At 71.7% G+C, this 56654-nt stretch carries 55 protein-coding genes, 1 tRNA gene and 1 pseudogene (1 of these 57 running past the window's edge); 29 read left to right on the forward strand and 28 right to left on the reverse strand.

Annotated features, from left to right (window positions below; genetic code table 11):
• Positions 1-3 precede the first annotated feature (3 nt).
• The 10 genes from AB0881_RS27235 to topA form a co-directional block, all read right to left on the reverse strand.
• Positions 4-465: a peptidase inhibitor family I36 protein gene (locus AB0881_RS27235; RefSeq protein WP_366621216.1), complete on the reverse strand. Its 462-nt coding sequence runs from the start codon at positions 463-465 to the stop codon at positions 4-6.
• A 61-nt stretch (positions 466-526) separates the two neighbouring features.
• The gene (locus AB0881_RS27240; protein WP_366621218.1) at positions 527-1366 is read right to left on the reverse strand and encodes a GNAT family N-acetyltransferase; all 840 of its coding nucleotides are present in this window, start codon (positions 1364-1366) and stop codon (positions 527-529) included.
• Positions 1367-2203, reverse strand: coding sequence for a regulatory iron-sulfur-containing complex subunit RicT (gene ricT, locus AB0881_RS27245; RefSeq protein ID WP_366621331.1), 837 nt, complete (start codon positions 2201-2203; stop codon positions 1367-1369).
• 91 nt (positions 2204-2294) lie between these two features.
• A complete protein-coding gene (locus tag AB0881_RS27250) occupies positions 2295-3317 on the reverse strand; it encodes a hypothetical protein (protein ID WP_366621220.1) in 1023 nt (340 codons plus the stop codon).
• A 147-nt stretch (positions 3318-3464) separates the two neighbouring features.
• Positions 3465-4346 (reverse strand): fructosamine kinase family protein, encoded by an 882-nt coding sequence (locus tag AB0881_RS27255; protein ID WP_366621222.1) that lies wholly within the window; start codon positions 4344-4346, stop codon positions 3465-3467.
• Positions 4347-4349: 3 nt separating this feature from the next.
• On the reverse strand, positions 4350-4859 hold the full coding sequence (locus AB0881_RS27260) for a low molecular weight protein-tyrosine-phosphatase (RefSeq protein WP_366621224.1): 510 nt from the start codon (positions 4857-4859) through the stop codon (positions 4350-4352).
• An 87-nt stretch (positions 4860-4946) separates the two neighbouring features.
• Complete coding sequence (locus AB0881_RS27265) at positions 4947-6659, reverse strand: S8 family serine peptidase (protein ID WP_366621226.1); 1713 nt, start codon at positions 6657-6659, stop codon at positions 4947-4949.
• A 200-nt stretch (positions 6660-6859) separates the two neighbouring features.
• Complete coding sequence (locus AB0881_RS27270; protein WP_366621228.1) at positions 6860-7999, reverse strand: DNA polymerase III subunit delta'; 1140 nt, start codon at positions 7997-7999, stop codon at positions 6860-6862.
• Between the two features lie 42 nt (positions 8000-8041).
• Positions 8042-10123, reverse strand: a complete 2082-nt coding sequence (tmk, locus tag AB0881_RS27275; RefSeq protein ID WP_366621230.1) for a dTMP kinase — start codon at positions 10121-10123, stop codon at positions 8042-8044.
• A 28-nt stretch (positions 10124-10151) separates the two neighbouring features.
• Positions 10152-12863: a type I DNA topoisomerase gene (topA, locus tag AB0881_RS27280; protein WP_366621232.1), complete on the reverse strand. Its 2712-nt coding sequence runs from the start codon at positions 12861-12863 to the stop codon at positions 10152-10154.
• Between the two features lie 291 nt (positions 12864-13154).
• Here topA and AB0881_RS27285 point away from each other — a divergent pair, with 291 nt between their 5' ends.
• Positions 13155-13340, forward strand: coding sequence for a DUF5703 family protein (locus AB0881_RS27285; protein ID WP_366621234.1), 186 nt, complete (start codon positions 13155-13157; stop codon positions 13338-13340).
• A gap of 69 nt (positions 13341-13409) precedes the next feature.
• Here AB0881_RS27285 and AB0881_RS27290 read toward each other — a convergent pair whose 3' ends face one another.
• The 3 genes from AB0881_RS27290 to AB0881_RS27300 form a co-directional block, all read right to left on the reverse strand.
• Positions 13410-15248 carry a chaplin family protein gene (locus AB0881_RS27290; RefSeq protein ID WP_366621235.1) on the reverse strand — a complete coding sequence of 613 codons (1839 nt, stop codon included), beginning with the start codon at positions 15246-15248 and terminating at the stop codon, positions 13410-13412.
• A gap of 97 nt (positions 15249-15345) precedes the next feature.
• On the reverse strand, positions 15346-15921 hold the full coding sequence (locus AB0881_RS27295; RefSeq protein ID WP_366621237.1) for a hypothetical protein: 576 nt from the start codon (positions 15919-15921) through the stop codon (positions 15346-15348).
• Positions 15922-16031: 110 nt separating this feature from the next.
• Positions 16032-17321, reverse strand: coding sequence for a M20/M25/M40 family metallo-hydrolase (locus AB0881_RS27300; RefSeq protein WP_366621239.1), 1290 nt, complete (start codon positions 17319-17321; stop codon positions 16032-16034).
• 113 nt (positions 17322-17434) lie between these two features.
• On the opposite strand from AB0881_RS27300, the gene AB0881_RS27305 reads away from it, so the two are divergent.
• From AB0881_RS27305 to AB0881_RS27325, 5 genes are all read left to right on the forward strand, one after another.
• Positions 17435-17523: transfer RNA gene (locus tag AB0881_RS27305), tRNA-Leu, on the forward strand.
• A gap of 248 nt (positions 17524-17771) precedes the next feature.
• Positions 17772-18413 carry a Crp/Fnr family transcriptional regulator gene (locus tag AB0881_RS27310; RefSeq protein WP_366621241.1) on the forward strand — a complete coding sequence of 214 codons (642 nt, stop codon included), beginning with the start codon at positions 17772-17774 and terminating at the stop codon, positions 18411-18413.
• 71 nt (positions 18414-18484) lie between these two features.
• The gene (locus AB0881_RS27315) at positions 18485-19249 is read left to right on the forward strand and encodes a hypothetical protein (RefSeq protein WP_366621243.1); all 765 of its coding nucleotides are present in this window, start codon (positions 18485-18487) and stop codon (positions 19247-19249) included.
• Positions 19246-21480, forward strand: coding sequence for a hypothetical protein (locus tag AB0881_RS27320; RefSeq protein ID WP_366621245.1), 2235 nt, complete (start codon positions 19246-19248; stop codon positions 21478-21480). Before AB0881_RS27315 ends, AB0881_RS27320 begins: the two co-directional genes overlap by 4 nt.
• Before the next feature lie 480 nt (positions 21481-21960).
• Positions 21961-22347 (forward strand): hypothetical protein, encoded by a 387-nt coding sequence (locus AB0881_RS27325; RefSeq protein ID WP_366621247.1) that lies wholly within the window; start codon positions 21961-21963, stop codon positions 22345-22347.
• A gap of 72 nt (positions 22348-22419) precedes the next feature.
• On the opposite strand, the gene AB0881_RS27330 is transcribed toward AB0881_RS27325, so the two are convergent.
• The 3 genes from AB0881_RS27330 to AB0881_RS27340 all read right to left on the reverse strand — a co-directional run bounded on the left by AB0881_RS27330 (position 22420) and on the right by AB0881_RS27340 (position 24403).
• On the reverse strand, positions 22420-23580 hold the full coding sequence (locus AB0881_RS27330; RefSeq protein ID WP_366621249.1) for a N(5)-(carboxyethyl)ornithine synthase: 1161 nt from the start codon (positions 23578-23580) through the stop codon (positions 22420-22422).
• Between the two features lie 127 nt (positions 23581-23707).
• Positions 23708-23968, reverse strand: coding sequence for a hypothetical protein (locus AB0881_RS27335; RefSeq protein WP_366621251.1), 261 nt, complete (start codon positions 23966-23968; stop codon positions 23708-23710).
• 150 nt (positions 23969-24118) lie between these two features.
• Complete coding sequence (locus AB0881_RS27340; RefSeq protein WP_366621253.1) at positions 24119-24403, reverse strand: hypothetical protein; 285 nt, start codon at positions 24401-24403, stop codon at positions 24119-24121.
• A 314-nt stretch (positions 24404-24717) separates the two neighbouring features.
• Between AB0881_RS27340 and AB0881_RS27345 the strand changes: the two genes are divergently transcribed.
• Entirely contained in the window at positions 24718-26013 is a 1296-nt protein-coding gene (locus AB0881_RS27345) for a PP2C family protein-serine/threonine phosphatase (RefSeq protein WP_366621255.1), read from the forward strand.
• 124 nt (positions 26014-26137) lie between these two features.
• Here AB0881_RS27345 and AB0881_RS27350 read toward each other — a convergent pair whose 3' ends face one another.
• The 5 genes from AB0881_RS27350 to AB0881_RS27370 form a co-directional block, all read right to left on the reverse strand.
• A complete protein-coding gene (locus tag AB0881_RS27350) occupies positions 26138-26581 on the reverse strand; it encodes a hypothetical protein (RefSeq protein ID WP_366621257.1) in 444 nt (147 codons plus the stop codon).
• Between the two features lie 112 nt (positions 26582-26693).
• A complete protein-coding gene (locus tag AB0881_RS27355; RefSeq protein WP_366621259.1) occupies positions 26694-26870 on the reverse strand; it encodes a hypothetical protein in 177 nt (58 codons plus the stop codon).
• 267 nt (positions 26871-27137) lie between these two features.
• Positions 27138-27311, reverse strand: a complete 174-nt coding sequence (locus AB0881_RS27360) for a hypothetical protein (RefSeq protein ID WP_366621261.1) — start codon at positions 27309-27311, stop codon at positions 27138-27140.
• Positions 27312-27547: 236 nt separating this feature from the next.
• Positions 27548-28018: a hypothetical protein gene (locus AB0881_RS27365; protein WP_366621263.1), complete on the reverse strand. Its 471-nt coding sequence runs from the start codon at positions 28016-28018 to the stop codon at positions 27548-27550.
• 336 nt (positions 28019-28354) lie between these two features.
• Entirely contained in the window at positions 28355-28780 is a 426-nt protein-coding gene (locus AB0881_RS27370; RefSeq protein ID WP_366621265.1) for a hypothetical protein, read from the reverse strand.
• A gap of 573 nt (positions 28781-29353) precedes the next feature.
• On the opposite strand from AB0881_RS27370, the gene AB0881_RS27375 reads away from it, so the two are divergent.
• From AB0881_RS27375 to AB0881_RS27385, 3 genes are all read left to right on the forward strand, one after another.
• Positions 29354-30319, forward strand: coding sequence for a helix-turn-helix domain-containing protein (locus tag AB0881_RS27375; RefSeq protein WP_366621267.1), 966 nt, complete (start codon positions 29354-29356; stop codon positions 30317-30319).
• A 128-nt stretch (positions 30320-30447) separates the two neighbouring features.
• Positions 30448-31644 carry a hypothetical protein gene (locus AB0881_RS27380; protein WP_366621269.1) on the forward strand — a complete coding sequence of 399 codons (1197 nt, stop codon included), beginning with the start codon at positions 30448-30450 and terminating at the stop codon, positions 31642-31644.
• Between the two features lie 125 nt (positions 31645-31769).
• Entirely contained in the window at positions 31770-32777 is a 1008-nt protein-coding gene (locus AB0881_RS27385) for a 1-aminocyclopropane-1-carboxylate deaminase (protein ID WP_366621271.1), read from the forward strand.
• 9 nt (positions 32778-32786) lie between these two features.
• Here AB0881_RS27385 and AB0881_RS27390 read toward each other — a convergent pair whose 3' ends face one another.
• Positions 32787-33461 carry a GntR family transcriptional regulator gene (locus AB0881_RS27390; protein ID WP_366621273.1) on the reverse strand — a complete coding sequence of 225 codons (675 nt, stop codon included), beginning with the start codon at positions 33459-33461 and terminating at the stop codon, positions 32787-32789.
• A gap of 165 nt (positions 33462-33626) precedes the next feature.
• Here AB0881_RS27390 and AB0881_RS27395 point away from each other — a divergent pair, with 165 nt between their 5' ends.
• Complete coding sequence (locus tag AB0881_RS27395; RefSeq protein ID WP_366621275.1) at positions 33627-34583, forward strand: UbiA family prenyltransferase; 957 nt, start codon at positions 33627-33629, stop codon at positions 34581-34583.
• On the opposite strand, the gene AB0881_RS27400 is transcribed toward AB0881_RS27395, so the two are convergent.
• From AB0881_RS27400 to AB0881_RS27410, 3 genes are read right to left on the reverse strand one after another with little or no spacing between them, the layout of a single operon-like run.
• Positions 34580-35440 (reverse strand): alpha/beta hydrolase, encoded by an 861-nt coding sequence (locus tag AB0881_RS27400; RefSeq protein WP_366621277.1) that lies wholly within the window; start codon positions 35438-35440, stop codon positions 34580-34582. The two genes, AB0881_RS27395 and AB0881_RS27400, sit on opposite strands and share 4 nt — an antisense overlap.
• A complete protein-coding gene (locus tag AB0881_RS27405; RefSeq protein WP_366621279.1) occupies positions 35440-36369 on the reverse strand; it encodes a VOC family protein in 930 nt (309 codons plus the stop codon). Before AB0881_RS27405 ends, AB0881_RS27400 begins: the two co-directional genes overlap by 1 nt.
• A gap of 42 nt (positions 36370-36411) precedes the next feature.
• Positions 36412-37956, reverse strand: a complete 1545-nt coding sequence (locus AB0881_RS27410) for a bifunctional 3-(3-hydroxy-phenyl)propionate/3-hydroxycinnamic acid hydroxylase (protein WP_366621281.1) — start codon at positions 37954-37956, stop codon at positions 36412-36414.
• Between the two features lie 157 nt (positions 37957-38113).
• Between AB0881_RS27410 and AB0881_RS27415 the strand changes: the two genes are divergently transcribed.
• Entirely contained in the window at positions 38114-38773 is a 660-nt protein-coding gene (locus AB0881_RS27415) for a TetR/AcrR family transcriptional regulator (RefSeq protein WP_366621283.1), read from the forward strand.
• A gap of 43 nt (positions 38774-38816) precedes the next feature.
• Here the strand turns inward: AB0881_RS27415 and AB0881_RS27420 are convergent, their stop codons facing one another.
• The 3 genes from AB0881_RS27420 to AB0881_RS27430 form a co-directional block, all read right to left on the reverse strand.
• Entirely contained in the window at positions 38817-40829 is a 2013-nt protein-coding gene (locus tag AB0881_RS27420; RefSeq protein ID WP_366621285.1) for an ABC transporter ATP-binding protein, read from the reverse strand.
• A 208-nt stretch (positions 40830-41037) separates the two neighbouring features.
• The gene (locus tag AB0881_RS27425) at positions 41038-41523 is read right to left on the reverse strand and encodes a MarR family transcriptional regulator (protein ID WP_366621287.1); all 486 of its coding nucleotides are present in this window, start codon (positions 41521-41523) and stop codon (positions 41038-41040) included.
• Between the two features lie 75 nt (positions 41524-41598).
• Positions 41599-42216, reverse strand: coding sequence for a TetR-like C-terminal domain-containing protein (locus tag AB0881_RS27430; protein ID WP_366621289.1), 618 nt, complete (start codon positions 42214-42216; stop codon positions 41599-41601).
• A 57-nt stretch (positions 42217-42273) separates the two neighbouring features.
• Between AB0881_RS27430 and AB0881_RS27435 the strand changes: the two genes are divergently transcribed.
• From AB0881_RS27435 to AB0881_RS27515, 17 genes and pseudogenes are all read left to right on the forward strand, one after another.
• The gene (locus tag AB0881_RS27435; RefSeq protein ID WP_366621291.1) at positions 42274-42681 is read left to right on the forward strand and encodes a RidA family protein; all 408 of its coding nucleotides are present in this window, start codon (positions 42274-42276) and stop codon (positions 42679-42681) included.
• A gap of 112 nt (positions 42682-42793) precedes the next feature.
• A complete protein-coding gene (locus AB0881_RS27440) occupies positions 42794-44995 on the forward strand; it encodes a DUF4132 domain-containing protein (RefSeq protein WP_366621293.1) in 2202 nt (733 codons plus the stop codon).
• Between the two features lie 144 nt (positions 44996-45139).
• Entirely contained in the window at positions 45140-46351 is a 1212-nt protein-coding gene (locus AB0881_RS27445) for an ammonium transporter (RefSeq protein ID WP_366621295.1), read from the forward strand.
• 15 nt (positions 46352-46366) lie between these two features.
• Positions 46367-46927, forward strand: a complete 561-nt coding sequence (locus AB0881_RS27450; RefSeq protein ID WP_366621297.1) for a hypothetical protein — start codon at positions 46367-46369, stop codon at positions 46925-46927.
• A gap of 25 nt (positions 46928-46952) precedes the next feature.
• Positions 46953-47642, forward strand: a complete 690-nt coding sequence (locus AB0881_RS27455; protein WP_366621299.1) for a YoaK family protein — start codon at positions 46953-46955, stop codon at positions 47640-47642.
• A 138-nt stretch (positions 47643-47780) separates the two neighbouring features.
• On the forward strand, positions 47781-48734 hold the full coding sequence (locus tag AB0881_RS27460) for an urea transporter (RefSeq protein WP_366621301.1): 954 nt from the start codon (positions 47781-47783) through the stop codon (positions 48732-48734).
• Between the two features lie 31 nt (positions 48735-48765).
• A complete protein-coding gene (locus tag AB0881_RS27465) occupies positions 48766-49077 on the forward strand; it encodes an urease subunit gamma (protein ID WP_366621303.1) in 312 nt (103 codons plus the stop codon).
• Complete coding sequence (locus tag AB0881_RS27470; RefSeq protein ID WP_366621305.1) at positions 49074-49871, forward strand: CbiX/SirB N-terminal domain-containing protein; 798 nt, start codon at positions 49074-49076, stop codon at positions 49869-49871. The genes AB0881_RS27465 and AB0881_RS27470 overlap by 4 nt, the downstream gene beginning before the upstream one ends.
• Positions 49861-50163: pseudogene (gene ureB / locus AB0881_RS27475) on the forward strand (urease subunit beta); the annotation flags it as partial. The gene AB0881_RS27470 and the pseudogene ureB, both read left to right, overlap by 11 nt.
• 176 nt (positions 50164-50339) lie before the next feature.
• The gene (gene ureC / locus AB0881_RS27480; protein ID WP_366621307.1) at positions 50340-52067 is read left to right on the forward strand and encodes an urease subunit alpha; all 1728 of its coding nucleotides are present in this window, start codon (positions 50340-50342) and stop codon (positions 52065-52067) included.
• Complete coding sequence (locus tag AB0881_RS27485; protein ID WP_366621309.1) at positions 52064-52774, forward strand: urease accessory UreF family protein; 711 nt, start codon at positions 52064-52066, stop codon at positions 52772-52774. Before ureC ends, AB0881_RS27485 begins: the two co-directional genes overlap by 4 nt.
• Positions 52775-52796: 22 nt before the next feature.
• Positions 52797-53432 (forward strand): urease accessory protein UreG, encoded by a 636-nt coding sequence (gene ureG / locus AB0881_RS27490; RefSeq protein WP_366621310.1) that lies wholly within the window; start codon positions 52797-52799, stop codon positions 53430-53432.
• Positions 53414-54415 carry an urease accessory protein UreD gene (locus tag AB0881_RS27495; RefSeq protein ID WP_366621312.1) on the forward strand — a complete coding sequence of 334 codons (1002 nt, stop codon included), beginning with the start codon at positions 53414-53416 and terminating at the stop codon, positions 54413-54415. Before ureG ends, AB0881_RS27495 begins: the two co-directional genes overlap by 19 nt.
• Complete coding sequence (locus AB0881_RS27500; RefSeq protein ID WP_366621314.1) at positions 54412-54906, forward strand: CrcB family protein; 495 nt, start codon at positions 54412-54414, stop codon at positions 54904-54906. The genes AB0881_RS27495 and AB0881_RS27500 overlap by 4 nt, the downstream gene beginning before the upstream one ends.
• Positions 54903-55274: a fluoride efflux transporter CrcB gene (gene crcB, locus AB0881_RS27505; RefSeq protein WP_366621316.1), complete on the forward strand. Its 372-nt coding sequence runs from the start codon at positions 54903-54905 to the stop codon at positions 55272-55274. Before AB0881_RS27500 ends, crcB begins: the two co-directional genes overlap by 4 nt.
• A 152-nt stretch (positions 55275-55426) precedes the next feature.
• Positions 55427-55645: a hypothetical protein gene (locus tag AB0881_RS27510; RefSeq protein WP_366621318.1), complete on the forward strand. Its 219-nt coding sequence runs from the start codon at positions 55427-55429 to the stop codon at positions 55643-55645.
• Between the two features lie 126 nt (positions 55646-55771).
• Positions 55772-56654: the 5' end (the start) of a serine/threonine-protein kinase gene (locus AB0881_RS27515; RefSeq protein WP_366621320.1), read on the forward strand. The gene runs 1175 nt beyond the window's last position; only the first 883 of its 2058 coding nucleotides appear in the window; its start codon is at positions 55772-55774; its stop codon lies beyond the right edge, outside the window.

Genomic DNA, 56654 nt, shown 5'->3' on the forward strand with positions numbered 1-56654 from the left:
TCATCAGGGCGCGCAGCCTCCGCAGCTTCTCCACCGGGATGTCCGGGCGGTTGGCGGCGAGGTTGTGCTGCATCTCGTCCAGGATGGCGTTGACAGGTCGCCGGCAGCGATCGGCCCGGCGGTGACCGGGAGCGGATCGGTCACCACGTCGGTGTAGTTCGCCCCATGGAAGAACTCCACCTTGTTGAGCGGATCGCCGGTGTGGCCGTTGTTCCAGACGGTGTTGACCCTGAAGCCGTGCGGGCGGCACTGGACGTCGCCGCCCTGCCAGTCGGGATCGTCGCCGCTCCAATTGCAGCGGACGCCCGTCGCGTTGGGACCGCTCCACACGCACACGTCGCCCTTGGGGCAGGTCGCGTCGGTGGTGCGCGGCGCGTTCGCGGCGAGCGCGGCCGCGGGCGCCGCGGCGGCGGTGAGCCCCGCCGCCAGCGCCCCGGCGAGCAGGCCGAGCCGGATCTTGGACATCTTCCCCTCCGTTCGTCCGAGCCGGACGGGAGAGAGCCTAGGAGGGGGCGTTATCGATCCGTTATCCGAGCGCCTGCATCACCGGGACGAACATGCGCGACGGGTCGGTCTCCAGCGGTTCGCCGTACTCCATGAGCGTCGTGCCGAAGGAGGCGGTGAGGCCGCGCTTTCGCGCCCACTCACCGAGGAACGGGTGCCGGTCATCGACGTCCAGCCGTACCGGCCGGGTCGTGTGGAGAAGCGTCTCCACCAGGCCGATCGCGGTCGAGGCGTCCCGCGCGATGACCGGGCCGGCCAGCAGGTGGTCGCCGTTGCTCCAGGCGCCGCCGAAGCCGGCGAGCCGGCCGGCCCCGTCGCGGACGACGCGGAAGTCCTCGCAGAAGGACGGGAGTCGCCGGTAGAGCTCGTCGCGCGGCGCGCCGAACACGTCCGTGTCGAGTTCGACGACGTCCGCGATATCAGCGGGAGTCAGCGGCAGCGTCTCGATCCGCGGTTCGGTGAGTTCCGACAGCTCGCCCGTATAGCTGGTGCACTGGCCGACTGCGCGGAAGCCGAGCCTCTCGTACAGGACGCGCCCGTACTCGGTGGCGGTCAGGCAGGCGCTCACGGTCTCGCGCTCCTCCAGCGCGTGCCGCATCAGCCGCCCGCCGAGGCCGCGCCGTTCGTGGCGCCTGGCGACGAGCACCATGCTGATGGCCGAGACGACCTTCCCGTACGGCGTGGACACGACCGTGCCGGCGAGCCCGCCATGCTCGCGGTCGTCCAGCCCGTACACGGCGCCGATGTCGAACAGCAGGCGCCACTTGTCCTCCTCGCGCGACCAGGAACGGTCCTGGGCGAGATCCAGGCAGGCGGCCAGATCGTCCTCCGCGTCGAGCCGCCTGATCGGTCCCTCGGCCATCTACCCCTGTCCTTCGTCGGTCTCGTCGCCGTACATGGCGTCGTGCTGCTGCCGGGGCGAGCAGACCGAGGCCGACGGGCACGAGCAGCGTCCTCCGCTGTTGAGGCGGACGCTGACGCTGTCGGACGGCACGTTCCGTCCCACCACCTGGCCCGGCCCGTTAGGAGTGTCGACGCGCGCGCCCAAGGCGGGCATGCGTTCGTGCGCCTTCACGTACAGGGGGTGCTCGTACTTCAGGCAGCACATCAGGCGCCCGCACGCGCCGGCGATCCGCAGCGGGTTGACCGGGAGGTCCTGCTCCTTGGCCATCCGTACCGACACCGGCTCGAAGTCTTTGAGGAACGTCGCGCAGCACAGGTCGCGCCCGCACGGCCCGATGCCTCCCTGCAGGCGCGCCTCGTCGCGCGGCCCCACCTGGCGCAGCTCGACGCGCGCCTTGATGTTGCGGGCCAGATCCCGGACCAGCGCCCGGAAGTCCACCCGGTGCGGCGCCGAAAAGTAGATCTTGAAGACGTTCTCGGAGTCGAGGTAGTCGACGCCGATCACCTTCATCGGCAGCTCGTGCTTGCGGATCAGGCGCTTGGCGATGGACCGGCCCTCGGCGCGACGGCGCCGGTTCTCCTCGTCCCGCGCCAGGTGCTCGTCGGTCGCGGGCCCGTCGCACACCGGCAGCCCGTCGATGTCCTCGGAGACCCACTGCGGCGCCCAGACGCACTCGGCGACCTCCGGCCCGGCGTCGGTCGGGACGAGCACCCGGTCCCCCACGCGCGGCGAGTGGGGACCGGGGTCGAGGTAGTAGAGGCGCCCGTAGCGGGTGAAGCTGACGGCCATCACCATGCCCACGGTTCCGCTCCATTCGCCCGGTTCGGTGGAAACACCCTACGTCGTTCCCCTTGTCCCAGGACGGCACCCATCGTCCCGGCGGGTGTCACCAGGCGGCGTCGAGCAGATCCTCCGCCGGCACGGACTGGCCCGCCGGACCGCGCAGCCGCCCGTCGCTCCCCGCCGCCAGCACGTGCTCGCCGGTGCGGTCGAGGTCCAGCCGCGGCGCCGTACCGGCCAGCCTCCCCTTCCACAGCGCCTTCGCCGGGGCGCCGGTGGCGGCGTCGTACGACTGGACGGTCAGCTGCCCGTTCTGGACGGCGCCCGCGAGCACGCTGCGGCCGTCCCGGCTCAGCACCGCGGCCGACGCGCCCTTGGGCAGCCGCATGACCGCCTTGCTCGCCCGCAGGTCGCCGGAGGCCGCGTTCGTGTCGAGCGCGCGGAGCTGGTGGACGGTCCTGCCCGCCGCCTTCTTCACCGGCGTGTAGACGAACGACAGCGTCGAACCGGCCCACGACATGTTCCCGATCCGTGCCGGGGCCTTGGACGTCCACGCCTTGCGCCCCGTGCCGTCCGCCGCGACGACGTCGACCCGGCTGCCGCCGCCGCGCCGGTACGTCACGTACGCGATCCGGTCGCTCTCCGGCTCGACGGCCAGGTCCGACCAGGCGGTCGAGACACCGCTGACGGTCGCGTCCGGCAGCCCGGTGAGCTTCTGCGGCTCGCCGTCCTCGGACAGCTTCAGCTTCTGGAACGTGACCTGCGCCCCCGCCTTGGTCGCCACCACGAACGAGCGCTCGCCCGCCACCGCGACCCGCTGGAAGCGCTGCCCGGCGGGGGCCGCGACGGGAAGGCCCACGTCGTGTCCGGTACGGACGTCCCGCACGACCAGCGCGGCCCCCTTGTCGCGGACGCCGACCACGTACCGCGGCCCGGTCTCGTCCCGCTCGGCCGCGGGCTTGGCGGCGCGCTCCTTCTTGCCCGACGCCTGGTGCTGGTGGACGAGGTCCACCCCGCCGCCGATGACCAGGGCCGCGCACGACGCGATGCCGATGGGGACCAGGCCCCGCGCGGCCGTGCCGAACCATGACTCCGAGGCCGGCCCCGGTTCCTTGTGCTTGCCGTCCATAGGGGTTAAGCCGCACCCGCCCTTCTCTGCCGGCCCCGTTCACTGCCCCGTAGATGACCCGTCGTTTCTATCTCATCTTCCAGATGACAAACAGCCGGGATCGCGGAGTTACCAACTCGAAGCCGACCCGTCCTTCTCCGGGGCCCCTCAACGGCCCGCCGCCAGCGCAGCCCGCGCGGCCTCGACCGCCTGCGCCCGGTAGCCCGCTCCGAACAGCGCGACATGCACCAGCAGCGGATGCAACTGGTGCAGCGGTACGCGCTCGCGCCAGCCGTCCGCGAGGGCCGACGCCTCATCGTAGGCGGCCAGGACGCGATCCAGGTGCGGAGCGCCGAACAGCGCCAGCATCGCCAGATCGGTCTCGCGGTGCCCGCCGTGCGCCGCCGGGTCGATCAGCATGGCGCGGCCGCCCGTCCCCGTCCACAGGACGTTCCCCGACCACAGGTCGCCGTGGATCCGGCTCGGCGGCTCCGCCGGGCCCGCCAGCGCGCCGAGCTCCTCGATGACGCGCTCGACGAGCCGCACGCCGTCCGCTCCGAGCGTGCGCGCCCCGAGACGCAGGAACGGCTCCAGGCGGCGCTCCGCGTACCACGGCCCCCACTCGCCCCCGACGAGCGTGTTGTCGAGCGGGAGATCGGCGATGAAGCCCTCCCAGGGCGCTCCGTACGCCGCGGGCGGGGACGTGGAGTGCAGCGCCGCGAGCTCGCGGCCGAACCGTTCGGCGGCCCCCGCCGTCGGCGATCCGGGCGGCAGCCACGGCAGGACCAGCAGGTCCTCGTCCGCCGCCAGGACCTCCGGTACGGGCGGTTCCGCCCCGCCTCCCTCGGCCAGCCAGCGCAGCCCGGCCGCCTCCGCCGCGAAGACGCCCCGCTGAGAGCGCTCCGCCGCCTTCACGAAGATCTCCCGGCCGCCGGCGAGGGCGGCGCGGTGCAGCGTCCAGGAGTGGCTGGAGCCGAGATCGGAGATCCTCTCGACGCGCGCGCCGCCGCCGACCAGCCGGGCCAGCCGTTCCGGAGAGGGGCGCGGCACGCGTCAGCCCTCCTTGAGCGCCGCGCGGATCTCGTCCAGCAGTCCCGGCATGGCCGCCTCGACCTGCTCCAGCACCAGGTCGAAGTCCGCCTCGCCGCCGTAGTAGGGGTCGGGGACGTCCAGGTCGCCGCGGTCGGCCGCCGGATCGAACTCGCGCAGCAGCCGGATCTTCTCCCGCGCCGCCGTTCCGCCTCCCGCGCCGTCCGGCCCCGGCGCCGGAGCCATGGCCCGCAGCGCCCGCGCGTGCCCCTTGTCCAGCGCGATGATCAGGTCGTACCGGTCGAACCAGTCCGCGTCGAACTGCCGCGCGATGTGCGCCGACCGGTACCCGGCGCGCAGCAGGGCCTGCACCGTGCGGGCGTCGGCGTCGTCGCCCACGTGCCAGTTGCCGGTGCCCGAGCTGTCGACCTCGACGTCCAGGCCCTCCTCCTCCACATGGTGGCGGAGGACCCACTCGGCCATCGGGGAGCGGCAGATGTTGCCCGTGCAGACGAACGTGACGCGGTAGGACATCACTCCATCCTGCCCGACCTCGTCAAGAAGCAGGACGACCCCCGGCCGGAACATCCCCGGCCGGGGGTCGCGCCGTCCGTCCGGGCTTCAGCGCTTCACGGCGCTCAGCGCGTCGATGATGCCGTCACCGTAGAACCCGTTCCGGCTCTTGGAGCCCTCGCAGGTCTGCTTGGACGTGTACTTGGCCCACTCGCCGTTCTCCAGCCGGTACCAGACGTACTCGACCGTGTTCGGGCTCGGGCAGGCCTTCGCGTTCGCGGTGCCGCGCAGGATCCGCTCGGTGGCCCGCGCGTCCAGCGTCAGCCCGCCGTTGCGGCGGTCCTTCTTCCCGTACCGGCTGACGATCAGGGCGGCGACCCCGGCCGCGTGCGGCGAGGCCATCGAGGTGCCCTGGATCGACTGGTAGTACGCGCACTTCCCGCCGTCGCAGTCGCGCAGCACGCGCGGGGTGTTCGGGGTGCCGTCCGGGTTCAGCTCGCCGCGCTCGCGGGCGATCGACTCGGGGTAGGCGGCCCAGATGCCGCGCCGGTCGTCCGGCTTGCCGTCGGCCGTGTCGACCTTGTCGCCGCCGGGGGCGGCCACCGCGACGTACCCGTTGCCGTAGCTGGAGTAGTACGCCTTGCGCTCGCTGATGCCGGTCGAGGACACCGGGATCACGTTCTCGCCCTCGGACGGCATCGAGACGCAGTTCGCCGGGACGGTCCGCTCGTACGGCTTCTCACCCGGCTCGGACGCGAAGTCCGGGCTGGACGAGTCGGTGTTGGTCTTGGTGTAGTCGATCGACTCGTTGCCGGCCGCGGCGACCAGCGTCACGCCGCGCTGGTGCGCGTAGTTCAGCGCGCGCTGCGTGGCCTGGATGATCACCCGCTGCTCGGCCTGGTCGGCCGGGGAGTCGGCCGGGTTGGCCGCGCAGTTGAACAGCCACGGGTCGATGTAGTAGCTCATGTTGACCACGTCGATGCCGTTCTTGGCCGCGTAGGTCAGGCCGTCCACGGTCGGCTGCAGGAAGAAGTAGCCCGAGTCCTGGCCGACGCGGATGTTGACGATCTGCACGTTCGGCGCGACGCCGGCCATGCCCAGCCCGTTGCGGGGCGAGGCGATGGTCGAGGCCACGTGCGTGCCGTGCTCGTTCTCGTCCACGTCCGCCGGGTCGTCGCAGGACTTGTCCGGCTCGTCCTCGCACGGCCCGTCCACCGGGTCGCCGTTGGCGTCGGCGGGGATGTCGGTGGTGAAGTTCCGGCTCAGCTTGCCGTTGAAGTTCGGCTTGATGTCGGGGTGGTCGCCGTCCACGCCCGTGTCCATCACGCCGACCAGCACGCGGCGGTCGCCCGGCTCCGTCCGGTACGAGCCCTTGGCGGTGGCGTTGATCTGCCGCATGTCCCACTGGAGGCCGGCCAGCGGCTCCTCGCCCTTGCCGGGCTTCTTCACCTGGACGGCGCCCTGCGTGCCGGCCTGCTTCTCGACGCCCTTGCCGGCGGGCGCGGCGGGGGACTTGGGCGCCTTGCCGATCACGCGGTTGGACGCCGCGCCGGCCAGCGCGCCCTGCTTCGCGGCCAGGGCCGAGAACCGCGCGTCGGACGACTTGACGGTCGCGACGCCGACATCGGTGTTCTCGCGGACGATGGTGCCGCCCGCCGCCCTCACGGCGGCCCGGGCCTGGTCGAGGGATGCGCCTTCCTGGTAGAGGACGACGTACTCCGACGTCGTCCCCTTCGCCTGGGGATTGCTCGGTACTGCCGCGGCGGGCAGCGCGAGGGCCGTCGTGGTGACGACGGCGCACGCTGCCGCGGCTGTGATCACGGCGCGCCGCAATGCACACCTCCTGGTATGGGGGGATGAGCCCGTTTTACGAACCCAGCCAGGAGACGCTACGCGTGTTGCTGTTGAGAGATGTGTACGGATAAGTAACGAAAAGGGCGACGGGATGTTGGCAAGATCACTCCGCCGCGTAGGTCAGGACGTGCGCGAGGCGAGGACGTGCGCGGTCGGAACCCGGCGGGTCAGGACGTGCGCAGCGCCAGCGTCAGGGCCTCCACGGCCAGCAGCGGGTTGACGTTCGCGCCCAGCCGCTCGCGGCAATCCATGATCGCGTCGAGCCGGCGCAGCGTGGCCTCCGGCGTGCCCTGCGACGCCGCCGTCCGCAGCTCCGCCGCCAGGTCCGTGTTGACCAGCTCCGTGCCCGCGCCGAGCTGGAGCGTCAGCACGTCCCGGTAGTACGAGGCGAGGTCGAGCAGCGCGCGGTCGATCGAGTCGCGCGTGACGCGGGTCGCCCGGGACTTCTGCCGGGCCTCCAGATCCTTGAGCGCGCCGGCCGTGCCGCGCGGCATCCGGCCCTTGGCGCTCTCGCCGAGCGCCTGCCGCAGCGCGCCGGTCTCGGTCTCGTTCAGCTCCTCGGTCATCTCCTTGGCGTCCGCCTCGGCCGCCTTGACCAGCGCCTCGGCCGCGGCCACCGCCGGGCCCACGCCCGTCAGCCGGCGCGGGATCGCCAGCACCTCGGCCCGCCGCCGGCGCGCGTCCGGGTCGGCCGCCAGCCGCCGCGCCCGGCTGATGTGCCCCTGCGCGGCCCGCGCCACGGTCGCGGCCGTCTCCGGGTCCACGCCGTCCCGCAGCGCCAGCACCTCCGCCACCGCCGAGACCGGCGGCGTACGCAGGGTCACCAGGCGGCAGCGCGACCGGATCGTCACCAGCAGGTCGTCCGGCGACGGCGTGCACAGCAGCCACACCGTCCGCGGCGGCGGCTCCTCGATCGCCTTCAGCAGCGCGTTCGCGGCGCCCTCGGTGGCGCGCTCGGCGTCCTCGAACAGGACGATCTGCCAGCGCCCGCCGCTCGGCGCGGACGAGGCGCGCAGCACCAGCGCCCGCGTCTCCTTCACGCCGTACGACAGCCCCGCGGGCCGTACCACCTCGAGATCGGCGTGGGTGCCCTGGAGCACCTGGTGGCAGGACGGGCAGTGCCCGCACCCGCGCGGCTCCTCGGTGCACTGCAGCGCCGCGGCGAACGCCCGCGCCGCCGCCGACCGGCCCGCCCCGGGCGGCCCGGTGAACAGCCAGGCGTGCGCCATCTTCCCGTCGGTCCCGACGGCGGCCCGCAGCTGCTCGGCGACCGGCTCCTGCCCCACCAGGTCATCCCAGACGCTCATGGCCCCAAGGCTACGGCCCCGCGGGCGCGGCGCGGCCGGGAATCACGCGTCGGTGATGGCCGGGAACGTGCTCGTGACGTCCTCCGTGCCGGCCGGGATCGGGTCGGGGAGGATCTCGCGGATGCGGTACTGGATCTCGCGGGTGATCTCGGCCTGCGGGCGGCGCGCGTCCAGGATCAGGTAGCGGTCCGGGTCGGCCTCGGCGAGCGCGCGGAAGCCCAGCCGCACCCGGTCGTGGAACTCCGCCGGCTCCGACTCGATCCGGTCGGCGGGCGACGCCAGCCGGCCCAGCCCGGTCTCCGGCGGCACCTCCAGCAGCACGGTCAGGTCCGGCAGCAGGCCGCCGATCGCCCAGGCGTTCACGCGGGCGATCTCCGACACGTCCTGCTCGCGGCCGAAGCCCTGGTACGCCAGCGAGGAGTCGACGTACCGGTCGCTGACCACGATCGAGCCCCGCTCCAGCGCGGGCCGGATGACGTTGGCGACATGGTCGGCGCGGTCCGCCGCGTACAGCAGCGTCTCGGCCCGCGACGACAGGCCGATCGTCTCGCGGTCCAGCAGCATCGCGCGCAGCCGCATCCCGATCTTGGTGGCGCCGGGCTCGTGGGTGGCGATCACGTCGTACCCGTGGTCGCGCAGCCAGATCGCGGCCAGCCGCGCCTGGGTGGTCTTGCCGGCGCCCTCGCCGCCCTCGAACGCGATGAACACGCCCCGGTCGCGGACCACCGCCGGGCCGCCGCTCTCGGCCTGCTCCGGCGGCGTGTACGTGTGCCCCGCCAGCGCCGCCCGGACGTCGGCGGCCAGGGGGATGCCGCGCCGGTCGTCCAGCCGCCGGTACGCGACCAGCGACGCGATCACCGACAGCACGGCGACGATCAGCAGCGCGACGCCGGGTCCGCCGATCGTGTACGCGGCGCCGCCGAGCGAGAGCCGGTGGTCGCCGATCAGCCCGGCCAGCGGCGGTACGGCCGCGACCGCGATCAGGCCGGTGACCAGCGCCACCGCGTGCAGGAAACCGAACGATCCGTCCTCGGGGTCCGGCAGCCGCACGCCGACGGCCCAGGCCACCCCGGCCGCCACGCCGAGGAACGCCGTCAGGAACACCACGACGACGAGGTTCTGCACCAGCGCGGCCGGGATCAGCGCGAGCGCGGCGACGATCGTGGCCAGTCCCGCCACGCGGCGGCGGCTGAGCGGCAGCAGCATCCGCGGGCCGAGGAAGAGGCCGAGGGCCGTCCCGACCGTCAGCCCGGCGAGCACCGACCCGAAGCCGGGGTCGCCGCCGCCGAGATCGTTCGCGTACGGGCGGGCGACCGCGACGACCGAGGCCCCGGTCAGCGCCGCCACGACACCCGCGAGCCCGAGGCCGCGCACCGGACCGGCCGCCTGGGCGCCCGCCACCGGCGTGTCCCCGCCGTGGCCGCCGCGCCCGCGGAAGATCAGCTTGAGCGGGGAGGGCGCGGTGGCGGCCGCGCGCGCGGACAACTCGCCCGCCGTGAACGTCACCCCGGCCGCCGCCAGGAACACCACCGCCGTCACGTACAGCGGCAGGTCGGCGCGGTCGGCCCCGTCGAACGCCCCGCCGGCGATCAGCGCCAGCACGGCGAACAGCACCGCCGCCACGGGCGCCGCGCCGTACGCGCCGCGCAGCACCGAACGGCGGGCCTGCGCCGCGCCGTCCTCGGGCACCAGCTCCGGTACCGCCGCGCTCACCGCCGGCGTCCACAGCACGGCCGCGCAGCCGACCAGGAACGCGGCGGCCAGCGTCCACGGCAGCGCGCCCACCAGCGGCACCGACGCCACCAGCGCGAACCGCAGCGCGTCCGCCACGATCATGACCAGCCGCCGGTCGGCGCGGCCCGCCAGCCGCGCCGCCACCGGCCCGAGCAGCACGGCCGGCAGCGCCATCAGCGCCAGCACACCGGCGATCGCCCGCGCCTGCGCCGGCAGGCCGTCGTCCGCCGTGACCGTGCCGGCCAGCGCGGCCAGCGCCGGAACGCTCAGCCAGTGGCCGAGGCTGGACAGCGACGACCCGAGCCACAGCCGGCGGAACGGCTTGATCGCCGAAACACCTGGCTGCGGCTCGACCGCGTTCAGTGACCGGGTGGCGCCCGTTCTGTTCATGTCGGTCAGGGTATCGGCGCCGTTGTCCTTAGGAGCCGGACTTTGCGGAGGTGCGACGCTTCGGAGGCGTCTTCGCCGCGGTCTTTCCGGACTTGGTCGACTTGGTGGACTTCGCCGCCGGCTTCTTCCGCCCGCCGCCGGCCGCCACCTTCTCACGCCGCTCGGCCAGCAGCTCGGCGGCGCGCTGTATCGTCACCGACTCGACCTCGTCACCCTTCCGCAGGCTGGCGTTCGTCTCCCCGTCGGTGACGTACGGCCCGAACCGGCCCTCCTTCACCACCACCGGCTTGCCGCTCGCCGGATCCTCGCCCAGCTCGCGCAGCGGCGGCGCGGCCGCCGCGCGGCCACGGCCCCGCTGCTTCGGCTGGGCGAGCAGCTCCTTCGCCTTCTCCAGCGTGACGGTGAAGAGCTCCTCCTCCGAACCGAGCGAACGGCTGTCGGTGCCCTTCTTGATGTACGGCCCGAACCGCCCGTTCTGCGCGGTCACCGGCTCGCCGTCCAGCTCGCCCAGCGTCCGCGGCAGGCTCAGCAGCTTCAGCGCGTCGTCGAGCGTGATCGTGTCGAGCGACATCGACTTGAACAGCGACCCCGTGCGCGGCTTCGGCTGGTCCTTCTTCGCCCGCCGCTTCGGCGCCGGCTTGCCGTCCTTGCCCTCCTTGGCCTCGGGCGCCTCCGGCTCCGGCAGGATCTCCGTCACGTACGGCCCGAACCGGCCCGTCTTGGCGACGATCGTGTGCCCGGTCTCCGGATCGGTGCCCAGCTCCCGGTCGCCGCTCGGCTGCGCGAACAGCTCCTCGGCCTTCGCCGCGTCCAGCTCGTCCGGCGCCATGTCCTCCGGGATGTTGACGCGGTCGCCGTCCCGGTCGAGGTACGGCCCGTACCGGCCCACGCGCACCATGATGTCGGTGCCCGCGATCGGGAACGAGCTGATCCCCTTGGCGTCGATGTCGCCGATGTCGTCGACCAGCTCCTTGAGCCCGTCGCCGTCGTCGTCGCCGAAGTAGAACCGCTCCAGCCAGCGGACCCGCTGCGCCTCACCGCGGGCGATCTCGTCGAGACCGTCCTCCATGTGCGCGGTGAAGTCGTAGTCGACCAGGTTGCCGAAGTGCTGCTCCAGCAGGTTGATCACCGCGAACGCCAGGAAGGACGGCACCAGCGCCGTGCCCTTCTTGAACACGTAGCCGCGGTCGATGATCGTCCCGATGATCGAGGCGTACGTGGACGGCCGCCCGATCTCCCGCTCCTCCAGCTCCTTGACCAGGCTGGCCTCGGTGTAGCGGGCCGGCGGCCGGGTCGAGTGCCCCTCCGCCTGGATCGAGTGCGCCGCCAGCGAGTCGCCCTCGGCCAGCGTCGGCAGCCGCCGCTCCTGGTCGTCCCGGTCGGTCGACGGGTCGTCGGCGCTCTCCACGTACGCCTTCAGGAACCCGTGGAAGGTGATCGTCTTACCGGTGGCGGAGAACTCCGCGACCTCGCCCGCCGTGGACTCGCCGATCACCCGGACCGACACCGACTGGCCCTGGGCGTCCTTCATCTGGCTCGCGACCGTGCGCTTCCAGATCAGCTCGTACAGCCGGAACTGGTCGCCGCTCAGCCCCGTCTCCGCGGGCGTGCGGAACGTGTCGCCGGACGGCCGGATCGCCTCGTGCGCCTCCTGAGCGTTCTTGACCTTGCTCTGGTAGACGCGGGGCTTGTCCGGCACGTACTGCGGCCCGAAGAGCGTCGCGGCCTGCGCCCGTGCCGCCGCGATCGCCGTCTCCGACAGCGTGATCGAGTCGGTACGCATGTAGGTGATGAAGCCGTTCTCGTACAGCTTCTGGGCGACCGACATGGCGTACTTGGCCGAGAAGCCCAGCTTGCGGCTGGCCTCCTGCTGCATCGTCGTCGTCCGGAACGGCGGGTACGGCTTGCGCGTGTACGGCTTCCGCTCGACCGACTTGACCTCGTACGGCCGCCCGGTCAGCCGCTCGGCCAGCCCGCGCGCCGCGGCCTCGTCCAGATGCAGCACATCGCGGCTCTTGAGGGTGCCGTCCGACGCGAAGTCGCGGCCCTGCGCCACCCGCTTGCCGTCGACGACGACGAGCCCGGCCTTGAACAGGCTCGGCTCGTCCTCGGTGCCCTTGCCGGTGTCGAACTCGGCCTGGATGTCCCAGTAGTGCGCCGGAACGAACGCGATCCGGTCGCGCTCCCGCTCCACCACCAGCCGCGTCGCCACCGACTGCACCCGGCCCGCCGACAGGCCCGGCATGACCTTCTTCCACAGGACGGGGCTGACCTCGTACCCGTACAGCCGGTCGAGGATCCGCCGCGTCTCCTGGGCGTCGACCAGCTTCAGGTTGAGCGTGCGCGGATTCGCCGCGGCCGCCCTGATCGCGTCCTTGGTGATCTCGTTGAAGACCATCCGGTGCACCGGCACCTTGGGCTTGAGGACCTCCTGGAGATGCCAGGCGATCGCCTCGCCCTCCCGGTCCTCGTCCGTCGCGAGGAAGAGCTCGTCGGCCTCGGCGAGCAGCTTCTTGAGCTTCTGGACCTGCTGCTTCTTGTCGGTGTTGACGACATAGAGCGGCTCGAAGCCCTGCTCGACGTTCACGCCGAGCTTGGCCCACGGCTCGCCCTTGTACTTGGCCGGCACCTCCGAAGCCCTGGGAAGATCCCGGATGTGGCCGATACTGGACTCCACGACGTAGCCGCCGCCCAGGTATCCGGCGATCGTCTTCGCCTTCGCGGGCGACTCGACGATCACCAGGCGGGTACCGGGGGAACCGTTCCCCCCGCCCTGGCCACTCTTCGCAGTGCCGTTCTTGGCTGGCACAGTCGCTCCAACCTCACTGTCTGGTCTTTTTGCACGGGCTAGCTAACAACGCTGCAAGACGCCGTTTTCATGCCCGAAAGCTCCCACCGCTGCCTATCGATCACCGCAAGGTGCGGGCCATACGTCTCACCGCTACGAACCTCCGACAGGATGACACGTCGCCACGCGGGTTGCGGACCAAGGTCTCCCCTGCCGGTCACCGGCCGGTCATAATGGTTCGCGATGGTGGAGTACACCTACCTCGTTCTACGCCTGCCGCGCGGCACCACCCGGGACGCCGCCCGGCAGGTCCTGACCGCGCACGCCGAGCACGGCGGCTGGGAAATCGATCGGTTGCGCCTCTACCCCGACGGTAGCCGCCGAATCCAACTCCGCCGCAAGATCATCCGCCAGGTGCGGACGTTCTGATCCGTTCTCGCCCGGAGATTAGCACTGCGCATCCCTCCGAGCACGCGTAGTAGTGATCTTGATTTTGGATCACCACAGCCGGCGGAGGATCCCGGCCACCGCCGCCATGATCCCGAGCGCCCAGGCCGCGCCTTCCCTGGCGCCCTGAGCGATCCCGGCGGATCCGCCGGCCGGCACATGGGCCGCGACACGCACCCCGTCCACCGGCCCGGCATCCACCGGCCATCCACCGCTGAGCCGAGCGCCGTCCCCGCCAGCCCGCCGCCCCTGGCCCGCGACCACCCGCGGCTCGACGGGCTCCTGGCCGAGGAGCGGTACCGCCTGACCGGAGCCTCGGACGCCTGGCGCACGCTCGGCGGCGGGACGGGGAGCGCCCGGCCCTGGCGCGGCCGTGATCAGGAGGCGGCGGCCGTCCGGCACGGTGATCGGAAAGCGGAGCGGGCCGAACGGCGGCTCCTGCGCGCTCCCGGCCCGTTCCTCGCCCGCCGCGTTGAGCAAGTCGTTCCTGGTCAGGCGCTGCGACGGTGGCGGGGTCCGGTCGTTTGGGCGGCCGACGCCGTCCTCGCAGACGGGCTCGGGGTGGCCCGCGACCGCTCCCGCGTTGCCGCAAACGGAGGCCGGTGCCGCGATGGCGGCCTCGCCCTGGTTGCCGCTGCCGACACCGCCGTCCCCGGACGTCGCCGGACGCGTTCCGTGCGGATCCGTCGCGCCGCCTTCGCAGGCCGCAGCCCCATGCCCGACGGCGACGCCGGTGTTCCCGCACACCGAGGAGGGCGCGCCGGACGAGCCGTTCGCCTGGTTACCGGCCGCGACCCCGCCCACGCCGCTCGTGTGCCCGCCGCCGGCGCCGCGCACATGCGCGCCTCCACGGCAGAACGCCCCCGCCTCGTGCGGAATCCCGGCGGCATTGCCGCACGCCGAGAGCGGCGCGGCCGAACCCCGTTCGACCTGGTTGCCGCTCAGCACGCCGGCGTCTCCACGGGTGACCTGCCCGCCGCCGTTCCGTACGGTCGCGCCGCCCTCGCAGCGGGCCATCGCCGTACCGGCCGCGTTCCCGCAGACGTCGACCGGGGCGCTCACCGGGGCGCCGACCTGGTTGCCGCCGCCCGCGCTCGCCGCGCCGGAGGTGACCTGCCCGGCCCCCTGCCGTACCGCGGCGCCGCCCGCACAGGACGCGACGGCCCTGCCGAAGATCGCGACGGCGTTCCCGCAGACGTTCACCGGCGCGGAGACCGGGGCCTCGACCTGGTTGCCGGCGATGATCCCGTCCTGCCCGGACGTGATCCCGCCGGTGCCGCCCCGGGCCGAAGCGCCGCCTTCGCACTCCGCCTCGGCGGCTCCGAAGATCGCCACCGCGTTCCCGCAGATGTTCACGGGCGCCGACACGGGGGCTCCGACCTGATTGCCGGCGATCACTCCCCGTTCCCCGGTGGTCGTCCCCTGGCCGCCTACGCCGGGGACCGAGGCGCCTTCCCGGCAGCCGGCGTCGGCCGTTCCGAAGATCGCCACGGCGTTCCCGCAGACGTTGACGGGAGCCGAAACGGGCGCGTCGACCCGGTAGCCCGAGCCGACACCGCCCGTCCCCGATGTCCGCCGGCTTCCGGGCTCGCCGTCCTGGCATCCGCCGCCCAGCGTCGCCGGGAGCTCAGGGCAGGACGGCGTGACGACGGGTCCGGCGGTGTCCCGTTCGCCGGTCGCTTTCCGCACTCTCGGTGAACGGGTGCTTGTGGGGGCGTTGGCTCGGGTGCCGGAGGTCGTGCCTCCCAGCTGGGCGAGCCGATCGTCCACGTACCGGCGGTCGGGGGTGGGGCCCGCCAGTGCGGTGGTGGGGACCACGGTGGCGCCGAGAGCGGCGAAACCGGCGGTCAGCGCGGCCGTGCGGGCGGTGGTTCGGGCCCACGTACGCATGGATGCTCCGAAAGGGGATCGAGGGAACGGGTGGATGGCCCGAGTCGGAGGGGCGGCCGGAACGGCCGTGCTCGGGCGAGGCGAGGGGTGCCGGCGGCTAGTCGGGCGAGAAGGTGGGGGCGTCCGCGGTGATGCGGGCGTCCGGAGAGAGCGCGTGCGCGAGGGGCGGCTGCTCGGGCCGTACGGGAGCGGCGTTATGGGGCTCGCCGGAAAGAGGGCCTGCCAGGAGGAACTGTCCCGGGGGCTGGGTCTCGGCGGCGATGTCGTCCATCGGGACGGTTTCCACGGGTACGTCAGGTAGCGCGGGCGGCCGATCGAGCCGGACGGCCGGCGGCTGGCCGGACTCGGCGCGGCGGACTCGCGGGGCGGCCTCAGGCCGCTCGGCGGGGCGTTCGCGTACCCAGGAGATGCCGGTGTCGGTCGCGCCGCCGTTGACGACCTGCTGCACCGCGGGGCGGATGGGCCGCGCCGGGGGGTGTGAGCGCAGCAGCTCGTCCACTCGCCGCTCGGCCATGTCGACGAGGCGTTCGACGGCCGGGGGCGGCGAGGGCGGCGCGTCGGCCTGAGCCTGAGCCGCGCCGCCCAGCAACCACCCGGCGATGACGAGCCCACCGAGGACGAGCAGCCGGCGTGACGCGGCGGTGACCGCCCGCTTCCACGTCGCGCCGTCCACCACCGGTGCTCCCCGTCAGTCGCCGTACCCCCATGCACGGATCAAGGATCCGCACGGAAAGTGACGGTAGCACCACGCAGGGCGATACGGGGAGTCTTTTCCCGGAAAATCTAGGCGCGGTCGAGAAAACGGTCGAGGACCTTGACGCCGAAGTGCAGCCCGTCCACGGGAACGCGCTCGTCGATTCCATGGAACATTCCGGAAAAGTCCAGATCCGCCGGAAGTCGCAGGGGCGCGAAGCCGTAGCAGCGCATTCCCAGCCGGGCGAACGCCTTGGCGTCCGTACCGCCGCTCAGGCAGTACGGGACGGGCAGCGCCCCCGGATCCTCCGAGGTCAGCGCCTCCTCCATGGCCGCGACCAGGGCGCCCTCGTACTCGGTCTCGATCGCGTGGTCGTGATGTACGAATTCCCGTTTGACGTCCGGGCCGAGCAATTCGTCCACGGTCGCGAAGAACTCATCCTCGTACCCCGGAAGGAACCGGCCGTCGACCTGAGCCGTCGCCTCCTGCGGAATGACATTCGTCTTGTATCCGGCGTCCAGCCGGGTCGGATTGAGCGTGTTCCGCAGCGTCGCGCCGATCATCCGCGCCAGCGGCCCGATCCGCTCCAGGCACGCCTCCGGCCGCTCCGGGTCGAACTCCACCCCGTACGCCAGGCACGCCCGTTCCAGGAACGCCCGCACGGTCTTGGTCAGCCTGATCGGGAACTCGTGCGACCCCAGCCGTCCCACGGCCGCCGCCAGCGCCGTCACCGCGTTGTCCGGATGCACCATCGACCCGTGCCCCGCCGTCCCCTTGGCGGACAGCTCCATCCAGCCGATCCCCTTTTCGGCGGTCTCGATCAGATACATCCGCCGATCACCCGGAACGGTCAGGCTGAACCCCCCGACCTCCCCCACGGCCTCCGTACACCCCTCGAACAGCTCGGGATGCTCCTGGACGAGCCACTGCGCCCCCCATTTCCCCCCGGCCTCCTCATCCGCCAGGAAGGCCAGCACCACGTCCCGCGGCGGCCTGCGCCCCTCCCGCATCCGCTGCCGCACGACCGCGAGGATCATCGCGTCCATGTCCTTCATGTCCACGGCCCCGCGCCCCCAGACGCACCCGTCGGCGATCTCCCCGCCGAACGGATCGTGCGTCCAGTCCTCCTTGCGCGCCGGCACCACGTCCAGGTGCCCGTGCAGCAGCAGCGCGTCCCGCGACGGATCCTCGCCCTCGATCCGCGCCACCAGGCTGGTCCGCTTCGGATGCGACTCGAAGACCTGCGCATCGACCCCGACCTCGGCCAGCTTTCCGGCCACGTACTCGGCCGCGACCCGTTCCCCCGGGCCCGAATGGTCCCCCGGATTGCTGGTGTCGATCCTGATCAGTTCCTGGCAGAGCTGGACGACCTCGTCCACGGTGATCACCTTCGCGCCGACGCTGCGTACCCGACCATCGTGCCCCTCCGGCCGCGTCGCCGCGACTCCGGACCTTTGGTAGGGTGAAGCCCGCCGCAGCAGTCCTGCGGCATGTCCGGGTGGCGGAATAGGCAGACGCGCTAGCTTGAGGTGCTAGTGCCCTTTACGGGGCATGGGGGTTCAAGTCCCCCCTCGGACACCAGTACATACACAAGCGCCAGGTCTCTGACCTGGCGCTTGTGCTGTTCGGTGACTATAGGCGAGAGCGCGGCGGCCTCATAACCGCTGGCCAGGGGCATGGGAGTTCAAGTCCCTCCGAGTACACCTCGTCCCTCGGTATGGGCGTTCGTCCTCGTAGCTTGGCGGTACTCCGGCTCGGCCAGGCGCACACACAAGGAGCCGGCCCGGCTAGCTCGGTCTGTCGCCCGGCGCGGGTGAGATGGTGCGGTCATGGACGTCTCGGCGGAAATGTGGGACCAGCTGCACGGCGCTGGAAACGAGCATCGATTCGGGCGAGGACAGGTGGTGCTCCGGCAGGGAGAACCTGCCACACACGTGCTGTTGCTGGTCTCGGGCCGGGTGAAGGCTTCGCTCACGCTGCCTGACGGCGAGATTCTCCTGCTGGCCGTCCGGGGACCTGGCGAACTTCTTGGAGGCATGGCCGTGCTCGGTGGGGACGACCGGTCGGCGACTGTCACAACGATCGAGCCGTGCGTCATGCGGGCGCTGTCCGCCGAACGGTTCCGGGCCCTGGTGCGTACGGCCGACCTAGAGACCGAGTTGCTTCGACGAGCGATGCGGCGCATCCGTGAGGGCGAGGTATGGCGAGCCGAGACGGCTTCGTTGCCCGCAAGTTCGCGGGTTGTGCGGGCACTCGTACGACTCGCGGCGCCAGGCACGGACGACCCGGTGGACGTAGGACTCGGCCAAGTAGAGGTTGGCCAGGCAGTTGGGCTGTCCCGCAGCGTGGTCGCCGCCGAACTGGCCAAGTTGCGCGAGCAGGGCATCGTGCGCACGACCCGGCGGCGGATTCTCATCACCGATCCGGCACGGCTGCGAGCCCTGGCCGCATCGGGACACGGGAACGTCTGAAATCCGACAGTTGTTCCGACCAGCAGTCGGCATGGTGGTGGAAACGCGCCCCTCGTCCAGGAGACACCACCGTGGAACAGTTTCGTGCACTGCTCGTGGTAGATGCGGAGAAGTTCAGCACGCACCCTGACGCCAAGCTGCCCGACCTCCATATGGAGATTCGAAAAGTGCTGGCCAGAGCATGCCATGCCAGCGGAAACGGGCTTGGTGTGGCCTGGGAGAACGCCCGGTTCATGGAAAGCACCGGGGACGGAGTCCTAACGATCCTGCCGTACGAGTCGAGTCCCGCACTCATCGATCCGTTCCCGCGCAGGCTCCAAGACGCACTGCACGATGCGGCGCCGGCTTTGCGAGCCCGAGAGTTGCGGCTGCGGCTGCGGGTGGCGCTGCACGTTGGACTCGTGGACGACGAGCGTTCCGACGCGCCCGGTATCTCCACCGCGACCGTCGACGTCAGTCGGCTTCTCGACTGCACCCCTCTCCGTGCGGCCCTCGACGACAGCGACCCCAAGGTGACCTTCGCCGCGTTCATGCTGTCGGAGGACATCTTCCGGCACCTGGTCTTGGGAGGACGAACGAGCATGCGGGAGAGCCAGTTCACGGAGGTGGCGGTGAAGGTGAAGCAATATGCCAGGCCTGCCTACCTGTACGTGCCCGTCCCGTCCACCCGCTCTGCGGATCCCGCGGGCCCGTCCACTGTCCCGGAGCGGGCGCAGGAAGCGTCCCCGTCTGCTCCCGGTGGCACAACGGTCAGCGGGATCACCATCAGCGGAGACGGTGCACAGGCTGCTCTTGGCAACACCATCGGCGGTGATCTCCGCCAGGAGCGGTCATGACGATCGAGAACGTCGAAATCAGCGGCGAAGAGGCGCAGGCCGCGATCGGTAACACCGTTAACGGCGACCTCGTGCAGCAGCAGATCCGGATCGTGCGGGGGCGTCCCCGGATGGTCATGACGGAGGAGCAGATCGTCAAGCGGGTCACCGGTTACGTGACCGCCCACAACCACGATGAGATCGTCGGGGCGCTGCACCGCTTCCAGGCGGTCGCCGTCACCGGTCCGCCGCGTTCCGGTACGACGACCACGGCCATCGCGGCGCTCCGGCAACTGCGCCCCGACATGCTCATCCGGTATTTCTCCGCCGGTAACGACGATATGGAGGAGATCGAGATCGGTGGCGCCCACGGGTACCTGGTACGCGCGGGAGACGAATCGAGGACGAGTCTGGGTGGATGTCTGGAAAAGGTCCGCGGCGCCGGCGGTTACCTGCTGGTCGTCGGCACGATGGAGGAATGCAGACCGTTCGCCGAGTACCTCGCCACGATCGAGGTTAAACCGCCCGCGGCCCACGCGGTCTACCGACACCGGTTGTACTGCCGCGGCCTGCACGGCACGGCCTGGCCTGACTGGCCGAGAGCAGCACAACTGTTAGACGGCGCCCTGCCTGGGGACGGGCGGCGGCTAGCTGATCTCGTCCTGGATGTCACGGCGGTCAACGGAGATGCTCAGCAGGTCGAGCGCGCTTACCTGGGCTGGTCCGACGAATTGCGCGACTGGTTCGGCAAACATTCGGATCTGCGAGAACAGACCCTGATGGTCGCCGCCGCAACGATCACCCCGGCCGACGAGACGAGCGTGTACGACGCGGCCCTGTGGCTGGCGCGGCAGTTGGAGATGCCGGTCGCGGGAGGCGGACTTGCCTGGTGCCCGAAAGCGGAGCTCGCCACGGTCCTCGAAGCGGAACGGGATGGGAGCACGATCGTGTTCCGGCGCCCGGCGTATCGGGAATCGGTGCTCCGGCACGTGTGGAACGAGTATCCCCTGACTCGCATGGACCTGCTGGCATGGCTGTCGAAGCTGGCGATCGAGGCTGCCGGTCTGGAAACGACGTTGCGTCACCGGCTTGCCGAGGTGTTCGCCGACCTGGCGGCCGAGCACGAGCAAGCGCAGGTCATCACCGAGACGGCCCGCAGGTGGGCCGACAAGGAACAGTTGGGCGCGGATCTGGCCTACATCGCGCTCGCCCGAACCTGTCTCGACCCGAAAGTCGGTGGGCGCGTCCGCAGACGCCTCTACGAGTGGTCGAGAGAGCGTCAAGCGCCGCAAACGCTAAAGCTGACGATCGCGCGGGTTTGCCAAGTACTGGGGCAGACCTACCTGTCGATCGCGTTGACCCGCCTCAAGCATCTGGCGACGTACGGCGACGAGCAGATCCAGCACGAAGTCCAGCAGGTGGCCCTCGAATTGGCCACCCAGCACCGGGCCGCCGTCATCGCCGCGGCAATGAGTTGGTGCGAGTTGACTCCCAATCTGTCGAGGCAGGACAGAGCACGTCGGGCCCGTGCCGGGCTGCGGCTGCTGTGCGCCTTCCTGGACGGGGAAGGTAGCGCCGGCCCGCACCATCTGCAGCGGGTATTGGGGGTCCTAGGAAATCTGGCGGCACAAGGCGGGCCGGAGATCAGGCCGATCGTTCTCAACCAGGCTCGGGAGCTCGCCGTCCAGTATCGCGCGGACGTCATCGCGACCGCGCTGGCATGGGCGGAGGCCGGCAACCGCGACGACCGGTACCGGGACGTGCCACCGCAGGCGAAGATCGGAACTGAACTGTTCTTGGCCCTGGCACCCCAACGCGACCAACTCGGGTACGCCGCGATCCTGACCGGGCCCTCTGCGGTCGATCCGCACGCCTGCACCGCCGCCTGGGCAGTGGCTCTGGACGCCGAACCACTCCCTGCGCCCGTGTCCGAACACGTCCAGGCTCGGGGAGGACCGCGACGCGACACCGCCTACAAAGGTTTCGAGGATCTCACGAGGCTGTGGCTGGACACCGCCACGGGGCACCGCGACCTGCGGCCCGAGATCGTGGCATCATTCGCCGCAGCGGCGGAGGGCGCCCCAGGCCGGTCGCAGGTATTGGTGGCACTCGCCCGCACCTGGGCGGGGGCGGACTCGCAACGGCAGGGCGTGAAGGAGGATCTCCTCGTACGGCTGCTCCAGCCCGAGTGGCAGCGGATCATGCTGTGCCTGCGGGTGTGGCTGCTCCGCAAGCTGGGCGCACGACGCTGACAACATGGGCCGTGCCGGCGTCGAGGCCCCAGGTTCCACCACACCCATGCAGGTCGCCGCCGCCCTCGCCATTCCTTTAATAAACTCGGGTTTCCCCGGGCGACGCCTTACCTGGACGCCCTCACTCTCAGGTCGTACACCTGATCGGCGTCACCGATCGGTCCTCCATAGCCGTGAGCTGTTAGGAATGTATACTTCTGGAGACACTCTGCCATTGGCTCGCCTCTGTGTCGCCTCCCGTAAGGATCCGGTGAGGTCGGTCCCTCGGAATAGCGTCTACATGTGACACTGGTTGTGAGCGGCCAACGACCACAGAGCGACCGCACAGGTGGAGGCTTCGGGACGACCCCGGGCCTCCACTTCGCGTTTCCGGGGATAGAAGGTCATCATCAGACCGATCTGAGGGCCGCATTGTCTCCGGCACCCGCCTGGAACCCTCCCCGGCATCATTGGAGGTCCGATACTAAAGGAGTGCCGCCCATGCGACTGGTTTTCGATCCCGTGTCCGGCGGAGTCGACGTCACCGGTTCAGCGGAGGAACTGGCGGAGCTGGCCCACGCGGTGACCGAGGGCGAAGGGTTCGTCGGCTCCACACCATCCCTGGACGGAGACACCCTGGCGGGTATCGAGGTCAGGAAGGCTCCGGGCACCGGGGTTCTGATCGAACTCGACGCCTCGCGGCAGGTCCTGGTGATCAGCGGCGATCCTGGAGCCAGGGCGATCTTGGCGGACAATCTGGAGGCCATGGCGACCGCCGAGGACGGCGGCCACCTCCACATCGACCACTTTCCCGAGCACCCCTATCTCCTCGAAGGGTCGGTGCCGATCGTGGTCAGCAGCCCCCACGGAGGCATGCCGGCCCGATGAGCGGGCGGCGACGCCTCGCCCCCACTTGTTGATCAGTCGCTCGACGGCGGACGGATCCGACCGGCGCGACCGTCAGCCCTGGGGATGCGGATAGGTGGGTGAGCGCTGCTGGAAGGCGAGGATGGCGGGGTTCTGGATGACACCATCGCGGATCTCCACGGCACGCTGGATGACCTTGTCGTTCTCCAGGCCGGAGGGGCCCGCGAGCAGCGTGCGCAGGTGTGGCAGAAGTGCCTCGCTGATCTCCCAGGTCGCGGACTCCCACAGATAGGACGGGCTGTGGTCGACGCCGTAGTGACGGACGTTGTCGCCGACCGTGAACATGGGGTCGTCGAACGAGGTCGGTCGCGCCCACTCGAAACCCATTCCCGCGTCGCAGGACACGTCGATGACGAGCGTGCCCGGGGAGAAGAGCGGCAGGTCGCCGGAGACGGCGAACATGAACGGGGCGTCGGTGTCCTGGAAGACGCAGTTGACGATGATGTCATGCCGGGCGAGGAAGGACGCGGTGGCGACCAGGCCGTCGTCGGCGCGGACCTGGGTGAGGGACGGGTCGTCCGGACGGCGATCGAAATGGACGATCCGGGCCGAGTGGATCGGTGAGCCGACCGCGCTCACGCCCCGTTGCGTCAGGATGTGGACGTCGTGGACGCCGTGTGCGTTCAGCGCCGTGACCGCGCCCCGGCCGGTGGCGCCGAAGCTGATGACGGCGGCGCGCCGGCGCCTTCCGTAGGCGCCCGTCGCGCCGGTGAGGGCGAGGGCGTGCAGCACCGAGCAGTAGCCGGCGAGTTCGTTGTTCTTGTGGAAGACGTGCAGGCCGAACCCGCCGTCGGAGTTCCAGTGGTTCATCGCCTCGAACGCGACGAGCGTCAGCCGTCCGTCGACCGCGAGCTGGGTGATCTCCGGGTCCTGGACGCAGTGCGGCCAGCCCCACAGGATCTGGCCGGGGCGCATCCGCTTGAGATCGTGAGGCTGCGGTTTGAGTATCAGGAGGACGTCACAGCGGGCGATGAGCTCGTCTCGGTCCAGCAGTCCCGCGACATGCGGTGCCAGTCGCGCGTCCGATACGCCGAAGGCCTCGCCGTATCCCCGTTCGAGATAGACGCGCGAGCGGAGCAGGGGATCGATCCGCTCGATGTGCGCGGGGTGGATCGGTTGCCGGCGTTCGTTCTCCTTGCCGGATCGCGCGGTGATTCCGAGCGTCAGGCCCGTCGTCCCTCCGTCGCCGCTCACCAGGCCTGCAGGATGTGGGGACGGCGGGAGACGGGTGCGGCTCCCCCGGCATGGCTTCGTGCGGGCATGAGATCTCCGATCGTTGACCGGTGGCGGCCCAGGCCGCTCCACCAGAAGGCGTGCGGGGTCAGCGGTTCCGCCACAGTCCCGGCGAGCGGGTCCTTCCGGGAAGCCCGCCGGTGCGGAAGATCAGAGTGAGCACGACCGCTCCGGCGGCCAGGGCGGCCAGGGCCATGACCACCGCCATCAGAGGTGCGGTGGTCGCCCAGAACACCGTGAAGACGATGAGCGCGACCGCGACGATGGACAGGGGACCGGCCGGGCTCAGCCGGGAGGCCCGGATGACGTGGTCGGCGTCGGCATGGCGCGTGGAGCTCGGGAGTGGCATGGCTTCCCCCTTCGGGGGCGAGCCGGCGTGGCGTGTCAACCGGAGGCGAGATGCCGTCATTGCCGGATATCGACAGTCTACGTGCGCGCCGTACCCGAACGGGCTGCCGCTCCCGCAGGGCACCGGGACTCCGATATCGCCGCGTGCGCCCTAGAGAGGTTCGCTGATCCAGCGCCAGACACCCGACTCGTGCCGCGCGCGGAGGAGTTGCGCGCCGCTGGAGTCGGCGAGCTCGGCGACCGCCCGGATCAGCTGACGGTGGAAGTCGTCGGGCGGGCGGGCGCCGGTCGCGCCCCCCAGGAGGGACACGCTGACCTTCGCGTCGTCACGGAGCTGCGCGGTCAACCGTCCGGTCTTATCCAGGCGGAGCATCACGATCGCATCGGCGCGGACCATGTCATGGCCGCCGGCGGCCTCGATCCATACCTCGGACAACGTTCCGACCTCATCCCTTTGGCATCGACGGTCAGCAGTGCCTCTCTCAACATAGAGGGCTCGTCATCACGTCCGTCGTAGCGCGGCGACGGACTGCGCCCGTTCGGGCGAGGCGGGTCATGATCACCGCGGACGGTAGTCGCCGGCGCCGTGGAGCGGGTCCCGCATGGAGATGGTGCTACGTCCGCAAACGTCTGGTCTGACGAACCCGGTCAGGCGCCTCCTCCCACCGGTCGGCCGCACCAGTCCGCTCGCGGATCGAAAATGCTCGGATACCTAGAGTTATCACTGTGGCGGCGGGCAGGTAGACGGCTGTGGGAAGACCGATCGGGCCCGAGGACGCCCTGGATCGAAGCGAAGGCTTCGGCGAGCGGTTGCTGGGACGGTTGCTGGACCGGGCGCACGAGATGCCCCCCTGGCTCGTAGCCCCGCTGGCGGCCGAGAAGGTCCACGCGATCGGCGGCCGGGACATCTCGATCCTGTTGCAGGACTACGCCCAGCTCTCACTTGTGCCGCTGCCAGGCCGGGGCCTCACCGGCGGCGAACCGCTTCCGCTGGAAGGTTCGCTCGCCGGACGCGCGTTCCTGTCCGAGACCGTCGTGGAACACCGGCAGGCCGACGGTGTGCGGATGTTCCTGCCGCTGCTGCACGGCAGCGGCAAGATCGGGGTCATGGCGCTGACCCTCGACGGCGTCACCGACGACGGCCGACGGCTGCTGCGGCGGCTCGCGGGCCTGGTCGCCGGCCTACTGGTGACCAAGAACGACTACACCGACCAGTTCCTCCGGACACGACGACGTGAGCCGATGAGCGTGCCCGCGGAGATCCAGTGGTCACTGCTGCCCCCGCTCACCATGACGACGCCGCAGGTCGCCGTCGCCGGAATCCTCGAACCCGCCTACAACGTCGCGGGCGACAGCCTCGACTACGCCCTCAACGACGACGTCCTGCACCTGGCCATGATCGACGCGATGGGCCACGGCCTGAACGCCGCGGTACTGGCCACCGTCGCCGTGGGCGCCTACCGGCACGCCCGGCGCGCCCGATCCGGCCTCGCCGAGCTGTACGCGTTCATGGACACGGCCATCGACCAGCAGTTCGGCCCCGACCATTTCGTCACCGCGCAGATGATGCGCCTGAACGTCGGGACGGGCCACCTCGAATGGGTGAACGCCGGCCACCCGGCACCGCTGCTGATCCGTGATCACGAAGTCATCGGCGCGCTGGAAGGCTCCAGCACGCTGCCCGTCGGCTTCGGCGGCTCGACTCCCCAGATCAACCACGAGCGACTCCGCCCGGGCGACCGGGTCCTGGCCTACACCGACGGCCTCATCGAAGAACACACCACCGGCGGAGAACTGTTCGGCGAGGAACGCCTGATCGCCACCATCGAACGCGTCGCCCCCGCCGGCGCGACCGTCCAGCAGATGGTACGAGACCTCTCCCGCACACTCATGCGGGAAAGAGGCGGGATCACCAGCGACGACGCCACCCTCTTCCTGATCGAATGGCGCGGCGGAACCGCGGACGTGCCGGCTGGTCATCTCATGGGGAGAGGGGCCGTCCGGAAATCGGCCGTGCCCCCCGCAGCCGGGGCGGTCGAACAGTGACGAACGGGCATGCGGGCGGCCGCTTCGACCGGTTCGGAACACCGATCCCGGCCGGCCGTCGAAACGCGCGGCATGTGATGCCGGTAGCCGGCATCGTGCTCGGCCTCGCGTCCGGTGACGGGGGCTACCGCCCGGCGATGGCGTCCTGCTGCCACCAGGCGAAGGAGTGGATGTACTGGGCGCGTTCGCGGGAGGACCGGCGGCCGTACGTCAGGGCGATGATGCCGCGAGCGCTCGCCTGACCGGACGGCCGAGCGGCGGGCCCGGACGAGGCTGGTGCGGCGTCGCGGATCTCACCCAGCAGCAGACGGGCGGGCGGGCGCAGTTCCAGCCGCAGATCGACCGGGCCGCGCGCGGCGCCGCGGGCGAGAAGGTCCTGGACGAGTGCCGTCAGCTGGTCACTGAGGTCGCCTGCGGCCGGTCCCAGCCCCCACGTTCGCAGCGCATCGTGGACCGCCCGGCGGACCTGCCCGCCCGCCGGGCGCCCGGCGGGCAGCCGCCACCGGCCGGTGCGCAGACCGGGATGCGCGGCGGCGTCCTGGACGTCGTCCTCGGCGGGGTGGGTCACGGTGCTCTCCGTTCGTATGCGGGCCCGGCCAGGGCGCGCGTCAAAGGGCCGGCGCCACGAACCGAGCGCGGGTCTGGGCGTATCGCCCCCTTTGTGCCCGGCATGCTTACGGTCATGCGACGGGCTCGGCGCGGACGTCCTGGAGGGTGAACGATGAGCGCGGGGTCGATCCGGTGGCGCGGAGCAGCGCGGCGACCGGCGACCCGGGGGCGGTCAGGCGCAGGGTGATGCCGAGTCCGGCAGCGCGGCGCCGGACGCCGACCGGCACGGCGGTCGTGAAGCCGGTCATGGCGATCCGCGATCGCGAACGGGGCGGAGGCTCCATGCCCGGACGGCCGGATGACGGGTCGGCCGGGCAACGGGCCGCTCCGTCCGGCCAGGTGGTGCGGTGAGGGCGGCCGGCAGGCCGCGGGTGTGAAGGTGGTTGGCGGGATGGGCTGCCGACTCCATCACCGCCTCGGCTTCGGCGCGGGCGTCGAGACGGGGACGGTGAGCAGGTCCACGCGCCACCCGTCGGCGTGGATCGCTGTGAGCAGCCCGCGGGAAGGGAGTCGAATCAGCTCGGCCGCGCCACCCGGGTGCCGGCCGGGCCGTCGACCCGCAGTCGGCGCGGACGGCTGGCCCAGTCGCCCACCCGGAGCAGGACGTGGGTGATGGGGCCGTGGTCGATGGCCTTGCCCTCCGCGACACGCTCATCGGCGCAAGGGACGGCGTGTGCACCGATCGCCATGTCCGCCGCCGGGCCGTCCGACTCGATCCATACTCCCGAGCCGGTCGCGGTCGCTGCGGCACTGCCGGTGCTCGGCGCGATCCGCCGGAACCTGGCCCCAGACCGAGGCGCGTCCGCCGAACACCGCGCAAGCCGCCGACATGGGCTTCGGAACGATCGCCGCCGTCCTCAACCTCAGCGTCGACGAAGCCGAAGAACATCCCATCTGCTGCCGGCCTCGTCCCGCTGGACGGCGGCTATCTCGAGATCGGCTTCCAGTGTGGGCCGCGTCGCTTCTCCCAGATCTCGCGGAGGGCGCGGGCCTCCTTCTCGACGTCGACCTCGCTGGAGTGCAGGTGGGGTAGGACGATCTCTCGGCCCCGATAGTCGTAGATCACAACGTGCCGGTTCCTGATTCCATCAACGACCTCGATGCGCTGGATCCCCTGCCAGGGCGTCGCGATGGTCCGGAACAGTCCGCGCGTCAGGATGCGGTCTCGCGAGACGCAGGTTCGCGTCCACAGCCTGGCCCCCAGAAAGAGAACGATGATCCCTGCCAGCAGCGCGGGAACGAGGATCTTGACAGCGGAATCGTCCTCACCCCGCAACAAGATGACAGCCACGACCAGGAAGTAGAAACCCATCACGGAGGCTATGGCGAACGTCCCGATGTCTGCCCGGTACTCGCGTCCAAAAGGGTCAGCAGTCATGGTCACCTCTGAGGCCATGCGTGCCCCACGCGGAACGCAGGGCAGATGATGGTCCGCGACCAAATCTAGCGATCGTTCCGGGGGCGTACCAGCCCAGGAAAGCAGGGATTCCTCGCCTGTCCGCGCCGGCGAGCGTGGCCGACCTCGTTCACCGGCTCCGCCGGACTTGGGGGCGCGGTCAGCCTCCTCTGAACATGGCTCCGCCCCGAGGAGGCGCCAGCGTCCGTCGGGCTGAGGGCTGCTCCCACCCCCGGGTCACAGTTGCCGCTAATCCCGTGCCGCTCCTCCTACCGGACCGGCTTGGAACGATGGTCTTGGCGGGAGGTCTGCGTTTTTGTCGCGCCCGACCGGCGCCTATTGCCGATCCAGTCGTCCAGGCTCCTTGCCAGTGGGGCGAGGAATCGGATGCCTGGAGACCGAATGAACGAGCATCCCGATGCCGAGCAGGCCGAGAAATGTCGCCCCCATGGAGTTGGAGATGGTCGAGCCCCACTCGGGCGGGCCGTCCACCGCTTGGACGAACGGGCCGACGTCGCGCACGGGCACTTTCTGCCCGGCCTGAATCGAGTCCTCGTCCGCGCCCCGCAGCTCGAGGTTCCGTCTCTGACCGGTGTGCGTGGTGAAGGTCCCGTACCAGGAACAGGCCTTGGAGCACCGCCAGTCCTCAGCCAGGAACGTGCCTGGCCGCCCCTGCCCGGCGGCGGCCTCGCGGGTCGCGCCGCCTTGGACGATGGCGCTCCACAGCAAATAGGCCCCTGTGGCAAGGAGCACGGCGGTCACCAGCCAACTCGTTGCCCCGGGGCCCCACCTGGCAATGCTCGCCGGCACCCACTCGGGCACTCTCATCAGCGACGCCTTCCTCACGCCACGCCACGGGGCCGGCGTAGGCGGACCAAGTGCGGGCTCGACGTTCAGGTTGCACGTGGTGGCGGGGGCCGGTGAACGTGGCCTGCCGCCTTGATCCAGTTTCCTTCGTGAGCGTGACCAGCGCACCATGTCTGCCACTGTCGGCCATCGCAGCCTCCCCGGAGACCTGCTCTCCGAGGGCGCGGCGGACCGATCGCGATGACTCTCGCCGCCAGGAGGCAGAGTCCTCTTATGCGGGCAGTGGTTTCGGGTGGCTGAACGAGCGTGGATCGCCGGGCCCGCAGTGGTGTTCCGTCCAGGATGGGCATGACCTGCGGGTTCAGTCTGTGCCCTGCGTGCTTCCGAGGCCGGTGTGTCGATGGTCTCGGTGAAGGCCGAGGCTCAACGCGGCAATGATTGCGAAGCACGCCACAAAAGAATGGACGCCTTGTATCGTTGACCGCCGCTGGAGGCCGGTCAGGTTCAGGGAAAGGGTGTGGCGGGCCAGTGATCGAAAACGTGTACCGGACCGAGGACTTTCCTCAGGAAGAACGATTCGACCGCTGGCGGGAATGGATGGGGCGCATACACTCCCCGGTGGAGCTGAGCAGCGAATATGCCGAGGATTTTCGTGCCCGTAAACGTACTCTGCTGCTCGGTGCGGTGACCGTTTGGCCGTCGACCGTACAGCCGCTGGTGTCCCGGCGAACGGCGAGGCTGGTCAGACGCTCCGATCCCGAGACGTACAACCTCACGCTCATGCTCAAAGGATCGGTGGGAGCCGCCTGGAACGGCCAGGAAGCCGTATACCGCCCCTATGACCTGTACAGCCAGAGTTCCTCGCAGCCGTGCACGGTCCAGGTGGGGCTGGGTGACCGGACGGTCAGGTTCGTGGGCGTGGAGATTCCCCAGGACCTGCTGGCGCTGCCGAGGAAGAGCGCCGACCGGGTGGTCGGCCGGCCACTGCCGGGGCGGGAGGGGATCGGGGCGCTGCTGACCGGATTCCTCACCCGTCTCAGTGCCGACACCCATGGGTACGGGGCCTCTGACGGCCCCCGGCTCGGCACGGTCCTGGCCGACCTGGTCTCCGCCTTGTTCGCCCACGCCCTCGACGCCGAGCGTGACCTCTCCTCTTCCGCGCACAGGCGGACACTGACCCTGCGCATCCGTGCCTTCATCGAGCGGAACCTGCACGATCCGGGGCTGACCCCGCAGGCCATCGCGGCGGCGCACCACATCTCCACCAGCTACCTGCATCGCCTCTTCCAGGACGAGGACGGCACCGTCGTGGCCCTGATCCGCCGGCAGCGCCTCGAACACGCCCGCCGGGAGCTGGCCGACCCTGCCCGGCGCGCCGTTCCGATCCACCAGCTCGCCGCTCGCTGGGGTTTCAGCCACCATTCGGCCTTCACCCGCGCCTTTCGCACCTCCTACGGCGTCTCGCCCAGTGACTACCGCCGGCAGCGGGAGTAGTTCGGAATTCGGTCCGGCGTCAAGGAAAGTGTGCACCCACGGTTAAAGACCGGCTGGGCGACGCCTTGGCAGGGTGAGGCGATCAGTGGCGGGGGCGGTCGGCCGTCCCTCATACGAGAGGGTGGCGAGTGGTTCGCGAATGCCGGGACCAGGGTGAAGGCGCGACCTCGTATCTCGGAGTACTGCTGCTCGTCTCCACCATCGTCGCCGCGCTCTTCACGTCTGGTATGTCCGACCATTTGGTGGCCGGCTGCAAGGCCGCCGTCTGCCGCGTCGTCGGCGGTAACTGCAAGGAAGTCGTGCCCGCCGGCCAGGACAGGGCCGAGCCGCAGGCCACGAGGCCGCTGCTGGTCGACGGCGGTGATGCCCCAGTCGACCCGCGCACCTTGCCGGGCGGCCCGAAAACGCCCCCGCCGCTGCCGCCGATCGCGAAGCCGGTCTGCCAGACGGATCGGACCGTGCCCTGGGTGGACAGGCTGCACGCCCACAACGACTACGAGAACGAGCATCCGCTCGACGACGCTCTCGAAAATGGGGCCACGAGCGTCGAGGCCGACCTCTTCCTGGAGGAGGGGGGCCGGCTGGAGGTCAAGCACAACGACCCGAAGGGCAGTAGGGCCGACACGCTCCTTGAGCTCTACCTCAAGCCGCTGACCGAGCGGATCACCGAGCAGGGGTCGGTCCACCGGGGGTACGACGCCCCGTTCGAGCTCTTCATCGAAGCCAAGGACAGCGATAAAGCAGGGGTCTACGAGCAGGTGGCCAAGGACATCAACTCGCTCGATCCCCCGCTGGCGTCGAACGTGCACGTGGTCCTTCCGAAGCCGGCGAACTACGACCCCGAGCGCAACACGATCGGCAATACCCCCATGCCGGCCAATATCCGCTTCTCCGCGAGCCTGACGGATGATTGCGTCATCCCCGAGTGGCTCACCCCCGGGAAGCCGGGGTATGACGCGCGGGTCGCCAACCGGGTCACCGTACTGAACGGCGAGTTCGCGAAATGCGTGGACAGGAGCCCCAAGGGCACGTGGACCATCGACCCGAGCGAGCACAAGTACCTGAACGACCTGGTCGCCAACGCACACGCCATGGGACGAAAAGTGCGCATCTGGGGCGCTCCGGATGGACGGGAACGCTTGGCCGGGAAATTCTGGCGGTGCATCAAACGGCCGGGCCATCAGAGATGTGAGGGTGGACTGCAGAAGAACTGGTGGCAGGCCGCCGAAGAGGCCGGGCTGGACTACTACGTCACCAACCATCTCGGGCAGACCCGCGGCTGGCTGCTCAACAAGTGCGGAAAGATGACGTACCCGCCACGCTGACAGGACGGTTCCCGCCGGTGCTCCTGCCCTGGCCGCCGGCGGAGGGGCCGGTGACCCTGTGGGGCTCGAATCCATGCATGCTGCGTGCTATATATTGCACGTCGCATGATGGATCGGAGTGCAGCATGTCCCTCGATGGTTTCGCTCGGTATCCGCTGCTGTTCGGTCCCAGCCCCGTCCATCCGCTGGAGTCCCTGAGCGCGCACCTCGGCGGTGCCCGGATCTGGGCCAAGCGGGAGGACTGCAACAGCGGGCTGGCGTTCGGTGGGAACAAGACCCGCAAGCTCGAGTACCTCATCCCCGATGCGCTCTCCCAGGGGGCGGACACCCTGGTCAGCATCGGCGGGGTGCAGTCCAACCACACCCGGCAGGTGGCGGCCGTCGCGGCGAAGGCCGGGATGAAGGCGGTGCTCGTCCAGGAGAGCTGGGTGGACTGGCCGGACGCGGTGAACGACAAGGTCGGCAACATCCTGCTGTCGCGGATCATGGGTGCGGACGTACGGCTCGTCCGGTCCGAGTTCGGGATCGGGTTCAAGGACAGCTGGCAGCGGGCCCTGGACGACGTGCGGGCGTCCGGCGGCACGCCGTACGCGATCCCCGCCGGGGCCTCGGACCACCGGCTGGGCGGTCTCGGCTTCGCCGGCTGGGCCGATGAGGTGCGGGAGCAGGAGCGTGAGCTGGGGGTCTTCTTCGACACGATCGTGGTGTGCAGCGTCACCGGCAGCACGCAGGCGGGCATGATCGCCGGGTTCGCGGGCCAGGATCGTCCCCGCCGGGTGCTGGGCGTCGACGCCTCCGCGAAGCCCGCCGAGACCCGGTCGCAGGTCGAGAAGATCGCCCGCGGCACCGCCGGGCTGATCGGCCTGGGACGGGACCTGCGCGACGACGAGATCACCCTCCTGGAGGGCTGGGCCGGTGACCGCTACGGCGTGCCGGTCGACTCCACCCTTCGGGCGATCAAGCTCACCGCCCGGCTGGAAGGCATGATCATCGACCCCGTGTACGAGGGGAAGTCGATGGCCGCGCTCATCGACCTCGTCCGGAACGGCGAGATCCCCAAGGACTCCAACGTCCTGTTCGCCCATCTCGGCGGGCAGCCGGCCATCAACGCCTACAGCGGCCTGTTCGGCTGACCGCGGGTGCTAGGAGGCGTCCTGTACGGCCATCGTGTCGATGAGGGGGGTCAGCGTCTCCCAGTTGGCGCGGATGGCGGCCGCCGCGGCCTCGACGTCGCCGGCCTCGCACAGCGCGATGATCCGCTCGTGCTGCGCCACGGACTCCCGGCCGATCAGGGACGAGAAGCGCAGCCGTTCCAGGCGCCGCAGCATCGGCGTGAACTGTGCGAGAACGTCGCGGAGCGCGGCGTTGGCGGCCGCGGTGACCAGCACGCCGTGGAACTCGTCGTCCGCGGTGATCGCTGCGTCGGCGTCGCCGGCGCGCAGGGCGTCCGCGAAGCGGGCGTTGGCGTCGCGCATGGCCGTGAGTTCGGCGGGAGAGAGGTTCGGCAGCGCCTCGCGGACGGCGAGCTCGTGCATGGCGGCCGTGACCGACTTGGCGTTGCGGAGCGCCTGGACGTCCAGGGGGCTCACCATCGTGTAGCGGCCCGGTTTCGTCTGGACGAGGCCGGCCTGCTCCAGGCGGGCCAGGGCCTCGCGGACGGGGGTACGACTCACGCCCAGCCATTCGACCAGGTCGGCGTCGTTGAGGCGCTCGCCGGGGGCGAAGGTGCCGTCGACGATGGCGTCCCGGATCGCCCGGTAGGCGTCGTCCCGCAGTAGTGACCGGGAGACGAGCCCGCGGCGCGAGGGAACTGGCATGCAACATATTGCATCGCCCGGCGAGGTGGGTGTCAATCCTCCGCACCCGCGGCCGGACGATCCCGGTGCGCCGGCGCTCACGGCGGGTGGAACGTGGCCCTGGCAAGCAACTAGACTGAGTGTCTAATTAGGATCGCCTGCACGCGTCCCCCGGGGGTGGCGCCCATGCGTACCGGCCTTCATGCGGTCCCGGCGGCCGCGCCGCGCGTCCTGCTCGACCTGTGGCTGATCGCGCGGCCCGCGATCTGGCTGGTGTCGCTCGTGCCGTTCTATGTCGGTCATCTGCTGGCGACGCGGTGGCTGGTCGTCGCGCAGGACGCGTGCGTGCCGCCGGGCGGGGCGTGCGCGGCGGCCGCGGCGCCCGTGCTGACCGGGCTGGTGGTGTGGGGGCCGCTGGTGTGGCTGGCCGTCCTCGCGATCAACGACGCCTTCGATCTGGACGGCGATCTCCGCAACCCGCGCAAGGACGGCGCGCCGCTCGTCGAGGGACGGCTGGGCATGCGCGGAGCGCTGGTCGCCGCGCACGTGACGGCCGCGGTCGCGCTGGCGGTCGCGGTGACGGTGCGGCCGGCGTTCGCGGTGGTCACGCTCGGGTTCCTGGCGCTCGGCTGGCTCTACAGCGTGCCGCCGGTCAGGCTGAAGGACCGCCCCGGGTTCGACGTCGCGGCGAACGCGCTGGGAGTCGGCGGGTTCGCGCTCCTGGCCGGGTGGACGGTCGTCCGCCCGATCGAGGGGTTTCCCTGGATCATGGCCGCGGAGGGCGTGCTGGTCGCCGCGGCCCTCTACATCCCGACGACGATCACCGACTACCGCGCCGACCTGGCCAGCGGGTACCGGACCATCGCGGTACGGCTGGGGCCGCGCGGCGCGTACCGGATCGGCCTCGCGGCCTGGACGCTCTCGTGCGTCCAGGCCGTCGCGCTCGCCGGGTTCGGGCACGTCTTCCCGCACCGGGCCTTCTGGGTGCAGGCGCTCTTCGCGCCCGTGCTCGTGTGGGTCTACCACCGCCTCCTCGGACGGGCCCGCGAGCCCGGCGAGGTCCTGCACGGGATCGCCGTCGTGAGCTGGGTGTTCCTGGTGCCCTATCTGGTGTTCGCCCTCATGTACACCGGGGTTCTCTAGCCCTCCGGCGTCCGGGTGCCGCGGAGGAAGCCGGTGACGAGGCGGTTGAACTCGTCGGCGTGCTCGATCATCGCCCAGTGCCCGCACCGGTTCAGCAGCACCAGCCGGCTGTCGGGGATGGCGGCGAGCAGGTGGAGGGAGCTCTCGTACGGGACGACCCGGTCGTCGCGGCCGTGGATGAGGAGGGTGGGCACCTGGATGCCGGGAAGCAGTTCGGGCTTGACCCAGGTCGGGATCGGCGCGCCCTCCGGCAGGCCGTCGACGTAGTTGCGCAGGTGCTCGGGGCGCGCGAGGGCCGCGTCCGAACGGGCCCGGCACAGTTCCGGGGTGGCGAACCGGGCCTTGTCGAAGCACATGATCTCGACGAGCCGGCGCATGTTGGCGGGGCTCGGGTCGCGGTAGGCCTCGATGAGGACCTTCAGGCCCTCGGACGGGCCGTCGCCGGCGGCGAAGAGGGCGGGGATCCGCCCGACCGGCGGGCCCATGGTGACCAGGTGGGTGATCCGGTCCGGGTGCTCGGTGGCGAGGCGGATCGAGGTCTGCCCGCCCATCGAGTTCCCGACGAACGCGGCCCTCGCGATGCCGAGCGCGTCCAGGAACTGGATCGCCGCGTCGACGTGGTCGAGGCGGTCGACGGTCGCCGCGTCCGAGTCGCCCCAGCCGGGCATGTCCACCGCGTACACGTGGAAGTGCTCGGCCAGCGCCCCGATGTTGCCGGAGAAGTTGCTCCAGCCCGTGGCGCCCGGGCCGCTGCCGTGCAGGAGGACGACCGGGTGCCCGTCGCCCGCCTCGTAGTAGCGGAGGTTCCAGTCCTTGGTCTGGACCGTGCGTGCGGTTCCGGCCTGGGTCAGCGGCATCAGCGGGCGTCCTTTCCGGGGGTCGGGGAGGAGAGCAGGGCGGCGACGGCCTCGGGCGGCCGGTGGCCCCAGCTGTGCAGCCGGTCCAGCGTCCTGACCTGCCAGGTCTCGTCGTCGACTAGCTGGCCGCCCCAGCCGTACTCCACGCTGAAACCGGAGGGCGTCCGCACGTAGAAGCTGAACATGTGGTCGTTCGGGTGCATGCCGAGGGTCATCTCGAACGGGCGCCCGGCGTCCATGCAGCGGTCGTAGGCCATGCCGACGTCGCGGATGTCGCTGACCTCGACCATGAAGTGGTGGGTCCTCTTCGGGTGCGGCATGTCCCCGAACGCGACGGAGTGGTGGCGCGGGTTGCAGCGCAGGAAGATCAGGTCGGCGACGACGCCCGGGGCGACCTCCTCGACGATGGTGTCGGAGACGCGGAAGCCGAGCAGCCCCTCGTAGAACTCCAGGTAGGTCTCGCGCGCGACCCCCTTGGAGAGCAGGACGTGGTGGCCCGCGCCTCCGGCGCCGGTGACGAACCCGCCGAGCAGCCGGTCGGAGCGGAACGGGGTGTCCGCGTCGGCGAAGCCGGTGACCAGTTCGACGCGGTTGCCCATCGGGTCGGAGGTCACCACGACGCGGTCGACCTTGCGCGCGGCGGCGAGTTCGGGGCCGCCCTCGGCGACCTCGGCGCCGGCCGACGCGAGCCTGCGGACGATCTCGTCGAGAGCGGCGTCGCCGTCCACCTCGTAGCCGCTGGCCGCCAGGTCGTCGGCGGGGCCCCGCCGGACGAGCCAGCGGTACGCCTTCCCGTCGGTGCGGAGGGCGATGGAGTCGGCGCTCCTGTCCGCGAGCCGCATGCCCAGCAGGTCCACGGCGAAGTGCTCCCAGTCGTCGAGGCTGCTCGCCTCGTACACGACGTACGCCAGTTCCTTGACTCCCGTCATCGGGATTCGCTCCTTGTCCATCGGTCTCTCGGTACGGTCCGGTCAGGCGGGCACGGCGAGGCCGGACACGTCGGCCGCCGCGACGAACCGGTCGGGGCGGACGGCGACGGCGCGGACGCCGTACCGCGCCAGCCACGGCAGGAGGACCTCGTGGAGGTCGACCAGGTCGTCCGGGCCCTGCGTGTAGGCCGTTCTGGGGCGGACGGCGACGTAGCGGGCGCCGAGCGCGTCCCACCCCGCCCTCTCCTCCGGGGTCAGCGACGCGGCCGGGTCGGTGTCGGCGCCGAGCAGGACGAAGCCGTCGCCGAGCAGGTCGTCGAGCCGCGCCATCCGGCCGGCCGCGTCCCCGGCGACGGGCTGCGGGACCATGCGGCCGACGATGCTGGCGTCGCCGACGGGTCCGCGGAGCCAGCCCGCCTCGAGGACCGGCGGCGCGATCAGCGGCGGCTCGAACGGGGTGACGGTGCCCTCCGGCACCCGGTTCATCTCCTCGATCTCGGCCGGCGTGGCCTCCTGCTTGATGATCCGGCCGAGCCGGACGGCGAGGTCGGTGTAGAACGCGGCGTTCGGGCGGCGTTCGGCCTCGTAGGTGTCGAGCCAGGTCTCGTCGAGCTCGCCGGCGAGCACGCGGGCGAGCTTCCAGCCGAGGTCGTGGGCGTCCCGCATGCCCGTCTGCATGCCGGCTCCGGCCCACGGCGGCATGAGGTGGGCGGCGTCGCCGGCGAGGAAGACCCGTCCCGCGCGCCATGTGTCGGCCATCCGGGTGTGGTGCCGGTAGAACGCCCACTGGTGGATCGACACGTCGTCGCCGGTGACGCCCAGCGCCTCCAGCAGCGGCCAGACGTCGTCCGCCGTGGCGAAGTCCGCCTCGGTCTCGTGCGGTTTCAGGGGGATCTCCCAGCGGTGGTTGCCCGCGGACAGCGCGATGTCGACGACCGGACGCTGCCGGTCGGACCAGAACGTGAGGAGGTCGCGGTCGGGCCACCAGCGCTTGACGCGGCAGTCGATGACGATCCACCGCACGTCGAGGGTGTCGCCGAGCAGCCGGCCGCCGATCATGCCGCGGGTGGCGCTGCCGCCGCCGTCGGCGCCGATCGCGTAGCGGGTGCGGACGGTGCGCGCCTCCCCCGTCGCGGTGTCCGCCGCCGTGATCGTGACACCGCCGGAGTCCTGCTCCAGCCCGGTCACCTCGGCGCCGTACCGGACGTCGAGCAGGTCGCCGTACTCCTCCGCGCAGGCGCGGAGCTCGCCCTCCATGGCCGGCTGGTAGATGTTGTAGAAGCGCGCTCCGGCCCACAGCGCCGACGGCGGGTGCTCGACCCGCATGATCTCGGTGCCGTCGTAGGCCGTCCAGCGCAGCGCCCGCTGCGGCTCGATCACCCTGGCGATCCGCTCGTCGATGCCGAGGCCCTGGAGGATCCGCATCGTCCAGTCGTTGACGGTGACGGCGCGGGCGCGCGGGTAGATGTCCCGGTCCCGCTCGAACGCCACGACCGAGGCGCCGTGCCTCGCCAGGGTGAGCGCGGCGATCACGCCGGTGGGGCCGTAGCCGACGATCGCGACGTCGGCGTCGAAGTGCTGGGTCATGCGGGCTCCGGGGTGGCTTTCCGATCAACGGTTTTGTACCGATCGTTCGGTACGATAGTGGCCACCCTCACATGCTCCGGCCACAGTGGTCCATGCAATTCCGCTGTGCAGAACCGCAGGCGGGAGGCGGTCCGGCGGGGCCTCTATGCTTCAACGCGTGGAGGGCGAGAAGACCGGCAACCGCCGTGGCCGCAGGTCCCGGGAGGAGATCCTGGACGCCGCCGCCCGGATCATGGCGGAGCGCGGGTACGCCGCCGCCTCCCTGTCGGTGATCAGCAGGGAGACCGGCCTCCCGAAGAGCGCGGTGTACCACCACTTCGACTCGAAGGCCGGACTGCTCTCGGCGGTCATGGCGCGCGGCGCCTACGACTTCTTCGCGGCGATGCGGCAGGCGCAGGCGGGCGGCCCCGAGGGGGACACCCCGCGCGAGCGGCTGACGTGGTTCCTCCTGCGCACCGGCGAGGTCTTCATGGCGCGCCCCGAGTTCCTGCGCCTGCACCTGCTCCTGGTCATGAGCGCGGAGGCCGCCGAGGCCGAGGTGGACGCCATCATCGAGCGGGTGCGGCGGGACGGCCGCACGCACATGAACGAGATGATCGCGGCGTCGTTCGCCGCGGCGGGCCCGGACATCGCCCAGGCCGTCGCGGACGAGCTGGACTACTTCGGCATCGCCGGGTTCGACGGCGCCTTCGTCGCGCTGCAGGCCGAGCCCGGCCGCGACCTGGCCGCCCAGATGACGCTGCTCGCCGAGGCCGTGGCCGCGCTCGGCGAGGCGCGGGTGGCGAGGCTCCGCGCCGGCGGCGCCGCGCACCGCTGACCACGGCCGGCCGTACCGCTGCCGCGCGAGGCGCGGCCGCGCCTCAGGATTCGGCGGGCGGCCGGACGTGGCCGTTGCCCTCGGCTCGGGCGGTGGCGCCCTCGCCCGTCCGGTAGGCCGACGCCTGCAGCTCGTACAGCTCGGCGTACAGGCCGCCGAGGTCCATCAGGGCCTGGTGGTCGCCGTGTTCGATGACGCGGCCCTCGGACAGGACGTAGACGCGGTCGGCGTGCCGGACGCTGGCGAGCCGGTGGGTGATCAGCAGGACGGTACGGCCGCGGGCGGCGGCGTGCCCGCGGATCTCCTCGAACAGGTGGTGCTCGGCGCGGGCGTCCAGCGCGGCGGTCGGCTCGTCGCAGATCAGCAGCGGCGCGTCCCGGTAGAAGCCGCGCGCCGCCGCGAGCCGCTGCCACTGGCCGCCCGACAGCTCGCGGCCGTCGGCGAACCGCTTGTCGAGCAGGGTGTCCAGCCCGCGCGGCAGCGTGGCGATCACCTGGTCGGCGCCGGCCGCCGCGGCGGCCTCCCGGACGGCCGTCCGCAGGGCGGGAACGGTCAGGTCGTCGCCCATGGCGATGTTGTCGGCGGCGGTCATCGGCCAGTGCGTGTGGTCCTGGGCGACGACGGCGATCGCGCCGCGCAGGACGTCGGGGTCCAGGTCGGCGACGCGCGTGTCGTCCCAGCGGACGTGCCCGTGCTGCGGCTCGTAGAGGCCCGCGAGGATCTTGGCGAGGGTGGTCTTGCCCGAGCCGTTCTCGCCGACCAGCGCGACGATCTCGCCCCGCCGCAGCCGTACCGACACCCGGTCGAGGGACGGGCTCTCGCCGCCGGGGTAGGTGAAGGTGATGCCGGTGGCGCTGATCTCCTGGAAACTCTGGAGCGTCCCGGCCGGCCTCGCCGCGGGCGGTTCGGGGCGGGACCGGGGCAGCCGCTGCTCGGCCATCTGGCAGAAGCTCGAATAGTCGCTGAAGTACAGGCCGTCCTCGTAGCAGCGGTTCAGCGAGTAGACCAGGTTGACCAGCGAGTTCTGGCCCGCGCGGATCGCCAGCACCGCCGTCCCGGCGACCGCCAGCGGCATGATCCCCCGCCAGAGCAGGAGCCCGAGCGCGGTGTACATCAGCGCCGTCGCCGCGCCCTTGAGGATGTCGCCGTAGACCTGCGCCATCGTCTGGCGGCGCGCCAGGTTCAGCATCACGCCGCGGATGTGGCCGGCGAGCGTGGCGTACTGCCTCAGCAGGAAGTCCCGCACGGTGAACGACCGGATCTCCGCCGCGTGCCGCCGCTCGGTCATCAGGTCCGACATGATCCAGCCGCGCCGCCGCACCTCCACCAGGTCCAGCTGCGTCAGGTACCCCAGCCGGGCCGCGCGGATCGCCGCCCATCCCTCCGGGAGCGCGGTCAGTAGCAGGAGCGGCAGCAGCACCGGATGGAGCACTCCCAGCGCGCCGGCGGCCGCCATCACCCCCACGAAGGCGGTGAACAGGTCCACGGCGTTGTCGACCATCGACGGGGCCGAGTCGACCCCGCGTAACCGCGCCCGGTGCAGATGGTCCTGGAACTCGGCGTCGTCGAACGCCGCGAGATCGATCCCCGTCGTCACCTCGAACAGGCGCCGCTCGACGATCTCCTCCACCTGGGGCCGCAGCCGCGCCTGCGCCCACTGCGCCGCCGCCGCGCACGCCGCGCGCACCGCGACGGCCGCCCCCACCAGCAGCAGCGCCGGCGCCGCGGCCCGTACCCGGTCCGGGGTGGGGCCGGCGGCGAACAGCGCGGTCAGCACCCCCGTGGTGGCCAGCAGCCCGAACGCGGTGAACACCCCGGCGACGACGTTGAGCGTCACCGTGACGGCCAGGTCCCGCCGGTTGGCCCGCCACGCCAGCCGCATCACCTGGGCGATCAGCTCGGGCAGCCGCCGCGCCATGGTGAGCATCCCGGTCTCCGACAGCTCGGCGGCCCTGGCGTACCACCGGTGCTCCGACAGCTCCGGCCCCAAAGGCGCCGCCACCGGCGCCCGCCGCCTGCGGGACCGCGAGAACGGGAGCGCGCTCCGCAGCCTCATCGGGCCGCCGCCTCGTCCCGGCGCCTCCGCGTGACGACCCGTCCAGCACCAACGCCGACCATCGAAGCAGCCTCCAGCAGCCCGGGAACGGGGACCACCTTCGGCGTTCGGCCGCGTCCGGGGGAAGACGTTCGATGGCTTTTGGCCTGGTACCGGACGGCACACTCCTGCACCCGGCAGGTAAGGAACGCGCCGTACGCGGGACCTCTCAGCCGTCGGCGAGCCGGCCGGTGGCGTCGTGGCCGGCCTCGGTGGTGCGCTTGAGGAAGCCGGCGATGAGTTCGAGTTCGGCCTCGGTGTACTGCTCGCAGAGCCGGTCCATCCGGGTGTTCATCCCGGAGAGCAGGCGGTAGATCTCGGGGAGGCGGTCGCCGCGGACCCGTACGATCACGGCGCGGCGGTCCGGGCCGTCCGGGTCGCGCTCACGGGTGATCCAGCCGCCGCGCTGCAGCCGGTCGAGGATGCCGGTCATAGTGGCGGGGTGCAGCCCGGCCGTGCGCGCCAGCGCGCTGGGGCTGAGCGGGCCGTGCCGGTTGAGCAGGTCCAGGCAGTTCCAATCGACGTCCTTGAGGTCGGCGTGCGCGCCCAGCCGGCGGTTGAGCAGGGACAGCTGGATGTTCAGGTCCCGCATGGCCTCCTTGACGGCCCTGATCTGCCGGCGCCGCCGCCGCGGCACGTCCGGTACGGCTTCCATAGTCGAACGCCCTCACATGTACGTCTTCCATATGGTACGACGCTCGAATATAGAGCGGTGATCACGGCGGTGGCCTCACTCGCGGGCCAGGCGGTTCCAGGCGGTCTCGACCGAGCGGCGGCATCTGGCGGGAGTGTCGCCCTTGCTGGTGAAGAGGGCCGTCAGGAGAGGGACGCCGTGGGCGAGGGCCGGGGACGGGAGCGGGCCGGTGGCGACCAGGGAGGCCAGGCCGTGGCCGATCGTCCAGCTCTGGACGGCCACCTCCAGCGGGTCGGTGCCGGGCGCGAAGCGGCCGGCGGACTCGGCCCGTTCGGCGGCGGCGACCAGGTGGTGCAGGGTGCCGTCGGCGGCCCCGGAGTCCTCCAGGTCGAAGGTCGCGTCGAACATGACCCGGTACAGGTCGGGGTTGTCCAGGGCGTTGCCCAGGTAGGCGGCGCCCAGCGCGGCCAGGTCGTGGACGGGGTCCGCGGTGGCGGGCACCGTCGCGAGGCGGGCCGCCAGCCGGGTGAAGCCCTCCTGGCGCAGCGCCTTCCACAGGCCGTCCATGCCGCCGAAGTAGGTGTAGACGGCCATGGTCGACACGCCGGTCCCGGCCACCAGGGAGCGGAGCGTGATGGGCTCGCGCGTGCGGAGCATCCGCCCGGCGCGCTCGATGAGCAGGGTGCGGACCGCGGGGTCCTTCGTCCTCGCCATGGCGGCACAATACATAACGTTGCTATGCTTTCGTGGTCCGCGACGCGAGGAGGCAGTATGGCCATCACCCTGGTGAACCCCGACGGTCTGCCGAAACCCGAGGTGTACCGGCAGTTGTCGATCGCCACCGGCACGAAGCTGGTCTTCCTGGCCGGGCAGGTCGCCCGGGACGCGGACGGCGGCAGGGTCGGGGAAGGCGATCTCGCCGCCCAGGTCGAGCAGTGCTACCTCAACATCGGTACGGCGCTGGCCGCGATCGGCGGCTCGTTCGACGACGTGGCGAAGCTGACCGTCTACGTCGTCGACTGGACGCCCGACAAGATGCCGCTGCTCGGGGAGGGCGTCGCGCGGGCGGCCGAGAAGCTGGGCGTGGACCCGGTCAAGCCGATCACGCTGCTCGGCGTCGCCGCGCTGGGCGAGCCCGATCTGCTGGTCGAGATCGAGGCGACCGCGGTCCTCGGCTGAGCGCGCGCCCGCGGCCGGGCGGGTCGCGCGGACCGGTCTCCGGGCGACGGAACGCGGATCACGGGGGAAGCGTCCGACTTCGCAACATTCGCACCGTCGAAGGGCCCGGAGAATGAGCGACGAGCTGCCCGCCTTCCTGGTGGATCCGCCGTGGGAACGGGAGGCCCGCGAGCGCCGCGCGGCCGTCGAGGCCGAGCGGGCGAGGGAGGTGCCGCTCGTTCCCGGGCTGGAGCCGCCCGCCGCGCGGAGCGTGGAGTGGGAGCCCGGGGAGCGGAAGGCGTGGCTGGAGACGCGCCGCTGGGCCTTGTCGTCCCAGAAGGAGAGGGACCTCCTCGAGAAGGAGGGGTGGGAGGGGATCCTCCGGGCGTACCAGGACGGCGGGCTGTCCTACGCGCCGTCCCAGGCGGCCTTGTTCGCGAACGCGCCCGAGGAGCTCGTCCGGCCGCTGCTTCCCGACTGGCGGCCGGCCTTCAGCACCCACTCCGCCAAGGGCCTCAAGGTGTTCGCGGCGCGGTTCGAGCTCGACGCCCTCCACGTGGTGGTCGCGAACGCCAGGTCCAGCGCGTACGACGCCGGTCCGGCGCTGATGCCGTTCCTCGACGCCGAGGTCGCCCGGATGATGGCGGACTGGCTCGTCCGGCTGAAGTCGGCGCAGCGGATCTCCCGCGCCTGGTTCGCCCGGCACGGGACGGCGGCGGTGCCGTTCCTGGTGCCGGACGCGCTGGGCAAGCGGCGCGTGCCCAGCGAGAAGGCCACGGCGGCGCTGTCGCTGATCGCGGCCGAGCACGGCGCGGAGAGCGTGGTGGAGGCCGCCCGCCCGTACGGCGAGCCCGCCGCCGCGGCCGTCGAGCGGCTCCTCGGCGGTACGGCACCGGAGGCCGCGGCCAAGGGCCCGGTGGACAAGCCCGCCAGGCCGCTGCCCACGAAATGGCTGGACCGGGCCGGGCTGCCGGAGGTGCGCCTCAGGGACGGCCGGCCGCTGCCGCCTGCGGCCGTCGAGAACCTCATCGGCGCGCTCACCCTGTCCCCCGGCGTCCGGTGGAACGGCCCGGCGCTCATCTACCCGGGCCTGCGCGACGTCCTGGACCAGTGCGACCCCGCGTCGCTGGCCGCGTTCGGCTGGGCGGTCGTCGAGGGCTGGCTCGCGGCGGGCCGGCCGAAGCGCAACCGCTGGGTCGGCGACCAGCTCGTCTGGCTGGCCGACGACGAGGTCACCCTGCGGCTCGGGGCCCACGTCCGCAGGCGGCCCAACGACTTCGGCAACCACGCACTCGGGGTGCTCGGCGACATCGGCACCGACACGGCGCTGCTCCAGCTGCACCGCATCGCCCGCCGGGCGACCCCGGGCATGCGCCGCACCGCCGAGCAGCGGCTGGCGTGGGCCGCCAGGGAACGCGGCCTGACGGCGGACGAGCTCGCCGACCGGCTCGTTCCCGACCTGGGCCTGAACGGCGACGGCACGCTCGTCCTCGACTACGGGCCGCGGCGCTTCACGGTCGGGTTCGACGAGGAGCTGAAGCCGTTCGTGATCGACGAGGCGGGCAAGCACCGCAAGACCCTGCCCAAGCCGGGCGCCAAGGACGACATCGAGCTCGCGCCCGCCTCGTACCAGCGCTTCTCCGACCTCAAGAAGGAGGTGCGCGCCCTGGCCGGCGACCAGATCGCGCGGCTGGAACGGGCGATGGTGACCGCGCGCGAATGGAGCGCGGACGAGTTCCGGCGCCACTTCGTCGAGCATCCGCTGGTGCGGCACATCGCCCGCAGGCTGGTGTGGGCGACCGAGGGCCTGCCGTTCCGGATCGCCGAGGACGGCACGCTCGCCGACCTCGACGACGGCGCCGTGACGCTGCCCGAAGGGGCCCGGGCCTGGATCGCGCACCCCATGGAACTCGGGCACGAGGAGTTCGGCGACCTGGTCCCGGCGTGGGCGGAGGTGTTCGCCGACTACGAGATCGTGCAGCCGTTCCCGCAGCTCGGGCGGCCGTTCCAGCTGCTGACCGAGGACGAGCGGGCGACCGGCCGCCTCGACCGCTTCGCCGGCGCGACCACCTCCGCGGGCGCGCTCCTCGGGCTGACCCGGCGCGGCTGGGAGCGCGGCCCGGCGGAGGACGGCGGCGTCCAGACGACGATGGTCCGCCGGATCGGGAAGACCCTCCACCTGGTGATCGAGCTGGATCCGGGCATCGCGGCCGGCGCCGTGGACCTCTTCCCCGAGCAGACGCTCCGCGAGGTCCGCTTCACCGAGCCGCCCCGCGAGCGGCTATCCCCGGTCGCCGCCTCCGAACTGCTGTACGACCTCGGCACCCTGGCCTGATCCCCCGGGCCGGTTCGCCAAGGCGCCACCAAGATTACGAAATCCAGTGTTTGCCCCCGATCGGCGATCACGTGCCGATCGGAGGGAATTCCTAGCGTGCGGATCGACCGCTTTCCCGGAAAGTGCACGCAGGAAAGGCCTGAAATGTCTCCAGGGCTGAACACCGGTGATTCCGCCTGGCTGATGGTGAGCACCGCGATGGTGCTCCTCATGACGCCAGGGCTCGCGTTCTTCTACGGCGGGATGGTCCGCTCCAAGAACATGCTGACGATGCTCTACATGAGCTTCGTCTGCATCAGCCTTGTGACGATCCTCTGGTTCCTCTACGGGTACGGCATCGCGTTCGGCAAGGATGTCGGCGGCCTCGGGCTCATCGGCTGGGGCGACTGGCGGCTGGGGAACGTCGGGCCCGAGGCGCTCCAGGACAGCATCCCGGAGCAGATCTACGCCTGCTTCCAGCTCACGTTCGCGATCATCACGGTGGCGCTGATCAGCGGTTCCATCGCGGGCCGGGCGCGGTTCGGCCCGTGGCTGCTGTTCGTGGTGGTGTGGGTGACGCTGGTCTACCTGCCCATCGCGCACTGGGTCTTCTCGCCCTCCGGGTTCCTGAACAAGTGGGGCGTAATGGACTTCGCCGGCGGCCTGGTCGTCGAGCTGAACTCGGGCATCTCGGGGCTCGCGATGGCGATCGTCCTGGGGCCCGGCCTGGCGTTCCGGCGCAAGGAGGGGCCGCGGCCGGACAACATCCCGTTCGTCATGCTGGGGCTCGGCCTGCTGTGGTTCGGCTGGTTCGGGTTCAACGCCGGATCCGCCCTGAGCGACGGCGCGCTCGCGACCCGCGCCTTCGTCAGCACGATGATCGCCGGCTGTGCCGGGATGCTGACGTGGCGGCTGCTGGAATGGCTCCGCACCCGTGAGCTGACCAGGCTCGGCTCGGCCAGCGGCGCGCTCGCCGGGCTGGTGGCCATCACCCCGTCGTGCGCGTTCGTCGGCGTCGAGGGCGCCTTCATCATCGGGGTCGTGGCCGCCCTGGTGTGCACGTACGCGGTCGAGCTGAAACTCGTCGCCGGGTACGACGACACCCTCGACGTCGTCGGGATCCACGGCGCCGGCGGCATCGTCGGCGTCCTGTCGCTCGGCTTCCTGGCCACCGGGTGGGGCCAGGGCTCCCCCGGCCTCTTCTACGGCGGCCCGATCTCCGTTCTGGGCAAGCAGCTCTTCGCGGTGGTCCTCGTCGCGCTCTACGCGTTCTGCGTCACCTACGTCATCGGGAAGGCCATCGACCGGCTGTGCCGCATGCGCATGACGGACGAGGAGCAGGCCAGGGGCACCGACGCCGCCTTCGCCGAAGGCTGATCCGGGAGGTTGATGATGGGAGTCCGTCCAGCCCGGCGCCTCGCGGCGGCCGCGGCCCTGCTGGCCATGGCCCTGCCGGCCATGGTCCTGGCGGGATGCAGCGACGACCCGACCGAGACGAGCAAGGAACCCGCGGTCGGGACCGGGGGGAACGTCGGGAACGTCACCGTCCGCGACCTGTTCGTCCTGGCCGGGCCGTCCGGGCAGAGCGTCCCGGCGGGCGGCTCGGCACCGGTCTACCTCACCCTGATCAACGATCCGGAGACGGTCGAGACCGCGGGCCCGGGCGGCTCGCCGGATCCGCAGCGGGGCAGCGACGCGCTCGTCGGCGTGTCCTCGCCGGCCGCCGGCTCCGGGGAGGTCCTGGGCGGGGCGGTCCAGGCCCCGGCCGGGCGGAACGTCACCGTCGGCCCGCGGGCCACGGTCGTTCTCAAGGACCTGAAACAGCAGCTGGTGCCGGGCGAGAACGTCCAGGTGTCGCTGAGGTTCCGGCAGGCCGGATCGGGCACGTTCAACGTCCCGATCCAGGGCAGGGAGGGCGATCTGGCGAGCTACTCGCCGGCTCCGGCGGAGTGAGCGGAACGCCGGCGAGAGGGCATCGGTGTCCGAGAAGCGCGACCACGGGCCGCTGCCCGTGCTCCTCATCTTCCTGACCGCCATCACGGGGCTGATCGACGCGGTCAGCTATCTGGAGTTCGGCAACGTCTTCGTCGCGAACATGACGGGGAACGTCATCTTCTTCGGCTTCCGGCTCGGCGGCAGCGGCGAGGCGTCGGGCGCGCTGGTGGCGACCACCGTGGCCAGCGTCTTCTTCTGCCTGGGGGCCGCGATCGGCGGCAGGCTCCCCCTCATCCGGCGGCTCGGGCACCGCGGCATCGTACTGTCGGCCGGTACCGCGATCCAGGCGTGCGTCCTCGCCGTCGCGGCCCTGCTGGTGACGCTGCTCGGGCACGCCCCCGCGTTCGAGCGCCGGGTGCTGATCCCGCTGCTGGCCACCGCGATGGGCTGGCAGTTCGCGATCGTGCGGCGGATCGACGTCCCGGGCTTCCGGACGGTCGTGATCACGACCGCGCTCACCTCGCTGGTGGCCGACCCCGGGCAGCCCCGGCGGCAGGCCGTCCACAAGGCGCAGTCGATCGTGGCGCTGCTGCTGGGCGCGATGGCCGGGCCCCTGCTCATCAGGAACGCCTCGGTGGCGGCGCCGCTGTGGGTGTCCGCCGCGATGCTGCTGCTGATCGCCGCCGCGGGTCTCGCCGCCGCGCGCCGGGACGGTTCCGAGAGCTGGGGCTGAGGCGCGCCCGAGCCTTTCCGGTACTTGGCCAACTGTTGACCGGCCGCCAATTTTGCGGTGCCGCCTCCGGGAAATGGACGACGATGCCATTCGCGTTCATCCCCAAGGAGAGTTTCCGTGCCGTCATCGTCCGCGGACGTGTCCGATGCGGATGACACGTCGCCCCGGAAACAGCTGATCGACTCCGCGCTGACGATTCCGCGCGGGGTCGGCCAGGTCGATTTCCAGTCCAATGTCTGGACCGGGCTCATCTTCATCGTGGCGCTTTTCGCGGGAAGCTGGAAGTTCGCCGTCTTCGGGCTGCTGGGCACGCTCACCGGCACCGTCACCGCGTACCTGCTGGGCGCCGCCTGGGACAAGATCTCGATCGGGCTCGAAGGGTTCTGCGGGACGCTCGTCGGCGTGGCCCTGGTGCTCTACCTGGGCGTGAACTGGATGACGGTCGCCCTGGTCATCGGGGCGGTGGTCGCCACGAGCGTGCTCACCTCGGCCATGGCCACGGTGCTCGCGCCGTACGACCTGCCGACCTTCACCGCGCCGTTCTGCGTGGTGACGTCGGTGGTGGCCATCGGGGCGCCGTCGTACGCGCGGGTGTGGGCCGGGCACACCGACACTCCCCCGCCCTCGGCGTCCGACCCCGGTACGGCGATGAGCTGGCACGACCTGTGGCACGGCTTCTTCAACGGCGTCGGGCAGGTGTTCTTCCAGGACGAGTGGTACGTCGGCCTGATCTTCCTGATCGGGCTCGCGGTGGCGAGCCGGATCGTCGCGGCCGCGGCGGCCGTGTCCAGCCTGATCGGGCTGCTGGTCGGCTGGTGGCTGGGCGCGCAGGCGGCCGATCTCGGCGCCGGGCTCTACGGCTACAACTCCGTGCTGACCGGGATCGCGCTGACCGGGACGTTCCTCGCGCTCACCCCGGTCGGCGCGGTGTACGCGGCGATCGGGGCGGCGAGCGCCGCCGCGCTGACCGCGGGCATCACCGTGCTGTTCGACACGGTCGGCGGCCACACCCTGACCTGGCCCTTCGTCCTGGTCACGTGGGTGTTCCTGGCGGCCGTACCACTTTTCTCCAGGCTACGGCGGGCCGGTTGAGCGCCGGACCGCGCTCTCAGAGAGGACCTCGATGAACCTGTCACCACGTGAGATCGACAAGCTGCTCATCTTCACCGTCGCGCAGCTGGCGGAGCGGCGCAGGGAGCGCGGCCTGAAACTCAACTACGGCGAGACGGTCGCGCTGATCAGCTCCGCCATCGTGGAGGCCGCCCGGGACGGCAAGTCGGTCGCGGACTGCATGGAGCTGGGCAAGCAGGTGGTGGGGCCGGACGACGTGCTCCCCGGCGTGCGCGGGATGCTGAAGCTCATCCAGGTGGAGGCCACGTTCGACGACGGGACCAAGCTGGTCTCCTGCCACGACCCCGTGGGCGGCGGCAAGTGACCGGAGGGACCGGACGCGCCGTCCTGCCGGCCGGCGGGCACGAGGCCCCGCCCGGCGCCTGCGGGACGCTCGGCCCCGGCCGGGATCTGGCGGTCGCGCTCGCGGACCGGCCGCGCGCGGTCGTCGTCCCGATGACGCTGGGCCGCGACCCGGAACTCGCGCCCGCGGCGGCGCAGACGCTCCGGTGGGCGGCGCGCGGCGCGGCCCCCGGCGATCTCCTGCTCGCCGCGCCGCTCGGCACGACGACGCACCTGGTCGGCTGGCTCCGCGCCGCCGCCGTGCGGGCGGCGCGCGGCGGCGACGGCGGCCGGGCGCTGCTGCTGGTGGCGCCGCCGGGCGGGCCGGACGACGACGCGGAGCTGTTCAAGGTGGCGCGGCTGGTCTGGCGGCACCTGCGGATCCCGTGGGTGGAGGTCGCCTTCACCGGCGGCGAGCCCGATGTGCCCGAGGGCGTGGAACGGTGCCGCCGCCTCGGCGCGCGGGAGGTCGTGCTCGTGCCGGCCTCGCTCGTCCCGCCCCCGCCGTGCGAGGGCGCCCTGACGGCCGGTCCGCTGCTCGGCCCGGCGGCGCTCGCGGCACTGGTACGGCGGCGCGCGGCGGAGGCGGAGGCGCGATGGCGCCGGGACGGTGCCGACGGCCTGGCGGACGCCGCGGCGCACCACCACCACGACCACGGGCACGGCCATGGGCACGGCCACGGTCACCACGACGGGCCCGCGGGGAGCCCGCACGACCCTTTTCCTGATTCCACCGAGACGACGAGCCTGAAGGAGGCGGCCGCTCATGGCCGATGACGGGTACATGTTCGCGAGGGGCTCGATCGAGCTCAACGCGGGTCAGCGGAGGGTGTCGCTGACCGTGCGGAACACCGGCGACAGGGCCGTGCAGATCGGCTCCCACTTCCATTTCTTCGAGGTCAACCGGGCGCTGAGCTTCGACCGGGAGAAGGCGTTCGGGATGCGGCTGGACATCCCCGCCGGGACCGCCGTCCGCTTCGAGGCGGGCGACACCAAGCAGGTGCGGCTCGTCGAGTACGGCGGCGGGATGCGCATCGTCGGCTTCGGCGGCCTGCTCGACGGGAGCATCCGGTCCGGCGCCGCGAAGAAGCGGGCGCTGACCAGCATGCGCGCCAAGGGCTACCTCGACGAGCCCGGCGGGTCCGGCAAGGGCTCCGAGAAAAGCTCCGGCAAGGGCTCCGGGAAGGGCTCGGCCAAGGGCTCCGCGAAGGGCTCCGGCCGGGGCGGGAAGAAGGGCTGACGGCGATGGCGACGACGATCTCTCGCGAGCAGTACGCGAGCATGTACGGCCCCACCGTGGGCGACCGCTTCCACCTGGGCGACACCAACCTGATCGTGGAGGTGGAGAAGGACCACACCGAGGGCCACTACGGCGACGAGTCCCAGTACGGCGGCGGGAAGACGGCCCGGGACGGGATGTCCTCCGACCCGGCCTCGCAGAACGCCACCACCGCGCTGGACACCGTGATCACCAACGTGGTGATCATCGATCCGGTGCTGGGCGTGGTGAAGGGCGACATCGGCATCAAGGACGGCCGGATCGCCGGTGTCGGCAAGTCCGGCAACCCGCACACCCAGAACGGGGTGGACCGGCGGCTGATCATCGGCGCCGGCACCGAGGTGATCTCCGGGGAGAACCTGGTCGCCACCGCCGGCGCGATCGACACGCACGTCCACTTCATCGCGCCGCAGCAGGCGCAGCACGCGCTGAGCAACGGGATCACGACGCTGGTCGGCGGCGGCACCGGCCCCGCGGACGGCTCCCGCGGCACCACCTGCACGCCCGGGCCGTGGAACATCGGCAAGATCCTCCAGGCGTACGAGGACATCCCGATCAACATCGCGGTCTACGGCAAGGGCAACAACAGCCTGCCGGGCTCGCTGGACGAGCAGCTGCGGGCGGGCGCCGCCGGGCTGAAGGTGCACGAGGACTGGGGCTCGACGCCCGCGGCCATCGACTGCGCGCTGCGCGTCGCCGACGACCACGACGTGCAGGTCACCATCCACACCGACACGCTGAACGAGGCCGGGTTCGTCGAGGACACGATCGACGCGATCGACGGGCGGGCGATCCACACGTACCACTCCGAGGGGGCGGGCGGCGGGCACGCGCCCGACATCCTGCGGATCACGTCGGAGCCGAACGCGCTGCCCGCGTCGACGAACCCGACGCTGCCGTACACCCGCAACTCGGTGGACGAGCTGCTGGACATGACGATGGTCTGCCACCACCTCAGCTACGACGTCCCGGAGGACCTGTCGTTCGCCGAGAGCCGGGTGCGGGCCGAGACGATCGCGGCCGAGACGGTGCTGCACGACCTGGGCGTCATCAGCATGATCGGCTCCGACTCGCAGGCGATGGGCCGGGTCGGCGAGTCGTTCACGCGGGCGTTCCAGGTGGCGCACCACTGCAAGGACAAGCGCGGTGCGCTGCCCGAGGACTCCTCGCGCAACGACAACCGCCGCGTGCTGCGCTACCTGGCCAAGCTCACCATCAACCCGGCCCGCACCAGCGGGATGGCGGACGAGATCGGCTCGCTGGAGGACGGCAAGCTCGCCGACATCGTGCTGTGGCAGATCCACTCGTTCGCGGCGAAGCCGTTCATGGTGGTCAAGGGCGGGCTGATCAGCTGGGCGCAGATGGGCGACCCGAACGCGTCGCTGCCCACCCCGCAGCCGGTCTACCTGCGTCCCACGTACGGGTGCCGCGGCGACGCGCTGCGGAAGACCTGCGTGACGTTCATGTCGGACGCGGCGATCGCGGAGGATGTCCCGGAACGGCTCGGCCTGGGGCGGATCATCCGGCCCGTACGGCAGTGCCGGACGGTGGACAAGCGGCACATGCTGTACAACTCGACGCTGGCCGAGATCGCCGTGGACCCGGAGACGTACAAGGTCACCGTGGACGGCGAGCCGGCGTCCATCGAGCCGGCGAGCAAGCTGCCGCTGACCCGGCTGTTCTTCATCGCATGACGGCGCCGCCGCCGGAGCCGGGCGGGCTGGAGCCGCTGCTCGCGCAGCTCCAGCTCACCGACTCGGGCTTCCCCAGCGGGCTCTACACCCTGTCGCACGGGCTGGAGGGCTACTACCAGCTGGGCGCGGTGCCGGCGGAGGGCCTGGCCGGGCTGGTGACCGATCTCGTACGGGCCGCCGGGTCCGGGGACGCGGCGGCGCTGGTCCTGGCGCACCGGGCCGTGACGGCGGGCGACTGGGACCGGCTGGTGGAGACCGACCGCCGGCTGCACGCGATCAAGCTGAACCGGGAGCAGCGGACGGCGTCGGTGCGCACCGGCCGGCAGGTCCTGGAGACCGCCGGGCCCGCGTTCGCGTCGGCGCCGGCGGAGCGGCTGGCCCGGCTGGTCGCGGACCGCGCGACGCCCGGCAACCACGCGGTCGTCGTGGGGGCCGTGCACGCGGGGCTGGGGGTGCCGGTCCGGGACGCGGTGGCCGGCGACCTGTACGCGTTCGCCGCGAGCTGCGCCGCGGCGGCCGTACGGCTGGGCCGCGTCGACTTCCGGCGGGCGCAGGCGCTGCTGCGCGAGGTCCGGCCCGAGCTGGCGCGCGCCGCCGGTACGGCGCTGGCCGCGCGGGACCCGCGGGACCTGCACGCGTCGACGCCGGCGGCCGACGCCGTCTCCGCCGTGCACGAACGGGCCGAGGCCCGGCTGTTCATCACCTGACCGAGACGTCTGGAGCACGCGCATGGAACTGGAGAAGGTCTACAAGGTCGGCATCGGCGGGCCGGTGGGATCGGGCAAGACGGCCCTGATCGAGGCACTGGTGCCCGTCCTGGTGAAGCGGGGGCACCGGCCCGGCGTCATCACCAACGACATCTACACCCAGGAGGACGCCGAGCACGTCCGCCGCACGCTCGCGGGGACGCTGGACGCCGACCGCGTCGTCGGCGTCGAGACCGGGGCGTGCCCGCACACGGCCGTCCGGGACGACCCCACGATGAACCTCGCGGCGGCGGCCGAGCTGCTCGACCGCTTCCCGGACATCGACATGCTGCTGTTCGAGAGCGGCGGCGACAACCTGACGCTCACGTACAGCCCGGCGCTGGCCGACGTGTTCGTGTTCGTCCTGGACACCGCCGAGGGCGAGAAGATGCCGCGCAAGCGCGGGCCCGGCACCACCGACTCCGACCTGCTGATCATCAACAAGATCGACATCGCGCGCTATGTGCGCACCGATCTGGCGGTCATGGAGCGGGACGCCCGCGCGGTCCGCGGCGAGGGCGCGGTCATCCTCACCGACTGCCTCGCCGGTACCGGGATCGCGGAGGTCGCGGACTTCGTCCTCGCCCGCCAGGAGGCGATGTGCTCACCCGCGGGCTGACCCTGGCCGCGGCGGAGACCGGCGCGGGGCGGGGCTCCGGCCCCGCCCGCACGGCGCCCGAGCGGTGCGCCCCGGAGTGGCTGCCCGCCGAGATCGCGCGGCACGCCGCCGTGCCCGACACGCTTCCGGTCGGCGCTCCCGGCAAGGTCGGCGTGCTGGAGCTGGCCTTCGCGGCCGCCGGCGGCCGGACGGAGCTGACGCGGCACTTCCAGAAGGCGCCGCTGCACACCACCCGGCCGCTCTATCCCGACCCCGGCCGTCCCGGCATGCCGACGGTCCTGTTCATGTCGTCAGGCGGCGGCGTCCTGCAAGGGGACCGGTACCGCGTCGGGCTGGACTGCGGGCCCGGGACGTCCGTGCACTTCACCACCCAGACCGCCACGCGGCTGTACCGGATGGAGCACGACTACGCCACGCAGCTCGTCGAGCTGGCCGCCGGGCCGGGCAGCTACGTCGAGTACCTGCCGGAGACCACGATCCCGTTCGGCGGTTCGCGGTTCTACCAGCACATGAGCGTCACCGCCGATCCGGAGGCGACGGTCGTCCTGGGCGAGAGGCTGATGGCGGGCCGGCTGGCGCGCGGGGAGCGGCACGCGTACACCGCGTACTGCGCCGACCTGGAGGTACGGGATCCGGACGGCGGCACGGTGTTCGCGGACCCGCTGCGGCTCGTTCCGGGCGCGGAGCTGGTGACCGGTCCGGGGGTGTTCGGCGGCTTCGGGGTGATGGCGTCCCTGTACGTGGTCACGGCGGCGCGGCCGGCGCAGGAGGTGGCCGACGCCATGCACGGCGCGATCGCCGCGGCGGGCCTGCGCGGCGGGGCGAGCGTCCTGCCCGGCGGCCGCGGGGCCTGGGCCCGGATGCTCGGCGGCCACTCGCCGGAGGTCTCGGCCGGGTTCCTGCGGACCTGGGACGCCGTCCGCCGGCTGCTGATCGGGGTCCCCGTGCCGGAGCGGCTCCGCCAAGGGGAGGTGCGGCCGTGAAGCCGCTGATGAAGGGCCGCCTGCGCCACCGCGAGGAGGCGGAGGCCGCCGCGCTCCACCCGCACGCGGGCAAGCCCCCGCCGCCCGGGCTGAAGCCCCGGGTCATCGCGGAGATCGCGGCCGGGGGCGCGATCGGCGCGCTCGCCAGGTACCTGCTCGGCGAGGCCGTCCCGGCGTCGGACACGGGCTTCCCGTGGAACACGTTCACGATCAACATGCTCGGCTGCCTCGCCATGGGGGTGCTGACGACGTACCTGCTCGGCGGCAGGCCGCACCCGTGGGCGCGGCCCTTCGCGGTCACCGGGTACCTGGGTGGCTTCACGACGTTCTCGCACCTGATCGACGACATCCACATCCTCGGCGACGCGGGGAGGCCGGGGCTCGGCGTCCTGTACGCCGTCGTCAGCGTGCTGCTCGGCTGGGTCGCGATCGCCGCGGGCCTGGTGATCGGCAAGCGGATCCCGCACGGCCATGGGGGAGGGACGGCGTGACGGCGCTGGCATTGATGGTCCTGGTCCTGATCGGCGGGGCCGTGGGAGCGACGCTCCGGTACGTGATCGACGGCTACGTCAAGGCGGCCGCCGGGAAGTCGTTCCCGTGGGGCACGCTCGCGGTGAACCTTCTCGGCGCGGGCTTCCTGGGGGCGCTGCACGGGGCCGGCACCGGCACCCATGTGGAGGCGCTGCTGGGGACGGGCCTGTGCGGGGCGCTGACGACGTTCAGCACGTTCGAGCTCGACACCGTCCACCTGATCCAGGACGGCTCGTACGGCCGGGCCGCCGTCAACGCGATCGGCAGCCTGGTGCTGGGTTTCGCGGTGTTCGCCGTCCTCTATCTGATCTTCGAGCGGCTCGTCTGACGGGGCCGGAGCCGCAGGTCACAGGGTGGATATCGGTTCCGGGCCGGGGTAGGGGGTCCGATATGAGCCGAAATGAGAAGCATGCACGCGAAGTCGCCGAAGAGCTCGCGGAGCACCCCGAGGATCCGAGGTTCCGGAACCGGAGACCCGGGGTGCGCGCGCCCCGGGAGGTCTCGCGCGAGGACGCCGACGCCGACACCGCCGGGCTGATCGGCGGCACCGGAACGAGCGGCGGCGGAGGCCCGCACGCGGGAGCCGAATTCGGCCACACGGAAGGCCGCCCGCTGGTCGACGTGCCGTCCGACGACGAGCTCGACGACACCGTGCTGGGCGCCGAGCCGCGCCCGCCCGACGACGACGACGAGACGTGAGCCGGGAGCAGGGCCCGCGAAGCGCGGGCAGGGCAGACAAAGGACTACCCGGGACGGTGCGGACCTTCTAGTCTCCTTCCCCAGGACACGCTTCGTGAGCGGTGATATCCGCGGAGTGGAGGCTGGGTGGAGCCGCTCAAGGCGGGCGATCCCGAACGTATCGGTTCCTACCAGGTGCTGGCCCGCCTCGGCGCGGGCGGCATGGGCGTGGTCTACCTGGGGCGGTCGCGCGGCGGCCGCACGGTCGCGGTCAAGGTCATCCGTACCGGCTTCGGCGGCGACGCCCGCTACCGCGCCCGCTTCCGGCGCGAGGTCGCCGCCGCCCGCAAGGTCACCGGCGTGTTCACCGCGCCGGTGCTGGACGCCGACCCGGACGCCGCCGAGCCCTGGCTGGCCACCGCGTACCTGCCCGGGCCGACGCTGCGCGAGGCGGTCGCCGCGCACGGCCCGATGCCGCCGGACGCGGTGCGCGCCCTCGGCGCCGGGCTCGCCGAGGCGCTGGCGGCCGTGCACGCCGCGGGCGTGGTGCACCGCGACCTGAAACCGGGGAACGTGCTGCTGACCGCCGGCGGCCCCCGGGTGATCGACTTCGGGATCGCGCGGCCCGCGGACGCCACCGCCGTCACCCGGGCCGGAGCGCCCATCGGAACGCCCGGATTCATGTCGCCGGAGCAGGTGACCGGCGGCGACGTCGGCCCGCCCAGCGACGTCTTCACGCTCGGCGCGGTGCTCGCGTACGCCGCGTCCGGTACGGAGCCGTTCGGCAAGGGCCCGGCGCGGTCCCGGCTGTACCGGGTGATGAACGTCCAGGCGGATCTGGACGGTGTGGCCGACGAGGGGCTGCGCGGCCTGATCGAGGCGTGCCTGCGGCGCGAGCCCGAACGGCGCCCCTCGCCCGCCGAGGTGCTGGACCGGCTCGGCGGCACCGGCGGCCTGTCCTTGCAGGGGACGGGATGGCTGTCCCCGCCGGTCGCGGCGGACGTCGACGCGCGGACGGACCGTCCCGTAC

Origin of the sequence: Spirillospora sp. NPDC029432, assembly GCF_040703975.1 — a bacterium.
Lineage (GTDB): Bacteria > Actinomycetota > Actinomycetes > Streptosporangiales > Streptosporangiaceae > Spirillospora.

Excerpts from the sequence above, each read along its gene's own strand:
- AB0881_RS27235 (WP_366621216.1), bottom strand. The coding sequence starts at position 465 with ATGTCCAAGATCCGGCTCGGCCTGCTCGCCGGGGCGCTGGCGGCGGGG.
- AB0881_RS27240 (WP_366621218.1), bottom strand. The coding sequence starts at position 1,366 with ATGGCCGAGGGACCGATCAGGCGGCTCGACGCGGAGGACGATCTGGCC.
- ricT (WP_366621331.1), bottom strand. The coding sequence starts at position 2,203 with ATGGTGATGGCCGTCAGCTTCACCCGCTACGGGCGCCTCTACTACCTC.
- AB0881_RS27250 (WP_366621220.1), bottom strand. The coding sequence starts at position 3,317 with ATGGACGGCAAGCACAAGGAACCGGGGCCGGCCTCGGAGTCATGGTTC.
- AB0881_RS27260 (WP_366621224.1), bottom strand. The coding sequence starts at position 4,859 with ATGTCCTACCGCGTCACGTTCGTCTGCACGGGCAACATCTGCCGCTCC.
- AB0881_RS27270 (WP_366621228.1), bottom strand. The coding sequence starts at position 7,999 with ATGAGCGTCTGGGATGACCTGGTGGGGCAGGAGCCGGTCGCCGAGCAG.
- tmk (WP_366621230.1), bottom strand. The coding sequence starts at position 10,123 with ATGAACAGAACGGGCGCCACCCGGTCACTGAACGCGGTCGAGCCGCAG.
- AB0881_RS27285 (WP_366621234.1), top strand. The coding sequence starts at position 13,155 with ATGGTGGAGTACACCTACCTCGTTCTACGCCTGCCGCGCGGCACCACC.
- AB0881_RS27290 (WP_366621235.1), bottom strand. The coding sequence starts at position 15,248 with ATGCGTACGTGGGCCCGAACCACCGCCCGCACGGCCGCGCTGACCGCC.
- AB0881_RS27310 (WP_366621241.1), top strand. The coding sequence starts at position 17,772 with ATGGACGTCTCGGCGGAAATGTGGGACCAGCTGCACGGCGCTGGAAAC.
- AB0881_RS27320 (WP_366621245.1), top strand. The coding sequence starts at position 19,246 with ATGACGATCGAGAACGTCGAAATCAGCGGCGAAGAGGCGCAGGCCGCG.
- AB0881_RS27325 (WP_366621247.1), top strand. The coding sequence starts at position 21,961 with ATGCGACTGGTTTTCGATCCCGTGTCCGGCGGAGTCGACGTCACCGGT.
- AB0881_RS27335 (WP_366621251.1), bottom strand. The coding sequence starts at position 23,968 with ATGCCACTCCCGAGCTCCACGCGCCATGCCGACGCCGACCACGTCATC.
- AB0881_RS27355 (WP_366621259.1), bottom strand. The coding sequence starts at position 26,870 with ATGACCGGCTTCACGACCGCCGTGCCGGTCGGCGTCCGGCGCCGCGCT.
- AB0881_RS27360 (WP_366621261.1), bottom strand. The coding sequence starts at position 27,311 with ATGGCGATCGGTGCACACGCCGTCCCTTGCGCCGATGAGCGTGTCGCG.
- AB0881_RS27365 (WP_366621263.1), bottom strand. The coding sequence starts at position 28,018 with ATGGCCTCAGAGGTGACCATGACTGCTGACCCTTTTGGACGCGAGTAC.
- AB0881_RS27385 (WP_366621271.1), top strand. The coding sequence starts at position 31,770 with ATGTCCCTCGATGGTTTCGCTCGGTATCCGCTGCTGTTCGGTCCCAGC.
- AB0881_RS27390 (WP_366621273.1), bottom strand. The coding sequence starts at position 33,461 with ATGCCAGTTCCCTCGCGCCGCGGGCTCGTCTCCCGGTCACTACTGCGG.
- AB0881_RS27395 (WP_366621275.1), top strand. The coding sequence starts at position 33,627 with ATGCGTACCGGCCTTCATGCGGTCCCGGCGGCCGCGCCGCGCGTCCTG.
- AB0881_RS27400 (WP_366621277.1), bottom strand. The coding sequence starts at position 35,440 with ATGCCGCTGACCCAGGCCGGAACCGCACGCACGGTCCAGACCAAGGAC.
- AB0881_RS27405 (WP_366621279.1), bottom strand. The coding sequence starts at position 36,369 with ATGACGGGAGTCAAGGAACTGGCGTACGTCGTGTACGAGGCGAGCAGC.
- AB0881_RS27410 (WP_366621281.1), bottom strand. The coding sequence starts at position 37,956 with ATGACCCAGCACTTCGACGCCGACGTCGCGATCGTCGGCTACGGCCCC.
- AB0881_RS27420 (WP_366621285.1), bottom strand. The coding sequence starts at position 40,829 with ATGAGGCTGCGGAGCGCGCTCCCGTTCTCGCGGTCCCGCAGGCGGCGG.
- AB0881_RS27425 (WP_366621287.1), bottom strand. The coding sequence starts at position 41,523 with ATGGAAGCCGTACCGGACGTGCCGCGGCGGCGGCGCCGGCAGATCAGG.
- AB0881_RS27430 (WP_366621289.1), bottom strand. The coding sequence starts at position 42,216 with ATGGCGAGGACGAAGGACCCCGCGGTCCGCACCCTGCTCATCGAGCGC.
- AB0881_RS27435 (WP_366621291.1), top strand. The coding sequence starts at position 42,274 with ATGGCCATCACCCTGGTGAACCCCGACGGTCTGCCGAAACCCGAGGTG.
- AB0881_RS27440 (WP_366621293.1), top strand. The coding sequence starts at position 42,794 with ATGAGCGACGAGCTGCCCGCCTTCCTGGTGGATCCGCCGTGGGAACGG.
- AB0881_RS27445 (WP_366621295.1), top strand. The coding sequence starts at position 45,140 with ATGTCTCCAGGGCTGAACACCGGTGATTCCGCCTGGCTGATGGTGAGC.
- AB0881_RS27450 (WP_366621297.1), top strand. The coding sequence starts at position 46,367 with ATGGGAGTCCGTCCAGCCCGGCGCCTCGCGGCGGCCGCGGCCCTGCTG.
- AB0881_RS27465 (WP_366621303.1), top strand. The coding sequence starts at position 48,766 with ATGAACCTGTCACCACGTGAGATCGACAAGCTGCTCATCTTCACCGTC.
- ureC (WP_366621307.1), top strand. The coding sequence starts at position 50,340 with ATGGCGACGACGATCTCTCGCGAGCAGTACGCGAGCATGTACGGCCCC.
- AB0881_RS27485 (WP_366621309.1), top strand. The coding sequence starts at position 52,064 with ATGACGGCGCCGCCGCCGGAGCCGGGCGGGCTGGAGCCGCTGCTCGCG.
- ureG (WP_366621310.1), top strand. The coding sequence starts at position 52,797 with ATGGAACTGGAGAAGGTCTACAAGGTCGGCATCGGCGGGCCGGTGGGA.